This is a genomic window from Streptomyces sp. PA03-6a, from assembly GCF_033792765.1.
Lineage (GTDB): Bacteria > Actinomycetota > Actinomycetes > Streptomycetales > Streptomycetaceae > Actinacidiphila.
Genome location: NZ_JARAVK010000012.1, coordinates 1 through 57671 on the forward strand (window position 1 = coordinate 1; position 57671 = coordinate 57671).

Annotated in this window: 52 protein-coding genes (1 of these 52 running past the window's edge); 31 read left to right on the forward strand and 21 right to left on the reverse strand. The window is 74.3% G+C overall.

Annotated features, from left to right (window positions below):
* The first annotated feature begins 245 nt into the window (after window positions 1-245).
* Window positions 246-644 (forward strand): VOC family protein, encoded by a 399-nt coding sequence (locus PV350_RS04955; RefSeq protein WP_499514668.1) that lies wholly within the window; start codon window positions 246-248, stop codon window positions 642-644.
* 6 nt (window positions 645-650) lie between these two features.
* On the opposite strand, the gene PV350_RS04960 is transcribed toward PV350_RS04955, so the two are convergent.
* The gene (locus PV350_RS04960) at window positions 651-1331 is read right to left on the reverse strand and encodes a helix-turn-helix transcriptional regulator (RefSeq protein WP_499514667.1); all 681 of its coding nucleotides are present in this window, start codon (window positions 1329-1331) and stop codon (window positions 651-653) included.
* A gap of 44 nt (window positions 1332-1375) precedes the next feature.
* Window positions 1376-2533, reverse strand: a complete 1158-nt coding sequence (locus PV350_RS04965; protein ID WP_499514666.1) for a YihY/virulence factor BrkB family protein — start codon at window positions 2531-2533, stop codon at window positions 1376-1378.
* An 18-nt stretch (window positions 2534-2551) separates the two neighbouring features.
* Here PV350_RS04965 and PV350_RS04970 point away from each other — a divergent pair, with 18 nt between their 5' ends.
* From PV350_RS04970 to PV350_RS05040, 15 genes are all read left to right on the forward strand, one after another.
* Complete coding sequence (locus PV350_RS04970) at window positions 2552-4210, forward strand: acyl-CoA dehydrogenase family protein (RefSeq protein ID WP_499514665.1); 1659 nt, start codon at window positions 2552-2554, stop codon at window positions 4208-4210.
* Window positions 4211-4566: 356 nt separating this feature from the next.
* A complete protein-coding gene (locus tag PV350_RS04975) occupies window positions 4567-5859 on the forward strand; it encodes a helix-turn-helix domain-containing protein (protein ID WP_499514664.1) in 1293 nt (430 codons plus the stop codon).
* Between the two features lie 72 nt (window positions 5860-5931).
* Window positions 5932-6510 (forward strand): GNAT family N-acetyltransferase, encoded by a 579-nt coding sequence (locus PV350_RS04980; protein ID WP_499514663.1) that lies wholly within the window; start codon window positions 5932-5934, stop codon window positions 6508-6510.
* 26 nt (window positions 6511-6536) lie between these two features.
* Window positions 6537-7574 (forward strand): carbohydrate kinase family protein, encoded by a 1038-nt coding sequence (locus PV350_RS04985; protein WP_500332986.1) that lies wholly within the window; start codon window positions 6537-6539, stop codon window positions 7572-7574.
* Window positions 7575-7667: 93 nt separating this feature from the next.
* A complete protein-coding gene (locus tag PV350_RS04990; RefSeq protein WP_322975673.1) occupies window positions 7668-7751 on the forward strand; it encodes a putative leader peptide in 84 nt (27 codons plus the stop codon).
* Window positions 7752-7920: 169 nt separating this feature from the next.
* A complete protein-coding gene (locus tag PV350_RS04995; protein ID WP_499514661.1) occupies window positions 7921-9618 on the forward strand; it encodes a nitrite/sulfite reductase in 1698 nt (565 codons plus the stop codon).
* Entirely contained in the window at window positions 9615-9794 is a 180-nt protein-coding gene (locus PV350_RS05000) for a hypothetical protein (RefSeq protein ID WP_499514660.1), read from the forward strand. Before PV350_RS04995 ends, PV350_RS05000 begins: the two co-directional genes overlap by 4 nt.
* Window positions 9791-10498: a phosphoadenylyl-sulfate reductase gene (locus PV350_RS05005; RefSeq protein WP_499514659.1), complete on the forward strand. Its 708-nt coding sequence runs from the start codon at window positions 9791-9793 to the stop codon at window positions 10496-10498. The genes PV350_RS05000 and PV350_RS05005 overlap by 4 nt, the downstream gene beginning before the upstream one ends.
* Window positions 10499-10530: 32 nt before the next feature.
* On the forward strand, window positions 10531-11076 hold the full coding sequence (cysC, locus tag PV350_RS05010; RefSeq protein WP_500332987.1) for an adenylyl-sulfate kinase: 546 nt from the start codon (window positions 10531-10533) through the stop codon (window positions 11074-11076).
* Window positions 11073-12008 (forward strand): sulfate adenylyltransferase subunit CysD, encoded by a 936-nt coding sequence (gene cysD, locus PV350_RS05015; RefSeq protein WP_499514657.1) that lies wholly within the window; start codon window positions 11073-11075, stop codon window positions 12006-12008. Before cysC ends, cysD begins: the two co-directional genes overlap by 4 nt.
* 2 nt (window positions 12009-12010) lie before the next feature.
* Entirely contained in the window at window positions 12011-13360 is a 1350-nt protein-coding gene (locus PV350_RS05020) for a sulfate adenylyltransferase subunit 1 (protein ID WP_499514656.1), read from the forward strand.
* 224 nt (window positions 13361-13584) lie between these two features.
* Window positions 13585-14712: an ABC transporter substrate-binding protein gene (locus PV350_RS05025; RefSeq protein ID WP_499514655.1), complete on the forward strand. Its 1128-nt coding sequence runs from the start codon at window positions 13585-13587 to the stop codon at window positions 14710-14712.
* A gap of 52 nt (window positions 14713-14764) precedes the next feature.
* Window positions 14765-15559, forward strand: a complete 795-nt coding sequence (locus tag PV350_RS05030; protein ID WP_499514654.1) for an ABC transporter ATP-binding protein — start codon at window positions 14765-14767, stop codon at window positions 15557-15559.
* The gene (locus PV350_RS05035) at window positions 15546-16439 is read left to right on the forward strand and encodes an ABC transporter permease (RefSeq protein WP_499514653.1); all 894 of its coding nucleotides are present in this window, start codon (window positions 15546-15548) and stop codon (window positions 16437-16439) included. Before PV350_RS05030 ends, PV350_RS05035 begins: the two co-directional genes overlap by 14 nt.
* 2 nt (window positions 16440-16441) lie before the next feature.
* Window positions 16442-17197 (forward strand): sirohydrochlorin chelatase, encoded by a 756-nt coding sequence (locus tag PV350_RS05040; RefSeq protein ID WP_500332989.1) that lies wholly within the window; start codon window positions 16442-16444, stop codon window positions 17195-17197.
* A gap of 9 nt (window positions 17198-17206) precedes the next feature.
* On the opposite strand, the gene PV350_RS05045 is transcribed toward PV350_RS05040, so the two are convergent.
* Together PV350_RS05045 and PV350_RS05050 are read right to left on the reverse strand one after the other, a co-directional pair.
* Window positions 17207-18058, reverse strand: coding sequence for an LLM class flavin-dependent oxidoreductase (locus PV350_RS05045; protein ID WP_500332990.1), 852 nt, complete (start codon window positions 18056-18058; stop codon window positions 17207-17209).
* A gap of 177 nt (window positions 18059-18235) precedes the next feature.
* Window positions 18236-19711 carry a glycosyltransferase family 39 protein gene (locus tag PV350_RS05050; RefSeq protein WP_500332992.1) on the reverse strand — a complete coding sequence of 492 codons (1476 nt, stop codon included), beginning with the start codon at window positions 19709-19711 and terminating at the stop codon, window positions 18236-18238.
* Between the two features lie 111 nt (window positions 19712-19822).
* Between PV350_RS05050 and lepB the strand changes: the two genes are divergently transcribed.
* The gene (gene lepB, locus PV350_RS05055; protein ID WP_499514649.1) at window positions 19823-20494 is read left to right on the forward strand and encodes a signal peptidase I; all 672 of its coding nucleotides are present in this window, start codon (window positions 19823-19825) and stop codon (window positions 20492-20494) included.
* Here lepB and PV350_RS05060 read toward each other — a convergent pair.
* Window positions 20491-21282 (reverse strand): class I SAM-dependent methyltransferase, encoded by a 792-nt coding sequence (locus PV350_RS05060; RefSeq protein ID WP_499514648.1) that lies wholly within the window; start codon window positions 21280-21282, stop codon window positions 20491-20493. The genes lepB and PV350_RS05060 overlap by 4 nt on opposite strands.
* An 18-nt stretch (window positions 21283-21300) precedes the next feature.
* Complete coding sequence (locus PV350_RS05065) at window positions 21301-21915, reverse strand: winged helix-turn-helix transcriptional regulator (protein WP_499516973.1); 615 nt, start codon at window positions 21913-21915, stop codon at window positions 21301-21303.
* Between the two features lie 104 nt (window positions 21916-22019).
* Between PV350_RS05065 and PV350_RS05070 the strand changes: the two genes are divergently transcribed.
* A complete protein-coding gene (locus PV350_RS05070; protein ID WP_499514647.1) occupies window positions 22020-23231 on the forward strand; it encodes a pyridoxal phosphate-dependent aminotransferase in 1212 nt (403 codons plus the stop codon).
* Between the two features lie 426 nt (window positions 23232-23657).
* Window positions 23658-25880 (forward strand): MMPL family transporter, encoded by a 2223-nt coding sequence (locus PV350_RS05075; protein WP_500333017.1) that lies wholly within the window; start codon window positions 23658-23660, stop codon window positions 25878-25880.
* A 78-nt stretch (window positions 25881-25958) separates the two neighbouring features.
* Here PV350_RS05075 and PV350_RS05080 read toward each other — a convergent pair whose 3' ends face one another.
* The 8 genes from PV350_RS05080 to PV350_RS05115 form a co-directional block, all read right to left on the reverse strand.
* Window positions 25959-26507 (reverse strand): hypothetical protein, encoded by a 549-nt coding sequence (locus PV350_RS05080; RefSeq protein WP_500332993.1) that lies wholly within the window; start codon window positions 26505-26507, stop codon window positions 25959-25961.
* Between the two features lie 334 nt (window positions 26508-26841).
* Window positions 26842-28245: a carboxylesterase/lipase family protein gene (locus PV350_RS05085; RefSeq protein WP_500332994.1), complete on the reverse strand. Its 1404-nt coding sequence runs from the start codon at window positions 28243-28245 to the stop codon at window positions 26842-26844.
* 118 nt (window positions 28246-28363) lie between these two features.
* On the reverse strand, window positions 28364-29095 hold the full coding sequence (locus PV350_RS05090; protein ID WP_500332995.1) for a VC0807 family protein: 732 nt from the start codon (window positions 29093-29095) through the stop codon (window positions 28364-28366).
* A 140-nt stretch (window positions 29096-29235) separates the two neighbouring features.
* Entirely contained in the window at window positions 29236-29604 is a 369-nt protein-coding gene (locus tag PV350_RS05095; protein WP_499514643.1) for a tetratricopeptide repeat protein, read from the reverse strand.
* Window positions 29601-30590 (reverse strand): pirin family protein, encoded by a 990-nt coding sequence (locus PV350_RS05100; protein ID WP_499514642.1) that lies wholly within the window; start codon window positions 30588-30590, stop codon window positions 29601-29603. The genes PV350_RS05095 and PV350_RS05100 overlap by 4 nt, the downstream gene beginning before the upstream one ends.
* A 130-nt stretch (window positions 30591-30720) precedes the next feature.
* Window positions 30721-31044, reverse strand: a complete 324-nt coding sequence (locus PV350_RS05105; RefSeq protein WP_500332996.1) for a GNAT family N-acetyltransferase — start codon at window positions 31042-31044, stop codon at window positions 30721-30723.
* An 8-nt stretch (window positions 31045-31052) separates the two neighbouring features.
* On the reverse strand, window positions 31053-31685 hold the full coding sequence (locus PV350_RS05110; RefSeq protein ID WP_500332998.1) for an FMN reductase: 633 nt from the start codon (window positions 31683-31685) through the stop codon (window positions 31053-31055).
* The gene (locus tag PV350_RS05115) at window positions 31682-32794 is read right to left on the reverse strand and encodes an LLM class flavin-dependent oxidoreductase (protein WP_499514639.1); all 1113 of its coding nucleotides are present in this window, start codon (window positions 32792-32794) and stop codon (window positions 31682-31684) included. The genes PV350_RS05110 and PV350_RS05115 overlap by 4 nt, the downstream gene beginning before the upstream one ends.
* Window positions 32795-33330: 536 nt before the next feature.
* Between PV350_RS05115 and PV350_RS05120 the strand changes: the two genes are divergently transcribed.
* From PV350_RS05120 to PV350_RS05155, 8 genes are all read left to right on the forward strand, one after another.
* Window positions 33331-34578 carry a cytochrome P450 gene (locus PV350_RS05120; protein ID WP_500333000.1) on the forward strand — a complete coding sequence of 416 codons (1248 nt, stop codon included), beginning with the start codon at window positions 33331-33333 and terminating at the stop codon, window positions 34576-34578.
* A gap of 16 nt (window positions 34579-34594) precedes the next feature.
* Entirely contained in the window at window positions 34595-35836 is a 1242-nt protein-coding gene (locus PV350_RS05125; RefSeq protein WP_500333001.1) for an aminotransferase class I/II-fold pyridoxal phosphate-dependent enzyme, read from the forward strand.
* The gene (locus PV350_RS05130) at window positions 35833-36981 is read left to right on the forward strand and encodes a GNAT family N-acetyltransferase (RefSeq protein WP_499514636.1); all 1149 of its coding nucleotides are present in this window, start codon (window positions 35833-35835) and stop codon (window positions 36979-36981) included. The genes PV350_RS05125 and PV350_RS05130 overlap by 4 nt, the downstream gene beginning before the upstream one ends.
* On the forward strand, window positions 36978-37889 hold the full coding sequence (locus tag PV350_RS05135) for an NAD-dependent epimerase/dehydratase family protein (protein WP_499514635.1): 912 nt from the start codon (window positions 36978-36980) through the stop codon (window positions 37887-37889). Before PV350_RS05130 ends, PV350_RS05135 begins: the two co-directional genes overlap by 4 nt.
* A 53-nt stretch (window positions 37890-37942) precedes the next feature.
* A complete protein-coding gene (locus PV350_RS05140; RefSeq protein WP_500333002.1) occupies window positions 37943-39226 on the forward strand; it encodes a condensation domain-containing protein in 1284 nt (427 codons plus the stop codon).
* A 45-nt stretch (window positions 39227-39271) separates the two neighbouring features.
* The gene (locus PV350_RS05145; protein WP_499514633.1) at window positions 39272-40348 is read left to right on the forward strand and encodes a carboxylate-amine ligase; all 1077 of its coding nucleotides are present in this window, start codon (window positions 39272-39274) and stop codon (window positions 40346-40348) included.
* A 602-nt stretch (window positions 40349-40950) separates the two neighbouring features.
* Window positions 40951-44667 carry a CHAT domain-containing protein gene (locus PV350_RS05150; RefSeq protein WP_500333003.1) on the forward strand — a complete coding sequence of 1239 codons (3717 nt, stop codon included), beginning with the start codon at window positions 40951-40953 and terminating at the stop codon, window positions 44665-44667.
* 80 nt (window positions 44668-44747) lie between these two features.
* Entirely contained in the window at window positions 44748-44927 is a 180-nt protein-coding gene (locus PV350_RS05155; protein WP_500333004.1) for a hypothetical protein, read from the forward strand.
* A 16-nt stretch (window positions 44928-44943) separates the two neighbouring features.
* On the opposite strand, the gene PV350_RS05160 is transcribed toward PV350_RS05155, so the two are convergent.
* From PV350_RS05160 to PV350_RS05170, 3 genes are all read right to left on the reverse strand, one after another.
* Complete coding sequence (locus PV350_RS05160; RefSeq protein ID WP_500333005.1) at window positions 44944-45243, reverse strand: YciI family protein; 300 nt, start codon at window positions 45241-45243, stop codon at window positions 44944-44946.
* Window positions 45244-45309: 66 nt separating this feature from the next.
* A complete protein-coding gene (locus PV350_RS05165; RefSeq protein ID WP_500333006.1) occupies window positions 45310-46209 on the reverse strand; it encodes a hypothetical protein in 900 nt (299 codons plus the stop codon).
* Window positions 46210-46374: 165 nt separating this feature from the next.
* Window positions 46375-46731 (reverse strand): hypothetical protein, encoded by a 357-nt coding sequence (locus tag PV350_RS05170; protein ID WP_499514629.1) that lies wholly within the window; start codon window positions 46729-46731, stop codon window positions 46375-46377.
* A gap of 33 nt (window positions 46732-46764) precedes the next feature.
* Between PV350_RS05170 and PV350_RS05175 the strand changes: the two genes are divergently transcribed.
* Both PV350_RS05175 and PV350_RS05180 read left to right on the forward strand, forming a co-directional pair.
* Window positions 46765-47625 (forward strand): phosphotransferase enzyme family protein, encoded by an 861-nt coding sequence (locus PV350_RS05175; protein WP_500333007.1) that lies wholly within the window; start codon window positions 46765-46767, stop codon window positions 47623-47625.
* Window positions 47626-47691: 66 nt separating this feature from the next.
* Entirely contained in the window at window positions 47692-49323 is a 1632-nt protein-coding gene (locus PV350_RS05180) for a PQQ-binding-like beta-propeller repeat protein (protein WP_500333008.1), read from the forward strand.
* On the opposite strand, the gene PV350_RS05185 is transcribed toward PV350_RS05180, so the two are convergent.
* From PV350_RS05185 to PV350_RS05200, 4 genes are all read right to left on the reverse strand, one after another.
* Entirely contained in the window at window positions 49304-50017 is a 714-nt protein-coding gene (locus tag PV350_RS05185; protein WP_500333009.1) for a 3'-5' exonuclease, read from the reverse strand. The two genes, PV350_RS05180 and PV350_RS05185, sit on opposite strands and share 20 nt — an antisense overlap.
* A 222-nt stretch (window positions 50018-50239) precedes the next feature.
* A complete protein-coding gene (locus PV350_RS05190; RefSeq protein ID WP_499514625.1) occupies window positions 50240-51487 on the reverse strand; it encodes an SAV2148 family HEPN domain-containing protein in 1248 nt (415 codons plus the stop codon).
* 124 nt (window positions 51488-51611) lie between these two features.
* Window positions 51612-52904, reverse strand: coding sequence for a copper amine oxidase (locus tag PV350_RS05195; RefSeq protein ID WP_500333010.1), 1293 nt, complete (start codon window positions 52902-52904; stop codon window positions 51612-51614).
* A 19-nt stretch (window positions 52905-52923) separates the two neighbouring features.
* A complete protein-coding gene (locus tag PV350_RS05200) occupies window positions 52924-53655 on the reverse strand; it encodes a Tat pathway signal sequence domain protein (RefSeq protein WP_500333011.1) in 732 nt (243 codons plus the stop codon).
* 343 nt (window positions 53656-53998) lie between these two features.
* Here PV350_RS05200 and glgX point away from each other — a divergent pair, with 343 nt between their 5' ends.
* Entirely contained in the window at window positions 53999-56119 is a 2121-nt protein-coding gene (glgX, locus tag PV350_RS05205; RefSeq protein WP_499514622.1) for a glycogen debranching protein GlgX, read from the forward strand.
* A 51-nt stretch (window positions 56120-56170) separates the two neighbouring features.
* Window positions 56171-57671 carry the 5' portion of a malto-oligosyltrehalose synthase gene (gene treY, locus PV350_RS05210; RefSeq protein WP_499514621.1) on the forward strand. Its footprint extends 896 nt past the window's final position, so 1501 of the gene's 2397 nt are visible here — the first part of the coding sequence; the start codon lies at window positions 56171-56173; its stop codon lies beyond the right edge, outside the window.

Here is a 57671-nt window from a genome sequence, read left to right on the forward strand (position 1 = left end):
CCATCCTGCGCTAGAAGCCCAGATAGGCCGCCTTGTGGTCCACGACGACCTCATCGACATCGAACCGTAGAGTCTGCCCGCACCCGTAGCGTCGCCCCCCCCCGCCAGTCTTGAACGAATCGGACACGCACCGCCCCCCGCCCCCCACGCCCGCCGCGGCGGATCCGGTCAGCCCCGGTGGCGGGGGGCGGTGCGTGTCCGATTCGTTCAAGACGGGCCGGGGGGCGCGACCCTACGGTTGCGGCATGACTCTTCGTTTCGATGTCGTCGAGATCGTCGTGGCCGACATGGCCGCCTCGCTGGCCTTCTACCGCAGGCTGGGGCTGGAGGTCCCCGCCGGGGCGGAGGCCGAGCCCCACGTGGAGGTGGCGCTGCCCGGAGGGCTGCGCATGGCGTGGGACACCGTGGAGACCGTCCGGTCGTTCGACTCCTCCTGGACGCCCCCGCAGGGTGGCCACCGGATGGCGCTGGCCTTCACCTGTGACGGGCCGAAGGAGGTGGACGCGACGTTCGCCGAGCTGACCGGGGCTGGGTACGCGGGGCACCTGAAGCCCTTCGACGCGCCCTGGGGGATGCGGTACGCCGTGGTCCTGGACCCGGACGGGAACCCGGTCGACCTCTTCGCGACGCTCCCGCAGGAGTAGCCGGGGTCAGGCGAGCAGGTCGCCGAGCGGGACCCCGGCGAGCGCGCGGACGTCGCGGGCCAGGTGGGCCTGGTCCGCGTAGCCGGCGCGGGCGGCGACGTCGGCGAAGGGATGGCCGCGGCGGGCCAGTCCCAGTGCGCGCTGGAGGCGCAGGATGCGGGCGAGGGTCTTGGGCCCGTAGCCGAAGGCCGCCAGGCAGCGGCGGTGGAGCTGGCGCTCGCTCAGCCCGGTGTCCTCGGCGACGGTGCCGACGCGGGAGCCGGCCGCCAGGCTCGCGGCGACCTGCGGGCCCCACGGGGGCGCCGCGCGCCGCACGTCCCGTGCGAGCACCAGGGACTCCAGGACGGCGCCGGGGTCGGCGGCCGCGGCGACGCGCTCGGTGGCCCGGCGCGCCTGCGCGCCGGGCCACAGCGCGTCCAGCGGAACACGGCGGTCACGCAGCTCGTGCGCGGGCAGCCCGAACACGGCGGGCCCGACGCCGGGGGCGAAGCGCAGGCCCGCGTACCGCGTGCCGGGCGGGCTGCCGGAGAGGTGGGCGGCGGTGTCGGGGCCCGCCGCGAACAGTCCGGTGTCCTCGCCCCAGATCAGGTCGATGCAGCCGTCGGGCAGCACGCGGGCCGCCCCGGCACCCGCTGTCCTCGTCCACAGCACGGCGCCGGGCACCGTCGAGGTCTGTTCCCGGTACACCGCTCCAGCATGGCACCGGCCACCGACAGCGCGCCGGGTGCGCCTCAGTGCGGGGGCTTGCCGCCGTTCTTGCCCGGGGGCCGGCGCCCGCGCAGCCGGGACCGCACGTCCTCCGGCGGCAGGAAGCCCGCCCAGCGCTCGGGGAATTCGGCGGGCGGGTCCTCCGGACCGACCTCGTCGTCCGGGCCGGACTCGAACGCGGCGCGACGGGCGGCGGCCTCCGCGACGAGGTCGGCGGCGGCGCGTTCCCTGGCCCGGGCGTTCTCCTCGCGGGCGGCCGCGGTCTCGATCGACGGCCACACCCGGTCGATGGCGGCGTTGACGGCCGCTCCGACGAGCACCGCGAAGGCCGACACGAAGATCCACAGCAGGACGGCGACGGGCGCGGCCAGCGATCCGTAGATGGTCGGGCCCTCGACGGTGTGGGTGAGGTAGATGCGCAGCACGAAGCTGCCGAGGACCCACATCAGCAGGGCGACGGCCGCCCCGGGCATGTCCTCGTACCAGGGCGACCGCACCGGTACGGAGACGTGGTACAGCGTGGTGAGGAAGGCGATCGACAACACGCTGACGACCGGCCAGTACAGTATCCGGATCACGGCCTCGCTCCACGGCAGGAACGACACCACCGCGTCCGGCCCGACGACCATCAGCGGCATGACGACCGCACCGATCACCAGGGCGACGATGTAGAGCAGCAGCGCCAGCAGCCGCGTCCTGACGATGCCGCGCCTGCCCTCCAGCCCGTACATGATCGTGATCGTGTCGACGAAGACGTTGAGGGCCCGCGATCCGGACCACAGGGCGATGACGAAGCCGATGGAGATCACGTCGGGCCGTCCGCCGCCGAAGACGTCGTCGACGAGCGGCCGCATCAGCTGGTCGACGCCCTTGTCCGACAGGACCGTCGCGGCGGCCGTGAGGATGTTGCCGCGGATGTTGTCGATCGTGTCGGTGCCGATGATCTCGTCGACGTAGCCGATGGCGCCGACGAGGCTCAGCAGCAGCGGCGGCAGGGAGAGCAGCACGAAGAAGGCGGCCTCGGCGGCGAGTCCGGTGACGCGGTACTCCATGCAGGAGTCGACCGTGTCCTTGAGCAGCAGCCAGCCCACCTTGCGCTTGGATACGTTCCTGTAGAGGGCCCGCGCCCGGTGGAGTCGGCCTCGCCTGGGCCGCTCGGGTGTTTCGTCTGCTGCCTGCACGCGCCTACCGTAACCGTCATGAGTCCCCCCACACACACCGTGACCAACCAGGCTCCGCCCCTGGTCGGGTATGACGTGTACGCCGCCGACACCGCCCTGGTGGAGGGGGTGGCACGACACGTGGCGCCCGGGCTCCGGGAGGAGGTCCACCGGGAGCTCGGCGAGATCGGCCGGGCCGCCGGTTCCGCTCAGGCGCAGGGGTGGGCGGAGGCCGCCGACACCCATCCGCCGGTGCTGCGCACCCACGACCGGTACGGGCACCGGATCGACGAGGTGGAGTTCCACCCGGCCTGGCACCGGCTGCTGGGGCGCGCGGTCTCCTCGGGGCTCACCGACGCCTGGTCGCGCCCCGGCGGACACCTGCGGCGCGCGGCGGGTTTCCTGGTGTGGTCCCAGGCGGAGGCCGGGCACGGCTGCCCGGTGTCGATGACGCACGCGGCGGTGCCGGCGCTGCGGGCCGACCCGGCGCTGGCCGCCGAGTGGGAGCCCCGGCTGGGGTCGCGGGTGTACGACCCGCAGCTGGTGGCGCCGGGAGGCAAGCCCGGGGCGCTGTTCGGCATGGGGATGACCGAGAAGCAGGGCGGCTCGGACGTGCGGGCTACCACCACGCGGGCGGAGCCGCTGGCGGAGGAGGGCACGTACCTGCTCACCGGCCACAAGTGGTTCTGCTCGGCGCCGATGTCGGACGCCTTCCTCGTGCTGGCGCAGGCGTCCCCCTCCTCGGGGAAGGGGGGCCTGACCTGCTTCCTGCTGCCCCGGGTGCTGCCGGACGGCTCACGCAACGTCTTCCTGATCCAGCGGCTCAAGGACAAGCTGGGCAACCGCTCCAACGCCTCGGCCGAGGTGGAGTTCGACGGCACGTGGGCGCGCCGGGTCGGCGAGGAGGGGCGCGGGGTGGCGACCATCATCGAGATGGTGGCGGCCACCCGGCTGGACTGCGCGACCGGTTCCGCCGCGCTGATGCGGCAGGCGGTGGCGCAGGCGGTGCACCACGCGACGCACCGCAGCGCGTTCGGCGGGCCGCTGGTCGACAAGCCGCTGATGCGGAACGTCCTGGCGGACCTCGCCCTGGAGTCGGAGGCGGCCACCACGACCGTGCTGCGGCTGGCGGCGGCGTACGACGCGGATGGCGCGGACGACGAGCAGGAGCGGCACTTCCGGCGGCTGGCGGTGGCGGTCTCCAAGTACTGGGTCACCAAGCGCTGCCCGCCGCTGGTGGCCGAGGCGCTGGAGTGCCTGGGCGGCAACGGCTACGTGGAGGAGTCGGGGCTGCCGCGCCTGTTCCGGGAGTCGCCGCTGAACTCGGTGTGGGAGGGCTCGGGCAACGTGCAGGCCCTGGACGTGCTGCGGGTGCTGCAGAGGGAGCCGCGCGCGCTGAACGCCTTCCTCGGCGAGATCGGCCTGGCGCGCGGCGCGGACCACCGGCTGGACGGCGCGATCAAGTCGCTGCTGACCGAACTGGCCGACCTGGAGGGCGTCGAGGCCCGGGCGCGCCGGCTGGTGGAGCGCATGGCGCTGGTGCTGCAGGGCTCGTTGCTGGTGCGGTTCGCCCCGGTCGAGGTCTCGGACGCGTTCTGCGCCTCGCGGCTCGGCGGCGACTGGGGGGCGACCTTCGGCACGCTGCCGCGCGGGCTGGACCTGGCGGCGATCGTGGAGCGGGCGCAACCTCAGGTGTGAGGGGCGGATGCGGCGGCGGTCCGCCCGAGGTCCCGACGGAAGGACCGGGATCTTCGGGGAAACGTTCCGCCGCCGCGCCGCACTGAGGGTGGTGCCGCGCCGACTCGGCACCACCCCCGGTCTCGCCTCACCGTCGCACGGAATCAGGGTTCCGTACGAATAGCGTGATGCGCCGTCACTGTCCGTCGAATGCGCGCATATTCGCAACCGTTGCAGACAGTTGCAAGGTATTGGCCGGATATCCCACCGGAGGGACCGGCCCGGCGGCACCATATGCACATGGTGTGGCAGCGGAGAACCGGCGCGGCCACTGCCCGAGCGCAGAAAGCGCTGCGCACACGGACGCGGGGAGCACCATGAACCAGGATCCGATCGACGCACGGTCGTTGTCGGTCCAGTCCGTCCAGGAACCGCGCCGTTCCGCACGGCTGCTGGGCGGCATGCGGGACGCCGCGCTGGGCGGCGGATCGGGTGGCACGGTGCCCAGACCGGTCATCCAGGACTCCTGGCGGCGCGCCCTGGACCTCGGTGTCGACCCGGACAACGGCAGCCATGCCGGCATGCTGACCGCCGACGAGATCGAGGTGCGCAGGCGCCACACCCCGCTGAACGACGTGATGTCCGCGCTGCGCGACGGCCTGGTCTCGGTCGCCGACGAGGCCCGGCACATCATGGTGGTCACCGACCCCGAGGGCCGGGTGCTGTGGCGGGACGGCAGTCTGGCCGTCCGCAGGAGCGCGGACCGGCTGGGCTTCGCCGAGGGCGCCTCGTGGTCGGAGGAGGCCGTCGGCACCAACGCGATCGGCACCGCCCTGGTCACCGGGCGGCCGGTGCAGGTGCACTCCTCGGAGCACTTCGTCCGGGTGCACCACCAGTGGACCTGTGCCGCGGCCCCGCTCATCGACCCGCGGGACGGCCGGCTGCTGGGCGCGGTGGACGTCAGCGGGCCCGCGGCCGGGATGCACCCCGCGATGCTGTCGCTGGTGACCGCGGTGACCAAGGTCGCCGAGGCCGAACTGCGCAGCCTGCACTGGGCGGCCGTGGACCGGCTGCGCTCGGTCTCCGCCCCGCTGCTCGCCCGGATGCCGGGCCGGGCGGCGGTCGTCGACCCCAACGGCTGGACGGCGGCGGTGACCGGGATGCCGCCGGTGGAGCGGATCACGCTGCCCGCCGCGCCGAGCGCCGGACGTACGTGGGTGCCCGCGCTGGGCACCTGCACCCTGGAGCCGCTGCCGGGCGGCTGGCTGGTGCGGGTCGCCACGCCGGAGGAGGAGGTGCCCGGGGCCGGGCACGTGGTGCTGGACCTCGGCCGTCCCCGCACGTGGACGGTGAACGTCTCCGGTGCGGCCGGCGGCTGGTCGCAGGAGCTCAGCCCGCGCCACGCCGAACTGCTCTTCGTGCTGGCCCTGCACCGGGACGGCCGCACCGCCGCGGAACTGGCCGGCGACCTGTTCGGCGACCCCTCCCGCACGGTGACGGTGCGCGCCGAGATGTCCCGCCTGCGCCGCACCCTGGCCGGGGTGCTCGACCACCGTCCCTACCGCTTCGCGGACGGCGTCGAGGTCGAGGTGGTCCGCCCCGCCCACCCCGCGGACCTGCTGCCGCACTCGACGGCGCCGGCGGTGCGCGGGGCGCGCTTCGGGGAGTGAGGGGGCGACCCGGACGGGCCGCGGCAGCGAGCCGGGAACCCGCCGGGTCCGCGAGGCCGCAGAATGTGGCGCATGAGCACTAGCGTCACGGTGACCACGTGGTCACTGGAGCAGACCTCCCACGCCGATCTGCGGCCCTCCCTGGAGCCGGACCCCGCGACGTCGGGCATCCGCATCGCGCGGGCCGAGGTGCCGTCCCCGGAGTTCAGCCGCTTCCTCTACACGTCGGTGGGCGCGGACTGCGCCTGGACGGACCGCCTGCCGTGGTCGTACGAGCAGTGGCGGGCCTTCCTGGAGCGCCCGGGCGTGGAGACCTGGGTGGCGTACGACCGGGACACCCCGGCCGGCTACATCGAACTGGACCCGCAGGACGACGGCCAGGTCGAGATCGCGTACTTCGGGCTGCTGCCCGCCTTCCGGGGGCGGCGGATCGGCGGGCACCTGCTGTCCGTCGGCATCGCCCGCGCCTGGGACCTGGCGGAGCGCCGGCCGGACCGCACCCCGACGAAGCGGGTGTGGGTGCACACCTGCAGCCTGGACGGGCCGCACGCGCTGGCCAACTACGAGAACCGCGGCTTCCGCATCTTCCGCACCGAGACGGGGGAGGAGGAGGAGAGGCCCGTCACCGGGCCCTGGTCCGGAGCCCGGTAGGGACCGGCGGACGGGAAGGGGCGGGCATGGACGTCGTCGGGGTCGGGGCGCTCAACCTGGACCTCATCACGGGCGCGTCCGCCCTGAACGGCGGCCCGGTGCTGGCCCGGCTCGGCGCGCACATGCGGCTGCGCCCGCCGCCGGAGAGCGGCGGCGAACGCATGGTCGACGAGCCCGCCGTCCGCGCCGGCCTGGAGTGGCTGCGGGCCGAGGGGGTGCCGCTCACGCCGGAACCGGGCGGCTCGGCCTTCAACACCCTCCATGCGCTGGGCCGTCTGGGCCGCGGGCTGCGGCTCGGGTACGTGGGCGTGGCGGGCCGCGACCCGCTGGGCGCGGCCGGCCCCCTCGCCGTCCTGGACGGGCTCGGCATCGACCGGCGGCTGGTGGCCCGGGACCCGGACCGGCTGTGCGGGATCTGCCTGTCCGTGCACGACGGCGGGGAGCGCACGCTGCTGACCCACACCGGGGCGAACACGCGGATCGCCGCCCATGTGCGGGAGCGGTTCGAGGAGATCGCCGGCTACCTGGCGGCGGCGCGGGCGGTGCACGTCACCTCGTTCCTGGATCCGGACGGCGGCGCGGTGCTGCACCGGCTGCTGGTGGAGGTGCGGCGGCGTTCGCCGCGGACGCTGATCAGCTTCGACCCGGGGCACGTCTGGTCGGCGGAGCCGACCGCCGATGTGCTGGCCATGGCGGCGATGAGCGACTACCTGCTGGTCAACGGGCGGGAGTTCGAGCGGCTGGTCCGGGTGCGGACCCGTGCGGAGGGCGCGGCCGTGGTGAAGTACCCGGACCGGGTGGAGGTGCACCGGCCGGGCACCGTGGAGCGCTACGCGCACCGGCCGCTCCCCGGCGGCGAGGTGGAGGACGCGACGGGGGCGGGCGACGTCTTCGCGGCGGGGCTGCTGGCGGCGCTGGTCGCGGACCACGCCCCGCTCGGTGCGGGGGTGCGGCTGGGTTCGGCGCTGGCGGGCCACAAGCTGCGTCACGTGGGGACCCGCGGGCACGGTGGGTTCCGGGCCATCGCGGCCGATTTCCTGCGCCCGGCGAGTCATGTCAGGTGACGGACAATCGACGCATCTCGCCATGCGGGATGAACTCGTCCACATTTTGGATAACGGTGGACTGGCCCGAGATCCCCGTGACACGCTTTCGACATGTCTCGCACTGGAATCGCCTTGGTAGGTCGGCTGCACGTCGACCTCGGACGCATGTCCAGCGCCATCTGTCAGGCGTGCTGAGCACTCGCCGCCGTCCCGTCCAGGACTGACCCGGCCGTCCCCGGCCCCGCGGGCGCAACGAGGCGCCCACGCCTCGCGCTGTTCCCAGCGCAGCGGCGTATCCGCAGGCCAAGGGGACTCTTCGCGCTACGACCGACTCTGTCCAGCCTGCCAGAAGGACTGCATCGCCATGGCCTCCACCCCTGACCAGCCGAACGCCGCCGCGCCGCGCCGCAAGGTGAGCCGCCACCGCGGCGAGGGCCAGTGGGCGGTCGGCCACATGACACCGCTCAACGCCAACGAGCAGTTCAAGCGGGACGACGACGGTCTCAACGTGCGGACACGCATTGAGACGATCTACCGGTACCGCGGCTTCGACGCGATCGACGGAGCCGACCTGCGCGGCCGCATGCGCTGGTGGGGTCTGTACACCCAGCGCAAGCCCGGGATCGACGGCGGCAAGACCGCGATCCTGGAGCCGGAGGAGCTGGACGACAAGTACTTCATGCTCCGGGTCCGCATCGACGGCGGCCGGCTCACCACCGAGCAGCTGCGCGTCATCGGCGAGGTCTCCCAGGAGTTCGCCCGCGGCACCGCCGACATCACCGACCGGCAGAACATCCAGCTGCACTGGATCCGCATCGAGGACGTCGCCGAGATCTGGCAGCGCCTGGAGGCCGTGGGCCTGTCCACCACCGAGGCGTGCGGCGACACCCCGCGGGTCATCCTCGGCTCGCCCGTCGCCGGGATCGCCGAGGACGAGATCCTCGACGGCACCTGGGCCGTGGACGAGGCCCACCGCCGCATCGTCGGCAACAAGGAGTTCTCCAACCTCCCCCGCAAGTTCAAGTCGGCGATCTCCGGCTCCCCGCTGCTGGACGTGGCCCACGAGATCAACGACGTCGCCTTCGTCGGCGTCCGCCACCCCGAGCACGGGCCGGGCTTCGACGTGTGGGTCGGCGGCGGTCTGTCCACCAACCCCAAGATCGGCGTCCGGCTGGGCGCGTGGGTGCCGCTGGAGGCGGTCCCGGACGTCTTCGAAGGCGTCATCTCGATCTTCCGCGACTACGGCTACCGGCGGCTGCGCACCCGCGCCCGGCTGAAGTTCCTGGTCGCCGACTGGGGCGCGGAGAAGTTCCGCCAGGTGCTGGAGGACGAGTACCTGGGGCGCAAGCTGGCCGACGGCCCCGCCCCCGACCAGCCGGTCCAGCAGTGGCGGGACCACGTGGGCGTGCACCGCCAGAAGGACGGCCGCTACTACGTCGGCTTCGCGCCGCGCGTCGGCCGGGTGGACGGCACCACGCTCAGCAAGATCGCCGAGCTGGCGGAGGCGCACGGCTCCGGCCGGCTGCGGACCACCGTCGAGCAGAAGATGATCGTGCTGGACGTCGAGCAGGACCGGGTCGACTCCCTCGTCTCGGGTCTGGAGGCGCTGGACCTGCAGGTGAAGCCCTCCCCGTTCCGGCGCGGCACGATGGCCTGCACCGGCATCGAGTTCTGCAAGCTGGCCATCGTCGAGACCAAGGCGCGCGGCTCCTCACTGATCGACGAACTGGAGCGCCGGCTGCCGGAGTTCGAGGAGCCGATCACGATCAACATCAACGGCTGCCCGAACGCCTGCGCCCGGATCCAGGTCGCCGACATCGGCCTCAAGGGCCAGCTCGTGCTGGACGACGAGGGCAACCAGGTGGAGGGCTACCAGGTGCACCTGGGCGGCGCGCTGGGCCTGGAGGCCGGTTTCGGCCGCAAGGTCCGCGGGCTTAAGGTCACCGCGGACGAGCTGCCCGACTACGTCGAGCGCGTCCTGAAGCGTTTCCAGGCCGAGCGTACGGACGGCGAGCGCTTCGCGCAGTGGGTGACGCGGGCGAGCGAGGAGGCGCTGTCGTGAGCGAACGCGCCGCACCGTTCTACTGCCCCTACTGCGGGGACGAGGACCTGCACCCCGCGGAGCAGGGCCACGGCGCCTGGGAGTGCCGGTCGTGCAACCGCGCGTTCCAGCTGAAGTTCCTGGGCCTGCTGGCCCGGGGGCTGCGGACCGAGCACCGTGAGGGAGGCCCTTCGTGACCACCGCGCAGCAGCACACCGCGGACGAACTGCGGGCGCTGGCCGAGCAGGCGGGCCGCGACCTGGAGGACGCCACCGCGCTCGACGTCCTGCGCTGGGCCACCGGCACCTTCGGGTCCCGGTTCTGCGTCACCTCCTCGATGGAGGACGCGGTCGTGGCGCACCTGGCCTCGCGCGTCGCCCCGGGCGTCGACGTCGTCTTCCTCGACACCGGCTACCACTTCCCGGAGACCATCGGCACCCGTGACGCGGTCGCCGCCGTCATGGACGTGCAGCTCATCACGCTGACGCCGCGTCAGAGCGTGGCCGAGCAGGACGCGGAGTACGGGCCGAGGCTGCACGACCGCGACCCCGACCTGTGCTGCGCGCTGCGCAAGGTCACGCCGCTGGAGGAGGGCCTGACCGGCTACGACGCCTGGGCGACCGGCCTGCGCCGCGACGAGTCCCCCACCCGCGCGAACACCCCGGTCGTGGGCTGGGACGCGCGGCGCGGGAAGGTCAAGGTCTCCCCCATCGCCCGCTGGACGCAGGACGACGTGGACTCCTACGTCACGGAGCACGGGGTGCTCACCAACCCGCTGCTCACGGACGGCTACGCCTCGGTCGGCTGCGCCCCCTGCACCCGCCGGGTGCTGGAGGGCGAGGACGCCCGGGCCGGCCGCTGGGCGGGACGGGCCAAGACCGAGTGCGGGCTGCACGGCTGATGACGACGGAACGGACTTCCCGGGAGGGGCGGATGGGCGTGACGGGCACAGGGGCCACGGTGTGGCTCACGGGTCTGCCGAGCGCGGGCAAGACCACGATCGCCCAGGCGCTGGCCGGGCGGCTGCGCGGCGACGGGCACCGGGTGGAGGTCCTGGACGGCGACGAGATCCGCGAGTTCCTCTCCGCGGGCCTCGGCTTCGGCCGCGAGGACCGGCACACCAATGTGCAGCGGATCGGTTTCGTCGCCGAACTCCTGGCCGCCAACGGGGTCAAGGTGCTGGTCCCGGTCATCGCGCCGTACGCCGACAGCCGGGAGGCCGTCCGCAAGCGCCACGAGGCGCGGGGCACGACGTACCTGGAGGTGCACGTCGCCACCCCGGTGGAGGTCTGCACCGTGCGTGACGTGAAGGGCCTGTACGCCAAGCAGGCCGCGGGCGAGATATCCGGGCTGACCGGCGTCGACGACCCGTACGAGGCACCCGAGACCCCCGATCTGCGGATCGAGACCCAGGACCACACCGTCGAGGACTCGGCGGCGCTGCTGACGGCGCTGCTCGTGGAGAGGGGACTGGCGTGACCACGGTAGTCGCAGTCGACGAGAGCACGGGCAATCCCTTCGCGCTGTCGCACCTGGACGCGCTGGAGTCGGAGGCGGTGCACATCTTCCGTGAGGTGGCGGGGGAGTTCGAGCGGCCGGTGATCCTCTTCTCCGGCGGCAAGGACTCCATCGTCATGCTCCACCTGGCGCTGAAGGCCTTCGCCCCCGCGGCGGTCCCCTTCTCGCTGCTGCACGTCGACACGGGCCACAACTTCCCCGAGGTGCTGGAGTACCGGGACCGCACCGTGGCGGAGCACTCCCTGCGGCTGCACGTCGCCTCGGTGCAGGACTACATCGACGACGGCCGGCTGCGCGAGCGCCCCGACGGCACCCGCAACCCGCTGCAGACGGTGCCGCTGACCGAGGCCATCCAGGAGTCGCGCTTCGACGCCGTCTTCGGCGGCGGCCGCCGTGACGAGGAGAAGGCCCGCGCCAAGGAGCGGGTGTTCTCGCTGCGCGACGAGTTCTCCCAGTGGGACCCGCGCCGCCAGCGGCCCGAGCTGTGGCAGCTCTACAACGGCCGGCACGCCCCCGGCGAGCACGTGCGCGTCTTCCCGCTGTCCAACTGGACCGAGCTGGACGTGTGGCAGTACATCGCCCGCGAGGGCATCGAGCTGCCGGAGATCTACTACGCCCACGAGCGCGAGGTGTTCCGGCGCAGCGGCATGTGGCTGACCGCGGGCGACTGGGGCGGGCCGAAGGACGGCGAGTCGGTGGAGACCCGGCTGATCCGCTACCGCACGGTGGGCGACATGTCCTGCACCGGCGCGGTGGACTCCGACGCCGCCACCATCGACGCCGTCATCGCCGAGATCGCCGCGTCCCGGCTCACCGAGCGGGGCGCCACCCGGGCGGACGACAAGCTCTCCGAGGCCGCGATGGAAGACCGCAAGCGCGAGGGGTACTTCTAGCCATGACCACCGGCACCACCGCCGAGCAGCTCTCGGCCACCTCCCTGCTGCGCTTCGCCACCGCGGGTTCCGTCGACGACGGCAAGTCCACGCTGGTCGGCCGGCTGCTGCACGACTCCAAGTCGGTGCTCGCCGACCAGCTGGAGGCCGTCGAGCTGGCCTCCGCCCGCCGCGGGCAGGAGGCGCCGGACCTGGCGCTGCTCACCGACGGCCTGCGCGCCGAGCGCGAGCAGGGCATCACCATCGACGTGGCGTACCGCTACTTCGCCACGCCGCGGCGGCGGTTCATCCTGGCGGACACGCCGGGGCACGTGCAGTACACGCGGAACATGGTGACCGGCGCCTCGACCGCCGAGCTGACCGTGATCCTGGTGGACGCCCGCAACGGCGTCGTGGAGCAGACCCGCCGGCACGCGGCGCTGGCGGCGCTGCTGCGGGTGCCGCACGTGGTGCTCGCGGTCAACAAGATGGACCTGGCCGACTGGTCGGAGCCGGTCTTCGCGGCCATCGCCGAGGAGTTCACCGCCTACGCGGCCTCCATCGGCGTCCCGGAGATCACCACGATCCCCATCTCGGCCCTGGTCGGCGACAACGTCGTGTCGCCCTCGGCGAACATGGACTGGTACGGCGGCCCGACGATCCTGGAGCACCTGGAGACCGTCCCCGTCGGCAGCGACCCCGGTGCGCACCCGGCGCGCTTCCCCGTGCAGTACGTCATCCGCCCGCAGACCGCGGAGCACCCCGACTACCGCGGCTACGCGGGGCAGATCGCCTCGGGCGTGCTGCGCGTCGGCGACCCCGTGACGGTCCTGCCGTCCGGGCTGACCAGCACGATCAGCGGCATCGACGCGCTCGGCACCCCGGTCGACGTGGCGTGGGCGCCGCAGTCGGTGACGCTGCTGCTCGGCGACGACCTGGACATCTCGCGCGGCGACCTGATCGCGCCGTCCGACGCCGCCCCGGCGACCACCCAGGACGTCGAGGCGACCGTGTGCCACCTGCACGAGCGGCCGCTGAAGGTGGGCGCGCGCGTGCTGCTCAAGCACAGCACGCGCACGGTGAAGGCGGTCGTGAAGCGGCTGCCGTACCGGATCGACCTGACCCGGGGGCTGGAGCACGAGGACGAGCCGGGCGAGCTGCGCGTCAACGACATCGGCACGGTGGTGCTGCGCACCTCGGAGCCGCTGCCGCTGGACGCGTACGCCGACTCCCGGCTCACCGGCTCCTTCCTGCTGATCGACCCGGCGGACGGCACCACGCTGACCGCCGGCATGGCGGGCGAGGCCTTCGCCGCCCGCACCGCCACGGCCGCGGGCGACGCGGCCGGTGACGACGAGGGGTGGGATTTCTGATGGCGTTCGACGACGCCTTCGCCGGATTCGCCAAGGAGGGCGGTCGCGTCGGCAGCGGCTGTCTGGGCAGCGGCACAGGCGGTGTCACGCGATGTGCGCGCTGACCCCGTCCGAGCACCGCACCCGCGCCGCGTACGCGGCACCGCACCACCGACCACCAGACAGCCACCACCCCGGCGCGCCGTAGAGAGCGCGAGCCGGGGCCATCGAGAGGACCGCCTCCCGTGACTGCCGATCGCACCACCGCCCCGAGAACGTCCGCCCGTCGCCGCCTCATAGCCGGCGCCGCCCTTCTGCCGCTGCTGGCCCTGGCCGCCTGCGGCTACGGCTCCGACAAGAAGGACGACACCACCAACGCGGCCGCGAGCAGCGGCACCAGCAAGAAGCTGTCCGCCTCGACGGTGAAGATCGGCTACTTCGCGAACCTCACCCACGCCACCCCGCTGGTGGGCCTGAAGGAGGGCTTCTTCGCCGACGAGCTGGGCTCGGGCACCACGATCAAGGAGTCGGTGTTCAACGCCGGGCCCGCCGAGATCGAGGCCCTCAACGCCGGTTCCATCGACATCGGCTGGATCGGCCCCTCCCCCGCGGTCAACGGCTGGACGAAGTCCGGCGGCAAGAGCCTGAAGATCATCTCCGGTTCGGCCTCCGGCGGCGTCAAGCTGGTCGTCAACCCGGACAAGATCAAGACCCTCAAGGACGTCAAGGGCAAGAAGATCGCCACCCCGCAGCTCGGCAACACCCAGGACGTGGCGTTCCTCAACTGGATCGCCGAGCAGGGCTGGAAGGTCGACGCGACCAGCGGCAAGGGCGACGTGTCCGTGGTCCGCACGGACAACAAGGTCACCCCCGACGCCTACAAGACCGGCTCCATCGACGGTGCCTGGGTGCCCGAGCCCACCGCGTCCAAGCTGGTCGCCGAGGGCGCGAAGGTGCTCCTGGACGAGCGCGACCTGTGGCCGGACAAGAAGTTCGTCATCACGAACGTGATCGTCTCCCAGGCGTTCCTCAAGGACCACCCGGACGTCGTCGAGGCCGTCCTGCGCGGCTCGGTGAAGACCAACGCCTGGATCAGCGCCAACCCCGACAAGGCCAAGGCCGACGCCAACGCGCAGTTGGAGAAGCTGTCCGGCAAGCCGCTGCCCGCCGACGTCATCGACCCGGCCTGGGAGAGCATCCAGGTCATCGACGACCCGCTGGCGTCCACGCTGCAGACCGAGGCCGACCACGCCGTCACGGCCGGACTGCTGGAGAAGCCCTCGCTCAAGGGCATCTACGACCTGACGATCCTCAACAAGATCCTCAAGGGCGAGGGCAAGACCGGGATCGACGACGCCGGTCTCGGCGGCTGAGGCCCGGCAGCACCGATGACGACCGCAGCCCCAGCCCTCAGGAGGTGACGCCATGGCCACCGCACTCACCAAGCAGCCCGCCGTGACGGTCGACGCGGCCCCGTACGCCGCACGGCTCGAGCACGTCTCGAAGTCCTTCGGCCGTCCCGGCGCGGAGACGCACGTGCTGGACGACATCAGCATCGACGTCGCACCGGGCGAGTTCGTCTGCCTCCTGGGGGCCTCGGGCTGCGGCAAGTCCACGCTGCTCAACCTGGTCGCGGGACTCGACGGGCCGTCCGCCGGGGGCATCGAGACTCCCGGCGGCCGCCCGGCCCTGATGTTCCAGGAGCACGCCCTGTTCCCGTGGCTCACCGCGGGCAGGAACATCGAACTCGCCCTGCGCATGCGCGGCGTGCCGCGCGCCGAGCGGCGCCCGGAGGCCGAGCGGCTGCTGGAGCTCGTCCGCCTGAAGGGCGCGTACGGCAAGCGGGTGCACGAACTGTCCGGCGGCATGCGGCAGCGCGTCGCGCTGGCCCGGGCGCTGGCGCAGGACAGCCAGCTGCTGCTGATGGACGAGCCGTTCGCGGCGCTCGACGCCATCACCCGCGACGTCCTGCACGAGGAGCTCACCCGCATCTGGGCCGAGACCCGCCTGTCGGTGCTCTTCGTGACCCACAACGTCCGTGAGGCGGTGCGGCTCGCGCAGCGGGTCGTGCTGCTCTCCTCGCGGCCGGGACGGATCGCCCGGGAGTGGACGGTCGGCATCCCGCAGCCGCGCCGCATCGAGGACTCGGCGGTCGCCGAGCTCTCCGTGGAGATCACCGAACACCTCCGGGGGGAGATCCGGCGCCATGGCCAGCACTGAGACGAAGGCGGACGTCAGGCCCGGCGGCGACCTCGCGGGACTGGAGGCCGGGCTCGACGCCCTGGAGACCCGGTCCGCGACCCGCGTGCCGCTGGCCCGCGTGCTGCTGCAGAAGGCCGTTCCCCCGCTCGTTGCCATCGCGCTGGTGCTGGTGGTGTGGCAGCTCGCGTACCACTTCGAGCTCAAGCCGCACTACCAGCTGCCCAGTCCGGCGGAGGTCGGGCGCGCCCTGCAGGACAAGTGGCTCGACGGCACCCTGCTCGGCTACGTCTGGACGAGCCTGTCGCGCGGCGCGCTGGGCTTCGTGGCCTCCGTCGCGATCGGAACGCCGCTCGGCCTGCTCGTGGCGCGGGTCCGGGTGGTGCGGGCCGCGATCGGGCCGATCCTGTCGGGCCTGCAGTCCCTGCCGTCGGTGGCGTGGGTGCCCGCGTCGATCATCTGGTTCGGGCTGTCGGACGCCACGATCTACTGCGTGGTGCTGCTGGGCGCGGTGCCCTCGATCGCCAACGGCCTGGTCGCGGGCGTCGACCAGATCCCGCCGCTGTTCCTGCGGGCCGGCCGCACCATCGGCGCCACCGGCATCCACGCGGTGCGGCACGTGCTGCTGCCGGCCGCCCTGCCGGGTTACCTCGCCGGCCTCAAGCAGGGCTGGGCCTTCTCCTGGCGCTCCCTGATGGCCGCCGAGCTCATCGCCACCTCCCCCGACCTCGGCGTGGGCCTGGGCCAGCTGCTGGAGCAGGGGCGCGAACTGTCCGACATGCCGAGCGTGCTGGCGGCGATCCTGCTGATCCTGATCGTCGGCATCGGCATCGAACTGCTGGTGTTCGCGCCGCTGGAGCGTTCGGTGCTGCGCAGCCGCGGCCTGTTCGCACGGGGCTGACCATGACCGCGCACCCCGTCCTCCTCGTCATCGCCCACGGCAGCCGCGACCCGCGGCACGCCGCGACGGTCCACGCGCTGACCGAGCGGGTCCGGGCGGCCCGTCCCGGGCTGCGCGTGGAGACGGCCTTCCTCGACCACTGCGCGCCCGGCGTGCCGCAGGTCCTGGACCGGCTGGCCGCGGAGGGCGTGCGCGAGGTGGTGGCGCTGCCGCTGCTGCTCACCCGGGCCTTCCACGCCAAGGCCGACATCCCGGCGGTGCTGCGCGAGACCGCGGCACGGCACGCCCGGATGCGCGTGCGCCGGGCCGACGTGCTCGGCCCCTCACCGCTGCTGCTCGCCGCGCTGGAGCGGCGGCTGCGCGAGGCCGGGCTCGGCCCCGGCGACCGCCCCTCGACCGGGATCGTCCTGGCGTCGGCGGGCTCCTCGGACCCGGAGGCGATCGCAGTGATCGCAGAAATCGCGCGGGAGTGGCGGCGTACCGGTTGGTGCGCCGTGCGGCCTGCGTTCGCCTCCGCATCCCTTCCCACCACGGACGAGGCGGTGCGCGCACTGCGCGCCGAGGGCGTACGGCACGTCGCCGTCGCGCCGTACGTCATCGCGCCGGGCTTCCTGCCCGACCGCATCGCCCGTGGCGCGGTGACCTCCGGGGCGGACGTCCTCGCCGACGTCCTCGGCGACGCCCCGGAGGTCGCCCGGCTGCTGCTGCGCCGCTTCGACGAGGCGCTGAAGCCGCGCCTGTCGCTGGCACTGGCCTGAGGCGCGGCGTCAGGAAACGACGTCCGCCAGGCGTTCGACCTGGCCGGGGTCCGACGACCAGCAGTAGAGCATCACTTCGTCGGCGCCGATGCCGGCGTACCCGACGACCGCGTCGCGGATCTGCTCCGCAGTGGCCAGCAGGCCCTCCGCCACGCGGTCGGCGAAGTCGGTGAAGGCGTAATAGGCGCGGATGTTGCCGCGGGCGGCGGTGACCACCGCGTCCGGACCGAGCGCGACGTTGGCCTGGGCGACCAGACGGGGCCGGCCGGGCCGTGCGTGCCGTTCCCAGCTCCGTTCCGCCTCCCGGAAGAGCCGGTCCATCGCCTTGGGCGGCAGCCCGGCGCCGAGGAAGCCGTCGCCGTGGCGGCCGACCCGGTCGACCGCCGCCGGGGCGAAGCCGCCGAAGAGCACCTCGGGCCCGCCCGGCGTCGCGGGGGCGGGGCCGATCGGCCCGGCCCCGTCGCCGTACGGGTCACCCGCCCAGAGGCGGCGCAGCACGGTCATCTGCTCGTCGAGCAGGCGGCCACGGCGGTGGAAGTCGGCTCCCGCCGCGCGGAAGTCGTCCTCGCGGGCGCCCACGCCGATGCCGAGCGTGAAGCGGCCTGCGGACAGCCGGTCCAGCGTCGCGGCCTGCTTGGCCAGGACGGCGCCGTCGCGGAACGGGGTGATGAGCACCTCGGTCTGCAGCCGGATCCGGCGGGTCGCCCCGGCGAGCACGGCGAGGGTCACCAGCGGTTCGGGGTTGTCGTACACGAGACGGTCGAGCAGGCCGAGGGTGCTGAACGGACCGTCGTCGGCACTGCGGGCCCAGGTCGTCAGCACGGCGGGGTCGTCGACGGGAAGGCCGAGGCCGATCTTCATGGGGAACTCCTCCGGAAGGGCAGGGACAAGTGGTGCCGCCCCTCCGTGACCGCACGACCGACCGTGCGGGCCGCTCCCGTTCTGCGGCGTCCTTCAGGGAGCGTGTTCGTCGAGTGCTGCCACCGTAACCCGGGCGCCCCCCGCCCCGCCCCTTCATTCCTCCCGTGTCGGACCGGCCTAGTAGTAGTAGCGCAGCGACGGCCACAGCCGTGACCACGGTTCGTCCGGGCCGGTGCACAGGACGATCGCGGCGTGCTGCTCCTCGTTGTCGACGCGCTGCCCGTTGTCGACGCGGCCGACCTGGCGGCAGCCGGTGAAGTGGCGTTCGACGCCGTCGGCGTCCTCCTGACGCACCAGCAGCACCGGGCCGGTGGCGGAGTCCGGTGGCGGGCCCCAGTCGGCGAAGCTCATGTGGGCGGAGTAGGGCGCTGGCAGGCCCCGGGCGGGGCCGTAATGGGCGAGGGCGCCGGCCTCGCCGTAGTTCTGCGCGAGGACGACGGCACGGGAGCGGTCGGCGGCGGGCAGGTCCGACCAGGCGTCGGCGACGGCGTCGGCGAGCTGCGGCCAGCCGATCTGCTCGCCCTGCTCCTTGTTGACGGCGTTCACGACGGCCACACCGCGCGGCGGGAGCACCGGCAGCGAGATCAGGGCGCTGATGGCCGCCGTCACCGCGACGGCCGGCCACATGGCGCGCGGCCGGGAGACGGACGTGACGCAGCCCGCGGCGAGCAGCACGAGCAGCAACGGCAGGCAGTAGTACGGCTTGCCGCCGGAAGCGACGACCAGGACGGCGAGCAGGACGTAGGCCGGGGCGAAGGCACGGGCCCAGCGCAGCTCGGGATCGCGCCACAGCCGCAGCCCGCCCGCGATCCACACCGGCACGAACACCGGTGAGAGGAAGAGGATCTGCTGGGGCACGAACAGGACGCGGTTCTCGGCGCCGTCGTCCGCGCTGATGCCGCCCGCGACGGTCAGCTGGGGCCAGCCGTGCGCCGCCTGCCACCACAGGCCGGGCAGGGCCACCGCGAGCGCCACGGCCGCTCCGGCGACCGGCCACCAACCGCGCAGCACGTGCCTGGGGCCGGTGGCGAGCAGCGCCGCCAGGAGGGCGACGGCCAGCAGGGCGACCAGGTACTTGTTCTCCAGGCCGACGCCCAGCGCCGCACCCACCGCGAGCCACAGCCGGCCGTCCCCGGTGCGCAGCAGCCTCAGCAGGATCCAGCAGACGACCACCCACGCGAGCACGTCGAAGGTGGCGGTGGAGACCAGGTGGCCGACGGCGAGGACGAAGCCGGAGACCGCCGTGCACACCGCCGCGAGCACCTGCGCCGAACGCCCGCCGCCCAGTTCCCCGGCGACGAGGGCGACGACCACGACCGTCGCGGCGCAGGCGAGGGTGGCCACCACCCGCAGCCCGGCGGGCGTCTCGCCGAAGACCGCGGTGGACAGGCGGGCGGCGAGCGGGGTCAGCGGGGGCTGGTCGACGTAACCCCAGGCGGGGTGGTCGCCGGCGACGAGGAAGTACAACTCGTCGCGGTGGAAGCCGTAACGGCCGGACAGCGCGGTCAGCACGGTGGCGACCGCGGCCGCCACCGCCACAACGGGCGCCGCGGCGAAGGACGCCACCTGCGCGCGGACGTGCGTAGCGGACATCCCCCACCCCCCGGTGCTCCCGGACGACGGTACCGGGGCGGTGCCCGGGGGGCCACGGTTCCGGCCGGACGGCGGTCGTCTAGTGTGCCGTGCACGGATTCGGGAGGGGCCATGGCAGAGGCGGCAGGAAGACGACGGCGCATCGCGGCGTGGGTGCTCGGACCGGTGGGGCTGGTGCTCGCGGTCGGTGCGGTGGTGACGGCCCGGACCGGCTACACGACGGGCACCGTCTCGAGCGCGGCCATGGAGCCGACCTACTCCCCCGGTGAGCGGCTCCTGTTCGAGCGGGTGGGCGGGGACGAGGTCCGGCGCGGCGACGTCGTGCTGATCGACGGGCAGAACCGGTACGGCGGGCTGGTGCTGGAACGCGTGATCGGCACGGGCGGGGACCGCGTCGCGGAGCGGAGCGGCGGGCCGGTGACGGTGAACGGCAAGGCGCTGTCCGAGCCGTACGTGAAGGACGGGGATCCGTCGGGCGGCGCGCCCGCGTTCGACGTCACGGTGCCCGCGGGGCGGCTCTTCCTGCTCGGCGACCATCGCGCGGACTCCAGGGACTCCCGCTGGTTCCTCCGTGAGCAGTCGGGCACCCTCCCCGCCGCAGGGGTGCGGGCCCGGGTTCTGGAGGACCGCGGCAGCGCGCTGCTGCCGGCCCTGGCGGCGCTGCTCGGCCTCACGCTGGCGATCACGGGCCTCGTCCTGGGGATCACCGCCCGGGTCGCCCGGCTCCGCGAACGGCGCCCGGCCGTGCCGCCGGTCTGGGGCGCCGCTCCGCCGGTGTCCTAGGCCCCGACGTCGAAGCGGTTCAGCCGGGAACCGCCGGCGCGCGAGGCGCGGTCGAGCAGTGCGCTCAGGACGCGGCGGCCCGGGGTGAGCCGGGCGCGGGCCTGCGGCGGGAGGTCCCACAGCGTGCGGGAGTCTCGCAACCGCAGGCCCCATGTGGCCAGTTCACGGGGGTCGTCACAGCTCCAGCCGACGTTGACGGCGCGCGGGCGGCGCGCCTCGGCGGAGCCGACGGTGTCCATCAGGAGGACCGATCCGGGGAACCGCTCGCGGATGACGTCCACGGCGGAACGGGCCCCGGCCTCGGTGAGGTAGATGAGCACGGCCTCGGAGACGAACAGGTAGGGGCCGGGCGCCGCCGCGACGGCGGCCGCCCAGTCCGGTTCCGCGGCAGAACCGGCGACCATGCGGCGGCGCGCGTGCTCGGCGAAGAGCTCGCGGCGCAGCGCGATGACGTCCGGCAGGTCGACCTCGATCCAGGTGGCGGTGCCGTTGTCGACCCGCTCGTAACGGGTGTTCAGGCCGGCGCCGATCTCGACGACGGTGCCGGACGGGTGCTCGTCCAGGAACTCGCGCACCCAGCCGTCGAGGACGACGCCCCGGAAGACCGGGCCGAGCAGCCTCAGCCCGCCGCCGATGCGCGAGACGTCGTAGTCGAGGGCGCCGGCCAGTTCGACCGACCGCGGGTCGCTGGTCAGCGGCCGTCTGCGGCGCGTCTCGGCCGCCCTCGCGTGCAGCGGTATGAGCAGGGTCTCCTGCACCGGGCCGAGTTCGACGCGCCGACGTTCCATGCCCGCACCGTACAGCGGTCAGGCACCGCGCAGGGCGTCGGCGAGGGGCCCGTCGCCGGTGACCTCGGCGCCGCCGTCGCGCAGGGACTCCGCGATGCCGCGGGCGGCGCCCGCGGGCACGGCGAGCACCGCGTCGGGGCGCTTGGCGGGGCCGTCGGCGTACGAGGGGGTCTCACCGCCGAGTTCGATGTGGAAGGCGCCCTCGTCGAGGCGGACCTCGACCACTCCGGCGGGGACCCCGGGGAGCGCGGCGAGGTGCCGCATGAGGGGCACGGCCGCCCAGTGCGCGCGGACGGCGTCGGTGGGCCGGGGGTCCTGCAGTTCCGGCGCGCCCCATTCGGCGAGGGCGCCGAGCACGGGGAGCAGTTCACCTCCGCGCCGGGTGAGTTCGTAGACGTACGCGGCGCCGGGCGGCGCGAGGCGGCGGCGGGTGACCAGGCCGTCGCGCTCCATCTCCTTGAGCCGGGAGGCGAGGACGTCGGTGCTGACGCCGGGAAGGTCGGCGTGGAGGTCGGTGTACCGGCGGGGACCCGCCAGCAGCTCCCGGACGATCAGGAGCGTCCAGCGCTCCCCGACGGTGTCCAGGGCGCGGGCGACGGCGCAGTACTGGTCGTAACTTCGGCGCGGCATGATCCCCAGTGTAGACAAGTGGTTGGACTTTCCAAGCGCGTACTTGGTAAAACCAAGGAGAGCAGGGTACCGAGCAGGATCGCGGGACCGGGTCGGGAGGCCGTCGCATGGAGTACAAGCAGTCGGGCAAGCTGGCGGACGTCTGCTACGAGATCCGCGGGCCGGTGATCGAACACGCCAACGCGCTGGAGGAGGCCGGGCACAGCGTCCTGCGTCTCAACACGGGCAACCCTGCGCTGTTCGGCTTCGAGGCGCCCGAGGAGATCCTGCAGGACATCATCCGCACGCTCCCCACGTCGCACGGCTACAGCGACTCGCGCGGCATCCTGTCGGCCCGCCGTGCGGTGGCCCAGCACTACCAGGAGCGCGGGCTCGCCGACGTCGGCGTGGACGACGTCTTCCTCGGCAACGGGGTCTCCGAGCTGGTGCAGATGGCCGTCCAGGCCCTCGTCGACGACGGCGACGAGGTGCTGATCCCGGCCCCCGACTTCCCGCTGTGGACGGCCGTGACGAACCTGGCCGGCGGCAAGGCCGTGCACTACCTCTGCGACGAGCAGGCGGACTGGTTCCCCGACCTCGACGACATCGCCTCCAAGATCACCAGCCGTACGCGGGCGCTGGTCATCATCAACCCCAACAACCCCACGGGCGCGGTCTACCCGCGCGAACTGCTCGAGGGCATGCTCGACCTGGCGCGCCGGCACCACCTGGTCGTCTTCGCCGACGAGGTCTACGACAAGATCCTCTACGACGACTCCGTCCACCACTCGGCGGCCCAGCTCGCCCCCGACGTGCTGTGCCTGACCTTCAGCGGGCTGTCCAAGGCCTACCGCGTGGCGGGCTTCCGCTCCGGCTGGCTGGTCGTCACCGGGCCCCGGCAGCACGCCAAGAGCTACCTGGAGGGGCTGACGATGCTGGCCTCGATGCGGCTGTGCCCCAACGTCCCGGCCCAGCAGGCGATCCAGGCCGCGCTCGGCGGCCGGCAGAGCATCAAGGACCTGATCCTGCCCGGCGGACGGCTGCACGAGCAGCGCGACAAGGCCTGGGAGAAGCTGAACGAGATCCCCGGCGTCAGCTGCGTCAAGCCCAAGGGCGCGCTCTACGCCTTCCCCCGGCTGGACCCGAAGGTGCACCGGATCCACGACGACGAGAAGTTCGTGCTCGACCTGCTGCTCCGCGAGAAGATCCAGGTCGTCCAGGGCACCGGCTTCAGCTGGCCGCGCCCGGACCACTTCCGCATCCTGACCCTCCCCCGCGCCGACGACCTGGACGCCGCCATCAGCCGCATCGGCCGCTTCCTCGCGGGCTACCGGCAGTAGCCCGGGGCCGGGAGCCACGCCCCGGAAGGGGAGCGGGGGCGGGAAGTGGGTGCGCTGGGATTCCTTTTACAAAGGAGCGAAGAGAAGGAAGCGCCCCGCGGAGCCGCCCCCGCGTGCCGCTCACCCTAGCGGGGAGGCACGGGGCCGGCGCATCCCGTTTCCGTGCAGCCGGGCACCGCGACGGCGGTCGTTGTAGGGGGCAACACTCCCGTGGGCGGGGGTTTTCCCCACTCCCTGGGGAGGAGAAACCCTCCGCCGGTTCACCTGTCAGCCGGATGGGGTGCCGTCCCGTGGGCCCATAGCGTCGAGGGCGAGGCGGTGGTGAGGTTCCACCGCCCGGTTTCGAGGGGGTTCGCAACCGTGGCAAGCGCACACGGCAGGGCACGTACCGCGGGGACGGTACGCGGGCAGGGCATCGCCGCCGCCATGGGCGGCTGGAGCGCCCGGCACCGCTGGACGGCGGTCGGGAGCTGGCTGCTCTTCGTCGTACTCGCGCTGGTCATCGGCTCGATGGCCGGGCGGGTCGACCTGACGGACCGGGAGGAGGTGCCCGGGGAGTTCGGGCAGGCGGTGGCCATCCTGGACGACGCCGGGCTGAACGACGGGCCGGCCGGTGAGATGGTGCTGGTCCAGGCGGCCGGGGGTTCCCTGAAGGCCACCGACCCGGCGTTCCGGGCCGTGGTCGGGGAGGTCGTCGCCGCGGTGAAGGACACCGGCGAGGTCGCCTCCGTCCAGTCGCCGTACGACGTCGGAGCGGTCTCCGAGGACGGCCGGTCCGCACTGGTGAGGTTCGACCTGCGCGGCGACCCGCAGACGGCGCCCGACCGGGTCGAGCCGGTCGTCGACGCCGTCCAGCGCGTCCAGGACCGGCACCGTGACCTGAAGGTCGAGCAGTTCGGCGAGGCCAGTTCGGAGAAGGTCTTCAACGACGCCTTCGGCAGCGACTTCCAGCGCGCCGAGTACTCGGCGCTGCCGGTCGCGCTCGGCATCCTGCTGATCGCCTTCGGCGCCCTGGTCGCGGCACTGCTGCCGGTGGCGCTGGCGATGACGGCCTTCCTCGCGACGACCGGACTGGTGGCCGTCGTCAGCCACGGGGTGCACATGAGCGACACCGCCAACTCCGTGATGCTGCTGGTCGGCCTGGCGGTCGGCGTCGACTACTGCCTGTTCTACCTGCGGCGTGAGCGCGAGGAGCGGGAGGCGGGACACGACGCGCAGACCGCGCTGCGGATCGCGGCGGCCACCAGCGGCCGGGCGGTGCTGGTCTCCGGCGTGACGGTGATCGTGGCGATGGCGGGCATGCTCTTCACCGGCATCGGCGACTTCAAGGCGATGGGCCTGGCCACGATGATGGTGGTGGCCGTGGCGATGTTCGGCTCGGTGACGGTGCTGCCCGCGCTGCTGTCCCTGCTGGGCGAGCGGGTCGAGAAGGGCCGGATCCCCTTCCTGCGCCGCCGGGGCAAGGGGGCGAGCGGGGAGTCCCGCATCTGGCGGGCGGTCCTCGCGGGCGTGCTGCGCCGCCCGGTGGTGGCGGCGGCGGTCGCCGGCGGGGCGCTGGTCGCGCTGGCCGTCCCGGCGGTCGGCCTGAACACCGCGAACCTGACGCTGAGCCAGGAACTGGGCGACGGCCTGCCGGTCGTGCGGGCGTACGAGGACATCAACCAGGCGTTCCCGGGCGGCCCGGAGCCGGCCCAGGTGGTCGTCAAGGCCGCGGACATCACCTCGCCCGAGGTCCGTCAGGCCATCGACGCCTTCTCCCGGGAGGCCGTGGCCAAGGGCGCCTCCCCCGGGCCGGTGGAGACGGAGCTCCACGAGAAGGCGGGCGTCGCCGTCCTCAAGGTGCCGCTGACGGGCGGCACGGACGAGGAGAGGGCCGAGGCCTCGCTGAAGGTCCTGCGCGACGAGGTGCGCCCGGGCACCCTGGGCGAGGTGGCCGGCGTCACGGCGCCGATCGGCGGCTCGACCGCGGCCTCGATGGACTTCACCGACAAGATCGGCGACGCGGTTCCCCCGGTCTTCGCCTTCGTCGTGGCCTTCGCCTTCCTGCTGATGCTGCTGTCCTTCCGGTCGCTGACCATCGCGGTCACCTCGATCGTGCTCAACCTGCTGTCGGTGGGCGCCGCCTACGGCATCCTCACCATCGTCTTCCAGCACGGCTGGGGCGCGGGCCTGGTGGGCGCCGAGGGCGTGGGCGCGATCGTGGCCTGGCTGCCGCTGTTCCTGTTCGTGATCCTCTTCGGGCTGAGCATGGACTACCACGTCTTCGTGGTCTCCCGGATCCGGGAAGCGCGGATGCGGGGGCTGACCACGCAGGGCGCGATCCGGCACGGCATCACGACGACGGCCGGTGTGGTGACCAGCGCCGCGGTCATCATGGTGGCGGTCTTCGCGATCTTCGGCACGCTGTCCATGCAGAGCATGAAGCAGATGGGCGTGGGCCTGGCCGCGGCGGTGCTCATCGACGCCACCGTCATCCGCGGTGTGCTGCTCCCCGCGGTGATGGCCCTGCTGGGCGAGCGCAACTGGTACCTGCCCAAGTGGCTCGGCTGGCTGCCGGACATGACCCATGACGAGGCCGGCATCGAGCCCGCCCCGGTGCGGCCGGTGACCGCCCCGGCGCCTGCCGAGCCCTCCGGTGTGGGCCGCTGAACCGGCGGACGCCACGCGGACGCTCCGGCCCGGCCCCCGTCGCCACGGGGGCCGGGCCCCGGCGTTCCGCCACCCGGCTCAGGGCCCGCCGACGCCGAACATCCCCATCAGTGCCTCGACGATGGGCGTGCCCGTGCTCGCGGCCCCGGTGCCGAAGGCGGTCGCCGGCAGGTAGCCCACGGCGGCGTCCTGCGGCGACGGGGAGCTCTCCTCGGGGCGCCAGTCCGCCGACAGTTCGTCCTCGCCGCTCACGAACGCGGCCACCTGCTGCCCGTCGCACCCCAGCACACTGCTGTGGGAGCTGACGGGTTCGAAACGGTAGGCCCGGCCCGGAAGCTCGGCACGGACGCCGAACGAGGAGCGGGTCAGCCGCCCCGGCCCGAGGTGCAGCCCGGCCGCGTCGCCGCCGACCGTCATGGTCAGCCGTCCCGCGTCGCGGGTGCCCAGCGGGGCCTGGGCGTGGTCCCGTGCCTCCCCTTCGCGGACGATCGTCGCGGTCGGCAGCCCCGGGCCCTCCACCCGGGCCAGGGCCACATCCTCGCCCGGGAGGGTGACGGTCAGCGAGCCGAACAACTCGTCCTGCACCGTGCGCCGAGGCGCCGGGCCGACGGCCGGAGCCTCGCCCATGTTCCTCACCGTCCCGTCGCAGGCGGCGTGACCGGGCGGCCACTCCCCCACCGTAGGCCCGCGCAAGGCCGCCCGGCGGGGTCGGGCTCAGCGCTCGGCGCCGGGGCGCGGGGTTATGGCCCCGCGCCCCGGGCCGTCCACCGCGCGCGCGGCCGGGGCCGTGGACGCGCCCGCGGAGCCAGGGGTCCGGAACGGGTCGAGGGCGGGTGCCGGACCGCGCGCCGTGAGGGGCGCGGTCCGGTCGGGATCCGAGAAGAGGTCTCGCTCATCGCCTGAAGTCGACATGCCTGCAGCGTATCCCGTGTTCGAATATTTGTGCGATCCCCCGGAAGAGTTAACGCTCCGGCGGCCCGAACCGCCTCACCGAGGCGGCCGTCCCCGGCTCGTACGGCCGCCACGGCCCGCGCCCCTCCCCGCCGTCCCCGTCCCTGCCCCCGTCCTCCCCGCCGTCCGGGCGGCCGGTCGCCACGAACGCGGCGAGCGCCCCGCCGAAGGCCCGGGCGAGGGCGCGGTCGGTCTCGTCCACCGGGCCCAGCATCGGAGCGTCCGCGTACGCCGCGAAATCGCCGAAGAGGAAGGGGAGTTCAGCGCAGTGCGTGGCGCCCAGGGTGCCGTCGCCGCCGGGCGGGCGCCGCGTGAAGCGGTAGGCGTACGCGGGCCGGCCCCTCTCGGCGCAGCGGGCCGCGATCGCGGTGACCCCGGCCCCGAAGACCCGATCGGTCCCGGCCGCGTCGGGGAAGCCGGCGGGCGAGGCGGCACGGAAGGCCGTCATCTCGTCCTGCGTGCTGCCCAGCAGGACGTCCGTGCCGTCCAGGCCGCCCGCGGCCACCGCCGCCATCGGGGCGCGGGGCAGGCCCGCCCCGCCGAGCACCGGGTACATCGGCGGGGCGACGTCGCCGGGCCGGGCGCGCTCGGCCGACAGCCGCCCGTACGCCGACACGAGCCGCTCCGCGGGCAGTTCCCGCAGTTCCGGCGGGTGCGTGACGCCCAGGAGCCGCAGATAGGCGGCGGTGACCTCGGCCGCCCCGGCGGGCTCCTGCGGTGCGAGCCCCCACGGCCCGCTCTCGGCGAGCACGCGCCGGACGAGTCCGTGCGTGCCCGGGTCGACGGCGAGGCAGAGCGCGCAGTACGCGCCGGCCGACTGCCCTCCCACCGTGACCAGCGCGGGGTCACCGCCGAAGGACGCGATGTTGTCGCGCACCCAGCGCAGCACCGCCGCCTGGTCCCGGCTGCCGAGGTTGTCCGCGCCGAGTTCCGGCAGGTACAGCCAGCCCAGCGGGCCGACGCGGTAGTTGGCGGTGACGACGACGATGCCGCCGAGGGCGGCGAGCCGCGTGCCGTCATACCAGTCCCAGCCGCCCGAGCCGGTGGTGAAGCCGCCGCCGTGGAACCACACCAGCACCGCCCGGGGATCGGCACCGGCCTCGAGCGCCCCCTCGGGCGTCCACACGTTGAGGGTGAGGCAGCCGTCCTCGTCCCCGTGCGGCTCGCGCGGACCCATGACGACCGCCAGCCGGGACGGCGCCTGCGGCACCTCGGGGCCGGCGTGGGCCGCGTCGCGCACGCCGGCCCAGCCGGGGTGCGGTGCGGGCGGGGCGAACCTCAACGCGTCCACCGGCGACGCCGCGTAGGGGATCCCGCGGAAGGCCGCCACGCCGCCCTCCCCGGTCACCCCGCGCACGGAGCCCCGCTCCGTGACCACCACCGGCCGCCGCTGTCCTTCGGTCTCACTGTCCATGGCAGCCGGTCTACCGGCAACGACCCGCCGCCGGCCACGACCTGCCCGGCCGACGCGGCGGCAAGTGCCCCCGATGCCGCCCGGACCGCCGGGCGTGCGCGACGCGCGGCGGTTACCGTCAGGCCCCGGGTACGCCGGGCACCCCTGCGGCCTCGCCGGCCCCGGCCCGGACGGCTGCCTCCTCCTCCGCCGCCGCCTCCGCGGCCTGCCGTTCCCGCTCCTTGCCGCGGGCGGCGGCGCGCCGGCCGTAGAGGATCGTCCACGCGATGAGGACACCGGTGACGGCGTACGCCATCACCGAGTTGACCGTCACCATGGTGGCGGTCGACAGCTTGTACGAAAGGCCGATCCTGGCGAGTGCCTCGAGGATGTAGCCGACCCCCCAGGCGACGGTCATGGTGCGGATGACGTGGCGGAAGCCCTCGTACTGCCACAGGCCGTCGAACCGCTCGGCGTCCTCCTTGGTGCCGTTGGTGCCGAACTTGCGCCCGAAGTAGAACATCAGCGGCCGCGGCGCGAGCAGGCTGGCCAGGCAGACCACCCCGAACAGGCCGGTGACCGCGGAGTCCTTGACCAGCAGCAGGCGCGTGGAGTGCGGGCCCACGACGGTGACGACCACGGTGATCACCAGGAACACGAGGGTGATGACGGCGAACTCGTCCACCTTGCGGCGCCAGGCGAGCGTGATGGCCGTGTCGAGCACCGGCCACACACCGGAGACGAGCAGGGCGGAGAACTCGCTCCAGCCGGCGTCGGTGAGCCGGCCGTAGGTGAGGATGGGCAGGACGATGTTGAAGGTGATGGTGAGCGCCCAGCCGAGCGCGGACGACGTGCCGGAACGTGCGGACACGGCTTTCCCCCCGTAGTAGTTGCCGAAGCCGCAGGGGAACATACGCCCGGCGCCGCCGCCCCGGCCAGGCTCTTTGCCCAGGCTTTAGGGCGGCGGCGCCGCGTGTGCCACCGGGCCCCGGTCCGGGGCCCGGCACCGGCTCAGCCCTCCGGGGGCAGCTCCCCGGCGAAGGCCGCGGCGAGCCGCAGCCAGGGCGCGGCCTCGGCCTCGCGCCCCTGCCGCTGGAGGGTCCGGCCCAGCATCAGGTGCGCGTAGTGCTCGACCGGGTCGCGCTCGACGACCACGCGCAACTGCTCCTCGGCACGGCCGAGCTGGGCGGAGTGGTAGTAGGCGCGGGCGAGCAGGAGGCGCGGGGCGACCTGCTCGGGCACCTCGTCGACGACGGCCGTGAGCAGCCGGGCCGCCTCGGTGTACTCCTTGGCCTCGAAGTAGAGCCCGGCGCGCGCCCAGCGCTCCGCCGTGGTCTCCTCGTAGGCGGCGTAGGACCCGTGGTCGGTGGTGGTGTTCACGCGAGCTCCTCTCCGGGTGCGGTGTGCGGCATGCGGCCGGCCGGCTCCCGTCCGAACCGGCCCCGCTCGAAGTCCTCGACGGCCTGCATGACCTCGGCCTTGGTGTTCATGACGAACGGGCCGAAGTGCGCGACCGGTTCGCGGATCGGGCGGCCGCCCAGGATCAGGACGTCCAGGGCGGGGGTGCGGCTGTCGGGGTGGTCGGTGGCCTCCAGGGTCAGGGTGTCGCCGCTGCCGAACACGGCCAGCTGGTGAGCGTCCAGCGGGCGCCGTTCGGCTCCGGCGGTACCGCGCCCGGACAGCACGTAGGCCAGGGCGTTGAAGTCCGGCCGCCAGGGCAGGACCAGGCGCGCGCCGGGGCTGACGGTGGCGTGGACCAGCGTGATCGGGGTGAAGGTGCTCCCCGGTCCCGCGTGGCCCGCGACCTCGCCGGCGATGACGCGGACCAGCGCGCCGCCGTCGGGCGAGGACAGCAGCGCCGCCTCCGGGCCCTCGATGCTCTGGTAGCGGGGCGCGTTCCACTTGTCCGCCCGCGGCAGGTTCACCCACAGCTGGACGCCGTGGAACAGCCCGCCGGAGACGACCAGTTCCTCCGGCGGCGCCTCGATGTGGAGGATGCCGCTGCCGGCCGTCATCCACTGCGTGGCGCCGTCGGTGATCGTGCCTCCGCCGCCGTGCGAGTCCTGGTGCTCCATGCGGCCGTCGATCATGTACGTGACGGTCTCGAAGCCGCGGTGCGGGTGCCACGACGTGCCCTTGGGCTCGCCCGGCGCGTACTCGACCTCACCCATCTGGTCCATGTGGATGAAGGGGTCGAGCTCCCGCGTCGGCACACCCGCGAAGGCGCGGTACACCGGGAAGCCCTCACCCTCGAAGCCCTGCGGGGCGGCGGTCACCCTGCGCACCGGGCGCTGCTCGGCGGTCAGCGGGTCGGGCCCGGCGACACGGGGCAGCAGCAGGGTGTTCTCCACGGTCACGGCAGGCATGACGCCCTCCTCGGCAGTCTCGGCGGGCCCGGTCCGGGCTCCGCACGGTCGGTTTAACATTCAACCAACCGGATCCATTCCGGCCCGCCCGCCGTCCGCCGTGGAGGGCCCCCGCGGACCCCGGCCGGCCTCACAAGCCGAAGCGCGGGCGCTCACCCTCCGGCACCAGGTCCACGTACTCGGGGTGCTTGCCGATCCACGCGCGGATGAACGGGCAGAAGGGCAGCACCGCCAGCTTCCGCTCGCGGGCCGCGTCCAGCGCGGCCCGGGCGAGGGCGCCGCCGAGCCCGCGACCGCCGAAACGGGGGTCCACCTCGGTGTGGATGAACGCTATCTGGTCCCGGTACAGGTGGTACTCGGCGAAGCCGGCCACCTCCTCGGCACCGCCCTCCTCCGCCGCGTCGAAGATCTCGAAACGGGACTTGCCGGGGTTGTCGGCGACGCGCAGTGCCATCGTCTCTCCTACTCGGGCCGCAGGGCGGCCAGTTGCTGTGCGAACGGAACGACCGTATCGGCCGCGGTCACCGGGGCCGGGGACCGCGTCACCAGCAGCGCCGCCAGCTCGCCCGCGGCGCGGACGATACGGGTCGGCAGGGTGTCGGTGAGCGCGTCGCCGCTGCCGCCCCAGTCCTCCGAGGCCGCGTACACGGCGGTCGGGACGACCACGGCGCGCAGGTAGGCGAAGAGCGGCCGCAGGGCGTGCTCCAGCGCGAGCGAGTGCCGGGCCGTACCGCCGGTGGCGGCGATCAGCACGGGCTTGCCGGCCAGCGCGTCGTTGTCGATCACGTCGAAGAACGACTTGAACAGCCCGCTGTACGAGGCCGAGAAGACCGGCGTCACCGCGATCAGGCCGTCCGCCTCCGTGACGGCGACGACGGCGTCCGCCAGGGCGCGACCGGGGAAGCCGGTGACCATGTTGTGGGCGATGTCCACGGCCAGGTCGCGCAGTTCGACCACCCGCACGTCGACCGTACGGCCGCCGTCCGCGACGGCCCGCCGTACGGCCTCGGCGAGCCGGTCGCCGAGCAGCCGCGTGGACGACGGCGTGCTCAGGCCGGCCGATACGACCACGAGCTTGAGGGGTGCGGCGGTCACTTCGCGGCCTCCTTCTCCTTCTCCTCCAGCGCCTGCGCGTCACGGCGGGCCACCAGCGAGGCGTGCGTCGGGGCCTCCGGCACGTCCGCGGGGCGGCCCTTGGCGAACTCCTCGCGCAGCACCGGCACGACCTCCTCGCCGAGCATGTCGAGCTGCTCCAGCACGGTCTTCAGCGGCAGTCCCGCGTGGTCCATCAGGAACAGCTGGCGCTGGTAGTCGCCCGCGTACTCGCGGAAGCCCAGCGTCCGCTCGATGACCTGCTGCGGCGAACCGACGGTCAGCGGGGTCTGCTCGGTGAAGTCCTCCAGCGACGGGCCGTGCCCGTACACCGGCGCGTTGTCGAAGTACGGCCGGAACTCGCGCACGGCGTCCTGCGAGTTCTTCCGCATGAACACCTGGCCGCCGAGGCCGACGATGGCCTGCTCCGGGGTGCCGTGGCCGTAGTGCGCGTAGCGCGCGCGGTACAGCTCGACCATCCGCTTGGTGTGGTCGGCCGGCCAGAAGATGTTGTTGTGGAAGAAGCCGTCGCCGTAGTACGCGGCCTGCTCCGCGATCTCCGGCGAGCGAATGGAGCCGTGCCAGACGAAGGGGGCCACGTCGTCCAGCGGGCGGGGCGTGGAGGTGAAGCCCTGCAGCGGGCTGCGGAAGCGGCCGGCCCAGTCGACGACGTCCTCGCGCCACAGCTTGTGCAGGAGCGCGTAGTTCTCGACCGCCAGCGGGATGCCCTGCCGGATGTCCTGCCCGAACCAGGGGTAGACCGGTCCGGTGTTGCCGCGGCCCATCATCAGGTCGACGCGGCCGTCGGCCAGGTGCTGCAGCATCGCGAAGTCCTCGGCGATCTTCACCGGGTCGTTCGTGGTGATCAGCGTGGTCGAGGTGGAGAGGATCAGCCTCTCCGTGCGAGCGGCTATCCAGCCGAGCATGGTCGTCGGGGACGAGGGCACGAACGGCGGGTTGTGGTGCTCACCGGTCGCGAAGACGTCGAGGCCCACCTCCTCGGCCTTGAGCGCGATCGCCGTCATGGCCTTGATCCGCTCGTGCTCGGTCGGCGCCCTGCCGGTCGTGGGGTCCATGGTCACGTCACCCACAGTGAAGATCCCGAACTGCACCGGCTTCACCCTCCTCCGTCGTCTCACGATATGTTGTTGATTATTCAACCACCCCCTCCAACGAGATGCCCCATCGGGCTATTCCTCCCACGACGCCACCCCGGACGGCGGTGCGACGGGTGGCGGTGCGACGGGTGGCGGTGCGACGGGCGGCGGTGACCAGTGCGGCAGACGCACTGGGGCGCGGCAGTCCCCGACCGCAGGGCAAGGGGTTCGCGAGCCGTCGGCACAGCCTGACGGATGCGAGCGGGCCCATCGGGCGGAAACCGCGGGCACCAGCCACACGGTCCGCCCGGCTCACCGCGCCTGTGGCACCTGCGGGGGGCGCGGGGCGGTTGGGACACGGACGGTCGACCGTAGCGGACCGCGCGGGGGAAAGGCGAATTACGTTCACGGGTGGGTGAAAAGTGCCTATGTGACTGGATCGGAACACCTCCGGCAGAGCACTCTCGGGGGCGCCAGCCCGGTGTACGCCGCCCCGTGCGCCCTGCGACGCTCCCCCTCCTGCCTCCGAGCCGAAGTCCGTTTCCTGACACATGAGCCACGTGATGCTGTCCCCGAAGCCCACCGCCCTTGACGCGCGTTCCGCGGCGGGCCTCGTCCGGCAGTGGCGCAGAGCCGTGGAGCCGCAGGCGCTCGCCGCGGCGTACGACGCACTCGCCGCGGCAGGGCCGCTCGTGCCGACGCCGTGGGGCGCGCTCCTGGTCACGGGGTACGAGGAGTGCCGGCAGGTGCTGACCGGGCGGGGATGGCTCACCCTCGGGGCCCGGTGGCGCGACGCCCACCGCCCCGGGTGGCGGGAGAGCGCGAGCACGGTCGGGCTGTGCGAGACGCCCCTGCAGCAGGATCCGCCGGAGCACACCGCGCGCCGGCGTCCGCTCAACGCGGTGCTGGCCCCGCGGGTCGTGCGGGAGGCGGCGGAGCGGCTCGTGGAGCCGCTCACCGACCGCCACGTACGGGAGTTCGCCGCGGCCGTGCGCCGTGACGGCGCCGCCGACGTCGTCGCCCGGGTCTGCCGGCCGCTGCCCACCGCGGTCCTGGCGGAGATGGCCGGGCTGCCGGAGTGGATCGACCGGGGGTGGCTCGCCGCCGAGAGCGCCGCCATGGTGCGCGTGGAGGAGCTCGCCGCGCCCCCCAGCGTCGTACGGCGGGCGGACGCCGCCGCGCTGTCCCTGCTCGACGCGTACGACCGCGCGCTGGCCGAGCGCCGCAGGCACCCCACGGGGGACCTGCTGTCCCGGTGGGCCGCCGAGGACCCGGCGGGGGCCCGCTATCTCCTGCTGACGCTGTTCTCCGCGGGGGTGCCCACCACGGCCGCCCTGCTGGCCGGCACGGCGCTGACGCTGATCACCGACCCCGCGTCTGCCGAAAGGATCCGCCAGGAACCGGGGTTCGCCGGGCCGCTCACGGACGAGCTGCTGCGCTGGGACCCGCCGGGACGCGTGGTGACCCGCGTGGCGGACGCGGACACCGAGCTGGGCGGCCGCCCGGTGCCCGCCGGACGGGTCGTCCACGCGCTCATCGGCGCGGCGCACCGCGACCCGGCGCGCTTCCCCGCGCCGCACGTCTTCGACCCGGACCGGCCGGCGCAGCGGCTGCTCGCCTTCGGCGGCGGCCTGCACTACTGCCTCGGGTCCCATCTGGCCCGCGTGCAGGCGCTCGCGTTCGCCCGGGCCTTCGCCCGCGAGCTGCCCGGCGCCCGGGCCGCCGCCCCGCCCGTGCGGCACGCCGGGCCGAGCATGGCCGACATCGCCCGGCTCACCATCCACTCGCCCCTCACCTAAGGGAGACCGAAGGCAAGTGACCGAAATCCAGGACGCCACCGACGCGTTCCGCAAGGACCTGTCGTCGTCGACCTTCGTGCGGGCCATGGTGGAGACGGGCGTCCGGCCCTTCTACCGCTCCCTGCACATGACGGGCGACGGGGAGGCCGTCGTCGAGGGGCGGGACGTCGTCATGGCGGGCTGCAACGACTACCTGGGCCTGTCCACGGACCCCCGGGTGACGGCGGCCGCGGCCGAGGCGCTGACCCGCTACGGCGCCTCCTGCTCCGGTGCGCGCACCCTCAACGGCACCCTCCCCCTCCACGGCGAACTGGAGGAGCGGATCGCGGACTTCCTGGGCACCGAGGCGGCCGCCGTGGTCACCACCGGCTTCCAGGCGAACCTCGCCGTGGCCGCCCTGCTCGGCCGCGGCGACATCGCCTTCAGCGACATGTCCAACCACGCCTCGCTGGTCGACGGCATCCGGCTCGGCGCGGCCCGCCGCGTCCTGTACCCGCACTCGGACACCGTGCGGCTGGACACGCTCCTGGAGCAGGCCACGGCCGCGGAACCGGCCGCGGGCAAGGTCGTCGTCACCGACGGGATGTTCTCCATGGACGGCGACCTGTGCCGGCTCCCCGCGCTGACGGAGCTCGCCGCCCGGCACGGCGCCCGCCTCGTCGTGGACGGCGCCCACGACATCGGGCTGCTCGGCCCTGCCGGGCGCGGTGTCGCGGACCACTTCGGCCTCATGGACCGGGTCGACCTGTTCACCGGGACCCTGTCCAAGTGCTTCGGCTCCACCGGGGGGTTCCTCGCCGGTCCCGCGCACGTCATCGACTACCTGCGCTACAGCGCCCGCTCCATCCTCTTCTCCGCGTCGATGCCGCCGGCCGCCCTCGCCGCCGGGATCGCCGCGCTCGGCATCGCCGTGGCCGAGCCCTGGCGGCGCCGGCGCGTGCTCGCCCTCGCGGAGGCGCTGCGGGCGGGGCTGCGCGCGCTCGGCTACGACACGGGCGACTCGGTCACCCCGGTCGTGCCCGTCCTCATCGGGGACGCGACCGTGTGCGCCCGCATGTGGCAGGCCCTGCTCGACGAGGGCGTGTTCACCAACGCGGTCGGTGCCCCCGCCGTCCCCGAGGGCCGCTGCGTGATCCGGGTGACCGTGCAGGCCACGCACTCCGACGCCCACCTGGAGGCGATCCTGGGCGCCTTCGCGGCCGCCGGCCGCCGGATCGGCCTCGTCCCGGAGCTGCCCGCCCAGGCGGTGGCCCGGTGAACGCCGTCACCGTCACCCCCGTCGAGGACCGCGCCGCCACGACGGCCTTCATCAGGCTGCCGTACGCGCTCTACCGCGACGAACCGCACTGGGTCGCGCCGCTGGAGCGCGAGGTGCGCGCCTTCCTCGACCCGCGCCGCAACCCCTTCTTCGAGACGGCCGAGGCGCGGCTCTTCCTCGCCCGCAGGGGGCGCCGGACCGTCGGCCGGATCGCGGCCGTCACCGACCCCCGCTTCCACGAGCGGCACGACTACAAGTGCGGTCACTTCGGGCTCTTCGAGTGCGCCGACGACCTGGAGGCCGCCGGGGCCCTGTTCGACGCGGCGGCCGACTGGCTGGCCGGGCGCGGGCTGACCCGGATGCTGGGCCCGCTCAGCTTCTCCGTCAACGACGAGTGCGGGCTGCTCGTGGACGGCTTCGACGGGCCGCCGAGCGTGGGCATCCCGTACAACCCGCCGTACTACGCGGACCTGCTGACCGGCTGCGGCTTCGGCAAGGCCAAGGACCTGCTGTCCTGGCTGGTGCCGATGCCCCCGGACGGCGAGCCGCCCGCCGCGATCGCCCGGGTCGCCGCGCGCACCCTGGCCGACCCGGCCGTACGGGTGCGGCCGCTCGACCGGGACCGCTACGAGGCCGACATGGCCGTCATCAAGGACATCTACAACGACGCCTGGGCCGAGAACTACGCCTCCGTGCCGCTGACCGACGCCGAGTTCCTGCACATGGCCGCCCAGTTGAAGTCGGTCGTCCATCCGGAGCTGGTGCGGATCGCCGAGGTGGACGGCGAGCCGGCCGCCTTCACGCTGTGGGTGCCGGACGTGAACCAGGCGCTGCGCACCGCGCGGGGCAGGCTCACCACCTGGGGGCTGCCGGTCGGCATGCTGCGGATCAGCCGCGCCATGGGGCGCATCACCCGTGTCAGGGGCGGCACCTCGGGCGTGCGCAAGGAGCACCGCAGCCGCGGGCTGGTGGCGGTGCTGCTCGCCGACGCGCAGCGCGCCGCGTTCCGGCTCGGCTACACCGAGACCGACCTGTCCTGGATCCTGGAGGACAACCGCGGCTCCAACCGGCACGCGCAGGCCATGGGCGGGGTGCACTTCAGGACGCACCGGCTGTACGAGCGCGACGGCGGGGGCCTGCGGTGAGGTACCTCGTGACCGGTGCCACCGGCTTCATCGGCGGCCACCTCGTACGCCACCTCACCGCCCGCGGCCACGAGGTGACCGCGCTGGTGCGCGGCGGCCGCGACGTGCCCGGCGCCCGCAGCGTGCCCGGTGACCTGGCCACCGGGGAGGGGCTGGCCGTCGCACTGCGGGGCGTGGACCGGGTCGTCCACCTGGCGGGGGTCACCAAGGCCGGGGACCCCCGCGCCTACGCCGCCGTCAACGCCGCCGGCACACGGCGGCTGTGCGAGGCCGCCGCGGCGGCCGCCGTGCCGCCGCGCCTGGTGTACTGCTCGTCGCTGGCCGCCTCCGGGCCCGGGCGGCGGCGGCACGAGGACGCGCCGCCGGAGCCGGTCTCCGCGTACGGGCGCAGCAAGCTCGGCGGCGAGTGGGCGGTGCGGGACGCGGCGGACCGGCTGCCGGCCGTCGTGGTCCGGCCGCCGATCGTCTACGGCCCGGGCGACCCGGAGTTCCTGCCGCGGCTGGTGGCGGCGGTGCGTACCGGCCTGCTGCCCGCGGTCGGCCGGCCCGGGCCGCGGCACTACTCGCTGATCCACGTCGACGACCTGTGCAGGGCGCTGATCACCGCCGCCGACCCCGGCACGACGGACGTGGGCACGTACCACGTCTGCGACGGCACCGAGCACCGCTGGGAGGACATCGGCGCCGCCGTGGCGGCCGCGCTCGGGCGCCGGGCGCCGCGGGTGGTGCACATCCCCGGGCCGCTGGCGATGGCCGCGGCACGGCTGTTCGGCAGCTCGTCGGCGCTCAACCCCGACAAGGTCGCCGAGGCGCTGCATCCCGCGTGGACCTGCGCCCCCGGCGGCCGCCTCCCGTACCGGCCCGCCGTCACGCTGCCCGAGGGGCTGCGCGGCGCCCTGAAGCGCTGACCGCCCCGCCAGGAACCCCACCAGGAACCCCGCCAGGAAGGGGGAGCACCCCCATGCGCCGCCGACTGTCCCCGTACGAACGCGTCATCTGGGCCGCGGGCGAGCGGCTCCCGGTCAACATCGCCGCCGTGGCCCGGGTCGAGGGCCGCACCACGCCCGGGCGCGTGCGCGCGGCCGTGGCGTCCGTGCGGCGCCGCCACCCCCTGCTCGGCGTCCGCATCGCCGACCCGGGGCCGTGGCAGGGGCGGCTCACCACGACCGGGGTGCCGGACCCGGGGGTGCGGGTGGTCCCGGACGCCGGTGCGGGCGCCTGGTCCCGCGTGGTGGAGCAGGAGCTCCAGCGGCCCTTCGACACCCGTACGGGTCCCCTCGCCCGCTTCGTGCTCGTCGACGCGGGCGAGGCCTTCGACCTCGTCACCGTCTACCACCACCTGGTGGCCGACGCCGTCTCCGCGGGCGTCGTCATGCGCGACCTGCTGACCCACCTCGGGGGGCCGGATCCGGCGGGCGCCCCCCTGCCCGGCCCGGCGCGGCCGCCCGGCGCACACCGGGCGGACGCGTCGGGCGCGTCGGGCGCGGGCCCGGTGCCGGTGCTGGCGGCACCCGCGGACGAGCTGATCCCCGGCCCCCGCGCCCACCCCGGGGACCTGCTGAAGACCGCCCGCGCGCTGGGCGGGCCCGTACGGCCGCCGTACCCCTCGGACGGGCGGCTCGCCTACCACGCGTGGTCGCTGGAGCGCGAGGAGACGGAGCTGCTGCTCAAGCGGTGCCGGGCGCAGGGCGCGACGCTGCAGGCCGCCCTGTGCGCGGCCTTCGCGCGGGCCGCCGCGCCCGGCCGCCCGGCGCGGATCGCGGTGGCGGCGGACCTGCGCCGGGTGCTCGAACCGTCGCCCGGTGAGGCCATGGGCCTGTACGCGGCGAGCTTCGTCGTCCCCGTGGACGGCGGCACCGACGACCTGTGGGCGGCCGCGCGCGCCGCGCGGGCCGGGATCCACGCCCGGCTCACCCCGGAGGAGCTGCGGCCGCTCGTGCGCGTGTTCCGGCTGACCTCGTTCCTGCCGCACCGCGCCGTCGGCGCCCTCCTGCGGCGCGGCGAGACGCGCGGCCCCCGGTTCGACGTGTCGGTGAGCAACACGCGGCTGGACCTTCCCGGGACGTACGGGCCGCTGCGGCTGGCCGCCGTCCACGGGGCCGCGCACACCAGCCTGTCCGGGGCGCCGCTGGTGATCGTGGTGGGGCTGGGCGGGCGGCTGTTCCTCAGCGTGACGTCCACGGCGGGCGAGGAGGCCGCCGACCTGTGCCGGCGCGCCATGGACCACCTCCTGTCCGCCGGATGAGGCCCGCTGACGGATAGCGGCGGGCTCAGCGGGTATCGGAAGGACGTGGCACGCACCGTGGGAGTGGAAGAAGAGCTTCTCCTGGTGGACGCGCGGTCCGGGGAACCGCGCGCGGTGGCCGACGCGGTGCTGGACGGCGGCCCCTGGCCCCGGGAACTGGTGGCCGAGCTGCAGCAACAGCAGCTCGAACTGAACAGCTCCCCCTGCGTCTCCCTGGACCAGCTCCGGGAGGAGCTGCGCGCCTGGCGCCGCCGGGCGGCCGGGCTCGCCCGCTCGGAGGGCGTCGCGGTGGCGGCGCTGGGGACCTCCCCGATGGCGGTGCCGCCCCGGCTCACCCCCAGGGGCCGCTACCGCAGGATGGCCCAGTCCTTCGGCCTCACCGCGCAGGAGACCCTGACCTGCGGCTGTCACGTCCACGTGGGGGTGGAGTCGGACGAGGAGGGCGTGGCCGTCGTCGACCGCATCCGCCCCTGGCTGCCGCCGTTGCTGGCGCTCAGCTCCAACTCACCGCTCTGGCAGGGCGCCGACACGGGGTACGCGAGCTACCGCTACCAGGTCTTCGGCCGCTGGCCCACCGCCGGGCCGACCCGCGGCTTCGGCTCCGCCGAGGGGTACCGCGCCGCGGTGTCGCGGCTGCTGGCCACGGGGATCCTGATCGACCAGGGCATGCTCTACTTCGACGCCCGGCTGTCGGCGAAGTTCCCCACGGTGGAGGTGCGCGTCTGCGACGTGTGCCCGGAGTACCAGGACGCGGTGGTGCTGGCCGCGCTGGTGCGCGGCCTGGTCGAGACCGCCGCCCGCGACTGGGCCGACGGGTGCCCCGTACCCGCCGACGACGTGGCCCTGCTCCGGCTCGCCTCGTGGCGGGCCAGCCGCTCCGGCCTGGACGGCGCCCTGCTCGATCCGCGTACCTTCCGTCCGGCGAGCGCGCACGACGTCGTCGAGTCCCTGGTCGCCCACGTCGAGGGCGCGCTGAAGGACGCGGGCGACCTGTACACCGTCCGGGCCGGCGTGGACCGCCTGACCTCCCAGGGCTCCGGCGCTCGCCGGCAGCGCCAGGTGTACGCGCACGGCGGCGCCGCCGCGGTCCTGCGGGACGCGGTGCGCCGCACCGCGGCGTGACGGGGCCCCGCGCGGCCCTCGCGTCAAGGCGGAGCCACGTGCACTCCGCCCTGCTGCGGTGCGCCCCGACTCGCGGTACCGGGCGTCCGGGCACTCGGGCGTGGTGGGCGTCTCCCAGGACTCCGGGTTGCGAGGGCGCCTCGGGGTTCCCGCGAAGTCCGGCACCGGGCCTCGGGCACCGCGGCTCGCGCGGAGGCCGCGTCCCCCGTGCCGCGGCATGACCGGGCCGGACGGACCCCGCCATCGCCGTCCGACGCCGCGCCGCCGTCACCAGGCCGAACGCCCGGCCCCACCATCGGCTTCGCCGCGGAACGGCACGAGTCGGCGTCACCCGCCCCCGGCCGGATGCCTCGTGCAGGGGAACGACCCCGCAGGGCAGCGACCACTGCTGCGGGTTGCCCCGGTGCGGTGGGGCCCGACCGGCCGCCACCCTCACCACACGCCGCCATCGGCACGCGGTCCTGCCGCGACGCCGTCGGCGCGGACGCCCGGGCCGGGAGAGCCGTCCCGCGGCCGGCGGCGCCGCATCGCGCAGTGAGCAGTCGGTCACAGACGGCGCGCTATCCTGCCGCGACGCCGGCAACGGGGATCGGGGGCGGCTGATGACGGACGCGCGGGCGGCCGTGGACCGCATGCTGAGGCGCTTCGCGCTGGCGGAGCCGCCGGGCACCGGCCGCCTCGTCGACGGCGCCGGACCGGCGCCCGGGAGCCTGCTGCGGGCGGCGGAGGACCTGTTGCGGGAGTCCTGGCGGAGCGAGGACGGCCGCGCCCCGGCCGCCGCCGCTCTCGCGCTGATCGTGCTGGGCCTGGACACGGCGCCCCGCGACCATCCGCTGCGCGCCCGGCTCGTCCTGCACCTGCAACTGGCCGACCGCACCCTGGCGCACCTGCACGGCGACTTCCGCACCGCGCCCGAGGTCCGCCACCACCTGGGGGCGCAGACCCAGCACCGCTCGCAGGGCGACCTCGTGTCCGTCGCCGCCCGCTACCCGTCCGGACCCGCCCAGCAGCCGTTCCGGCCCGCGGACCCCATGGAGGGCGGGGCGGCGGCGCTGCTGGCGACGCTTCCTGCGGACGACCTGTGCCGTCCCGGGCTGCTCGCCCGGCTCGCGCACTCCGCGCTGATCCGCTACGAGTGCGGGGCCACGGAGGAGTTGCCCGCGCTGTGGGCGCGTGCCCGGGAGGCCTTCGCCGCGGTCACCCCCGGGCACGTCGACGCCCCGGACGCGGGCCGGGTGGCGGTGCTCGCCGGGATCGCCTGGGTCCGGGCCCACCCGCGGGACCGGGAGGCGGTGGACGTCGCCGTGCGGGGCGGGCGGCTGGCGCTGGCCGCGGCGAGCGGGCGCACCTTGGGCGGGCTCCGGGACCGGCACGAGATGCGCAGCGTCCACTTCGCGCTGGCGGCGGCACTGATGTGCACGCTGCCCTGGGCGCCGGCCCGCGCGACGATCGACGAGGCGATGGGCCTCCTGGAGGCCTACCGGGCCGAGGGCCTGCCGGACGACAACGGGACCTACGAGGTGAACCTGGCCTCCCTGCTCGCCGCCCGCGCGGTCGTCGACTGGGAGGCCGCGGACGCCGCCGAGGCCGAGCGGATACTGCGCGCGCTCGTGGCGCGCCTGCCACCGGGCCATCCGCTGCTGCCGCACGTCGCCGCGAAGGCTGCCGCGGTGGGCGAACTCCGCGGCAGGATGCGGCTCGTACCGCGGGCCCTCGGCTCGGTGGCGACCCGGTTCCTGCCGATGATGGTGCGGTTCGCGCCCGCGCTGCCGCCGGTGCAGCTGCGGTCGGCCCTGCCGCCGGACGGCTTCCGCACCGCCCCCGTCACCCCCGCCCCGGAGCCCGGGCCCGGACCGGAACCGGAACCGGACACGGGCACGGGCACGGGCGACGGCGACGGCGAGGGCGAGGACGAGGACGAGGGCGAGGGCGAGGACGATGGAGCAGCCGACGACCTGTACGCGCGCTTCACCTCCGCCTTCCCCGTCCCGCCCGACATGCGGCCCCTGCTGGACGCCCTGGCCAAGGGCCCCGGCACGCCCCAGGGCATGGATCCCGCCTTCGTCGCCGACGCCGAGCGGCGGTTGCGCGAGGCGCTGGAGCGGACGGAGGCCGGCAGCACCGAACGCGCGTGGACGGCGAGCCTGTTGATGGCGGTCATCGGGATGCGCTACATGGCCGACCAGGACGCCGCCGTGATCGAGGAGGCGGCCGCGCTCGGTGACCGCGTCCTGGCCGAGCTCCCCCACGGCTCCGGGGAGCACGCCCGCCTGGTCCTCGCCTCGGCGCCGTGGCAGCACATGCGGGCGGTGCTCGCCATGGACACCGGCGCCCTGCGGGCCTGCTGCCGGGAGCTGCGCACGGCGCTCGACCTGCTGCCCGGGGAAGCGCCCGAGCGCGCCGCCGGGGAGGTCGAGTACGCCAACGCGCTCACCAACCTCGCCGGGCTCACCCAGGACCCCGTCCTGGCCGCCGAGGCGCGCCGCAGGATCGCCGACGCCTCAGGGCGCGTGGAACGGACCCCGGGCCTGACGGACCTGCTGGGCGGGATGGTGACCTCGTACGGCCACTGGGCGGACTACACCGATGCCACGGTCCGCGGGGACCAGCGGGCGGCGCGGGCGGCCGAGGTCGCGTTCGTGGCGTCGCCCGCGGGCGAGATGCCGGCGCTGCGGTTCGAAGTGGCGCGCATCGCGATGGCCGACGCCCTGGAGCACCACGACTGGGCGGCCGCGGCCGACGCGGCGGCACGGGCCCTGGAGACCCTGCCGTCGCTGGCCTCGCGGGCCCTGGCGCGGGATGACCGCCGGGCGACCGTCGGCGGGGCGCTGCTCGGCCGCCGCTACCCCATGGCGCACCTGGGGGTGGACGGCGCCGACCCGTCGGGGGCGGGCCGGCCCGATCCCCTGACCGGTACGAGCCTCGGCCGCACCGGCTGCGCCGCGGCGCTCGCCGCCGGGCGCCCCGCGCAGGCGCTGGCGCTGCTGGAGCGGGGCCGGGCCGTCCTGATGGGCCAGGACCTGGAGGCCCGCGCCGATCTGACCGCCCTGTCCGCGGCGCACCCCTTGCTGGCCCGGGAGTTCGCCGGGCTCGGGGGACGCCTGCGGCGGGCCGAGGCGGGCGAGGACTTCATGGAGCGGCACGTGCCGGCCGCCGAGTGGGAGGCGCTGCTGATGCGCGTCCGCGGCAAGCCGGGCTTCGAGCGGTTCCTGATGCCGCCCACGGAACGGGAGATGCGCGCCGTGGCGGCGCAGGGACCGGTCGTCGCGGTCAACGTGGACCGGCTCCGGTGCGACGCTCTCGTCGTCACGCAGGAGCGCATCTTCTCCGTGCCGCTGCGCGAGCTGACGGAGGGGCAGCTGGCCCTGCGGGCCCAGGAGTTCCTCGGCGCGGTGAGCCTGCCGCGGACCGCGCCCGACGAGGAGCACGACCGCGCCCGCGAACTCGTCCTGGACACCCTCGCCTGGCTCTGGCGCACGGTGGCCGAGCCGGTGCTCACCGCCCTCGGCCTCACCCGGCCGCTCCCCGCGGACGCCCCCGCGTCGGCCGCGCCCCGGCTGTGGTGGTCGGCCTCGGGGCCGCTGGCGTACCTGCCGCTGCACGCAGCCGGACTGCAGCGGCGGCACCAACTGCACGACGGGCGCACCGTCCTGGACCGGGTGGCGTCCTCCTACACCCCCACCCTGCGCGCCCTGCGGCACGCCCGGCAGGTCTCCTCCGGCCGCACCGGCGGACGGCTGCTCGCCGTCGGCCGGCCCACCGGCACGGCGGGCTCGGCGGGCGCCTCTGCCCGTGAGGTCGCCGCGATCGCGGACGCGCTGGGCGGCGTGCGCGCCGTCGAGGGCGAGGCGGCCACGCCGGAACGGGTCCTGTCGGCCCTGCGCACGGCCCGCTGGGTGCACTTCGCCTGCCACGGCGTCAGCGACCCGCAGGACCCGTCCGCCAGTCACCTGCTCCTGCACGGCGGGCCGCTCAGCGCCGCGGACGTCTCCCGGCAGGAACTGCTCTACGCCGAGCTGGCGGTGCTGCTCGCCTGCCACACCGCGCACACCGGGCAGCTGCCGGACGAGGCCGTCCACCTCGCCTCCGCCTTCCAGACCGCCGGCTACCCCCAGGTCGTCGGCGCCCTGTGGGAGGCCGACGACGCGGTCTGCGCGCTCCTGGCCGCCCGCCTGTACGCCGCGATCCGCGGCCCGGCACCCGGCGCCGTCGCCCCCGCGGACGCGGGCCGCGCCCTCAACCACGCCATCCGCGCCCTGCGCACCCGCTACGCCCGCTCCCCGGCGGTTTGGGCGCCCTTCGTCCACATCGGCCGCTGAGCCACGCGACGGGACGTCAGGCGCCGCCCAGCAGTCCGGCCAGGTCCGGGTGCACGCTGGCCGGGTCGACGGTGGTGACGGTGTACGCGGCGACCCCCGAGGTCACCAGGGGGTCCTCCGCCGCGATCCGCGGCCCGGCACCCGGCGCCGTCGCCCCCGCGGACGCGGGCCGCGCCCTCAACCACGCCATCCGCGCCCTGCGCACCCGCTACGCCCGCTCCCCGGCGGTTTGGGCGCCCTTCGTCCACATCGGCCGCTGAGCCACGCGACGGGACGTCAGGCGCCGCCCAGCAGACCGGCCAGGTCCGGGTGCACGCTGGCCGGGTCGACGGTGGTGACGGTGTACGCGGCGACCCCCGAGATCACCAGGGGGTCCTCCGCCGCGCTCCGCTCGATCGTCCGGCGGTCCGTGCCCCGGGCGAGGATCACGCCGCCCTCGGACGAGGGCACCGTCTGCCCGGAGAGCAGGAAGGTGCCGGCGCGGTGGTGGCGTTCCAGGAACGCGACGTGGGCGGCGACGAAAGGCCCGGCGTCCGCTTCCGATCCGGTGTACGTCAGGAACAGCAGGTGCAGCATGCTCGTCCGGTCTCGTGGCGGGGCCGGGCGCGCCGCCACATCATGGCGGCGCCCGCTCCCGCGGGGTCATCTACGGCGGCGCAGCAGCAGGTCGAGCTCCCGCCAGGTCGCCGGGGCGACGGGTCCCGGCGGGACGGGGATCCCCACCGCGCGGGCGACGGAGCGCAGACGCAGGTCCACGACGGCGTCGGCGAGGTCCGCCAGGGCGAAGAGCCGTTCGCGGCCGAGCCACCAGGCGGCGGACACGAGCACGACGCCGACGACGAGTGCGGGCCACCACGCGGTGACGCAGACCAGCGCCGCGTACAGCAGGCCCCACCCGCACAGCCGGGTGGACGCCTCGAAGGCACCGGCCGCCGTGCGGATCTCCCCGCGGTCGGCCTCCGTGGCCGCCAGCCACAGGCGCGGCCAGACCGCCGTGAAGGGCACCGCGTAGTACGCGCCGACGCGGTGCTCCAGGGCGTGCATCCGGTCGCCCATGCGGGTGGGACGGGCCGGGGGCAGGGGCGCGATCCGGTCGCGGCGTGCCTCGGCCGCACGGGCGGCGGCCAGTTCGGCCTCGTCGCCGTCGCGTTCGTGGTTCCGCAGGTGGGCCGCGACGTCCGCGTCGGCGCGTTCGCGGCGGGCGCGGCGCCGGCGCACGAGCCATTCCCCCGATCCTCCCGGCCAGGGCCCGAGCCACAGCACCTGGACGGCGCGGGCCAGCAGTTGCACCACCAGGCCCGGTACGACGGCGAGCAGGAGCGCGGCGACCAGGGCCAGGAAGAGCGCGGCGCCGCCGTGGGCGTCGGTCCAGTCCGCGTAGCGCTCGACCTCGCGCAGCAGGCGGCCCGCGTCGAACGGCCGTCGTCCGCCGAGCACATGGGCGGCCCAGGCGGTGCCGAGGAAGAGCGATCCGGGCAACGCGAGCAGGGACACCCAGCGCTCGGCGAGCTTCCCGCCGATCTCGTCCAGCAGACCCGCCACCGCGCTAGTACCCGCCTTCCGCGCCGCTGCGGCCCCGCGCCGCCCGGCGGGCGCATCCGCCGCGTCGCCCGCCCGGACCGGCCACCCGCGCCGGACGCTCCCTCCACCGTGGGGCTGCACGCACCGGACGCTCCTCCTTCACCCGCAGGGACCGGGACGACGGGCCTAGTACCAGACGGGCCGCAGTTCGGCGTCGAACATCGCGCAGCGCGGGGCGGTGACGGACGCCGTCGGGTCCTCGCTGCGGGCGCAGACGCCGCGCGGGCAGCGGTGGCGCAGGAGGCCGCCGCCCCCGCCGGTCATGCCGGGCACCTGGGCGTAACCACCCGCGACTTTGCGGGAGTCGAAGACCCGCACGCCGAGCCGGAGTCCGAGGTCGGTGACCACCTCCATGTCGCCGGCGCCCTGCCGTACGGTCTCGGCGACGGCCTCGAGTTCGGCCGCGTCGGCCGGGTCGCCGCTCGCGGCGCGCCGCAGCCGCGGCAGCGTCTCGCAGAAGGCCATGACGTCGTCCTCGGTCACCGGCCCAGCCTACTGATCTGCGATCATTGCCGTATGGCGTTCACCGAAGAGCTCGCCCGGGCCGTGCTCGCGGCGGACCGGCAGGACGGCGCGAAGCTGATCGCGCTCGGCGAGAACGCGGTGTTCGAACTCGCGGACGGCGTGACCGTCGCGAAGGTCGGCCGCGGTCCCGAACTGCTGGACCGGGCCGCCCGCGAGGTGCGCACGGCGTCCTGGCTGGCCGCCCACGGCGTTCCCGCGGTACGGGCGGCGGCGCCGCAGGCCCGGCTGGTCGAGGGGCACCCGGTCACGTACTGGGAGCGGCTGCCGGACACCGTACGGCCCGCGGGACCCGCCGACCTCGCCGCGCTGCTGCGGCTCGTGCACGCCCTGCCCGAGCCGGACTTCGCCCTGCCGCGCCGTGACCTGCTGGACGGGGTGGAGCGGTGGCTGCGGCTGGCCGGGCCGGCGGTGGACCCCGCGGACGCGGCGTACCTGCGCGAGCGCCGGGACGGTTTCGCCGCCGCGGCGGCCGCGCTGACCCCGCACCTGCCCGCGGGGCCGATCCACGGCGACGCGCTGCCGCGCAACGTGCACGTCGGCCCGGACGGTCCGGTCCTGGTGGACCTGGAGACCTTCTCCGCCGACCTGCGCGAGCACGACCTGGTCGTCATGGCGCTCAGCCGGGACCGCTACGGCCTGGGTCCGGACGCCTACGCCGCCTTCACGGCCGCCTACGGCTGGGACGTGCGCGAGTGGGACGGCTGCGCGGTGCTGCGCGGGGCGCGGGAGACGGCGAGCTGTGCCTGGGTGGCGCAGCACGCGCCGGGCAACCCGGCGGCGCTCGCGGAGTTCCGCCGGCGGGTGGCCTCGTTGCGGGACGGCGATCCGGCCGTGCGCTGGTACCCCTTCTGACCCTTCCTGCCTCGCCGTCCGGCTCGGGCTGCGAGGATGGGCACCCCTCCGGCCTGGGCGGTGTCCGTGTCAGATTCCCCGATCGTCCGTCGTGTCCTCGCCGACCGTCCCTTCGCCGAGGTCGGTGAACCGCGCGTCGCCGTCGCGGACGAGCGGCTGGGGCGCCTGGTCGTGGGCGGCGACATGGGGTGGATCGCCTGGCCGCAGTCGGGGCGGGCGGGGACCGACCGCTGGCCCCGGTACCGCGTCGGCGTCTACGACGCGCGGGACCTGCGCTGCCGGCACGTGTACGACTGCCCGTGGCCGGTGAACTCCGTCGCCTTCCATCCGCTCCTCCCGCTGGTGGCCGTGGGCGTGGGCCGCTACGACGGCAGCTGGGACTTCGAGGGTCAGCTGCTGCTGATGGACCTGGAGTCGGGCGACGTGCGGCCGGTCCTGGACGGCGGCCGCGAGGTGACCTCCGTCCGGTGGCTGGACGGGCGGCGTCTGCGGCTGGTCGTCACCCCCGAGGACAAGGACCACGAGTACGCCTTCAGCCACGGCTTCGAGTCCGTCCTGGAACGCGAGGACTGGCGGGCGGTGCCCGCCGCCTCCGTCGGGTACCGCGAGGTGATGGGCCCCCGGGAGCCGTACGCGTACCCCGAGGGCGGCGACGCCCGCGACCTGCTGACGGAGCGCGGCACCGCCCTGGGGACGGCGTGGGCGCCGCGCCGTCAGGTGCGGGCCGTCGAGGTGCTCGCCGACGGCCGGATGCTGGCGACGGCCGAGGGCGCGCTGCTGGAGTGCCGGCTGCCGTCGGGGGAACTCCAGTGGTCGGTGCCCGACCCGGACGGCGGGCAGCAGATCCACGTGGCCGCCGACCAGCGGTCGGCCTGGGTCAACGTCCGGCACACCCTGCGCCCGTCGGGGCAGGGGTGGCAGCGGTCCGGCACGCTGGTGCAGCGGGTGTCCCTGGCGGACGGGCGGTTGCTGGAGGCCTTCGAGCCCGGTCACGCGGTGACGTTCACCGGCAGCCGTGACGGCCGGCTCGCCGTCCGGCAGGGAGGGCCGGATCAGTGGGGCGGCGCGACCCGGTTGCTGGCCCCCGACGGCACCGAGGCGGCGCGCTTCACGCTGACGGCGAGCGACTTCCGTCTGCGGCGCGGCGCCGAACTGCTCTTCGTGCGGGACCTCCACGGCGTGCCGCGGCACCGGGCCTGGGTCGGCGCGCTCGACGGCGGGGCAGCGGACGCCGAGCCGGAGCTGCGCAGGCTCTTCCCCCTCGACTGGGAACCCGGGCGCGGCTGCCACCTCTTCCCCGGACCGGCCGTCCGGCTGGACGGCGACGCGCTGGTCCAGGCCGCCGTGGTCCGAGACGCGGGCAAGGCCCCGGCACGGAACGCCTTCGTGGTGCGGCGCCGGCTCCCCGACGGCACGCCGGAGTGGGTGTTCGCCGCCGACGAGCCGGTCACGGCCCTGGACGCCGACGAGGACACCGTCTACGCCGCGCACCGGTCCGGTGAGGTCGTGGCGCTCGACGCACGCACCGGCAGCCCGCGCCTACGGCACCGGCTGCGCGTCGACGGTCAGGTGGTCGTGCCCCTGTCCCTCGCGGCGGCCGGTGCCGGCAGGTTCCTCGTCGGGACCGTGGACGGGCGGATCCTCGACTGCGCCCTGCTCGCGCCGGCGGGTCCCCGGGTCACCTCGGCCGGGGGATGACCGGCCAGGCCTGCTCGACGACGGCCGCCGGGTCGGCGGTGCGCCGCAGGTACGCCTGGAGGGAGGCCGACTGCTCGGCCGCCGCCCGGACCTGAAGGGCGTGCAGGTCCGCCAGCGGCATCAGGCCGACGGGCTCGTGCCGCTCCCCCATGCGGCGCACCACGCGGGCCGCGGCCACCGCGTCGGCCCGCGCGTCGTGGGCTCCCTCCAGTTCCACGCCGTAGTGGACGCACAGCGCCTGCAGCGCCCGCCTGCCCTTGCGGTACTTGTCGACGTGCTTGTCGATGACCAGCGGGTCGATGACCGGCGAGGGCACGCTGCCCAGCCGTTCGCTGACGGACGCGACGCCGTGCCGCCGGCACTCGCGGTCCAGCAAGGACAGGTCGTAGCGCGCGTTCATCACCACCAGTGGTGTGCCCGAGCTCAGCACCTCGGCCACGGTGCGGGCGATCTCCTCGACCGCCGCACCGGCCGGGGCGCCGTGCGCGCGGGCGTGGGCGGTCGAGATGCCGTGGATCGCGGAGGCCTGCTCGGGTATGGCCACGCCCGGATCGAGCAGCCAGGTCCACTCCCGCGAGACGGCCCCGTCGGCCTCCAGCCGTACGACGGCGGCGGTGACGATGTGGTCGGTCTCGACGTCGGTGCCGGTGGTCTCCAGGTCGAACGCGACCAGCGCGTCGCTGATCCAGCTCATCGCGCGCCCCCTGTGACCGTGGCGCTCACCGCGCCGCGCGGGCGCTCGCCCGCGGTCCTCCCCCGTCCGGAGCCGGCCCGCCATGCCCGGCGTCGTCCCATGCCCATGTGGCGTACGTCCTTCCCGCAGTTCCCCCGTGTTCGGCTCCATCATCCCGCGCACCACTGACACTCCTGCGGCCGGGCTGCGGGGGAGGTCCGGCCGCGGCGGTCCGCCGGGCCGTCAGGAGACCGGACGGGAGTCGGCCCAGACGCCCTCGAACTCCTCGCGGTAGATCTCGAACAGCCCGTGCTCGGCCTCGGGGGCCTCGCCGGCCCTGATCTGCACGAGTTCCCGCGGCCCGCCGCGCAGGATGAGGACCGGCGCCTCCATGCCGCGGGCCTTGCGCAGGTAGGGCTGGACGACCGCGATGCCGTCCGAGGTGTCGCCGTCCACGAGGTAGGCGGTGAAGCGCGGGGTCTCGTCGAAGACCCGGATCTCGAACGCGGCGGTGTCCCGCAGCCGGGCCCGCACCCGCCGCATGTGCATGATGTTCATCTCCACGGAGCGGCTGAGCTCGCCGCGGCCGAGGCCGAGTTCGCGCTCACGGCGGCGGACGGCGCTGCTCGCCGGGTTGAGGAAGAGCAGCCGCACCCGGCAGCCGGACTCCGCCAGCCGCACCAGCCGCTTGCCCGAGTAGTTCTGCACGAGCAGGTTGAGGCCGATGCCCACGGCGTCGAGGCGTCGCGCGCCCCCGAACAGGTCCTCGGCGGGCAGCTGGCGCTGCAGCCGCACCCGGTCGGGGTAGACGCCGACGACGTCGGCGTAGCGGTCGGCGACGAGCTCTTCGACGGCGTCCACGGGCAGCCGCTCGGCGGAGGGGTAGCCGGGTCCGGAGCCGAGCATGTCCAGCAGCCGGGCGGCGGCCCGCTCGGCCTGGTCCAGCACGGTGCGGGACAGGGCACGGTTGCGGGAGACGACGTGCCGGGCCACCTCCAGCTCGTCCAGGGCGAGTTCGAGTTCCCGGCGGTCGTCCAGGTACGGCTCGAAGCACGGCCAGTGCTGGACGACGAGTTCCCGCAGCTGCGGCAGCGTCAGGAAGCTGAGGATGTTGTCGTCGGCCGGGTCGAGCAGGAACCCCTTGCGGCGGCTGACCTCGCGCACGGCGGCGGCCCGCTGCACCCACTCGTGGCCGGCCGGGCCGGCGGCCGCGACCACCCACTCGTCGCCGTGCACGGGTTCGTAGATCGGGCGCAGCACGGCGTTGACGACGGCGCGCAGGCGCTGTTCGACGAGGTTGAGCCACACGTAGGCCCGTCCGGCGCGCCGGGCGCGGGTACGCACCTCGGACCACTCGTCGGCGCCCCAGTCCAGTTCCGCTCCGATCTCCAACGGCAGTGCCAGGGAGGTGGTGCCGGTGGTTCCCTCGCCGATGCCGCCGCCCGGGTCCCCCTGATCACCACCACCGGGGAGCACCAGACCTCCCGACATCACGACTGCACCCGCCTTCCCGCCCCCGTCCACGATCAAGGAAGGGTACTGCGGGGCGGGAGGCGGTGCAGCCGTAACGACGCTACTTCACCACATGCTTACCGGGTCCGGCGCGGCGGGACGCTCAGTGTCCCTGCCCGTTGTGGCCCGAGAGCTCGTCCGGTGTGAGCGGGCTCATGGCCGTCACGTCGCGCGGCGCGAGCTGGAACCCCTGCCAGTGGATCGGCATGGGGCTCTGGTCCTCGTCGCGCGGGATGTGGTGGAACCCGACGTTGACCCACACGACCGGGTGCTTGAGGGCCTCCCCGTCCGCCCACTTGTCCACCGAGGTCCCCCGCCCGTTGCAGGCCGGGTCGCTGTTCCCGCTGGCCAGCTGCTCGCAGGCGCGGTACTGGGTGAAGTACACGTCCTTCGAGGTGTAGGCGTGGGCGTCGTAGTGGTCGGAGTGCTGCTGGACCAGCTCCCAGGAACGGGGGTGCCGGTCGGCGTTCTTGCCGGCCGTGGAGACCACGCGCCACCAGCGGCGCAGCGCGGAGGAGGCGGCCAGCTCCTTGGTGACCGGGGTCCTGGTGGTCTTCAGGACGGCGGAGCCGGAGCCCTGGCCGGCCTTCTTGGTGTCGAACTGCTCGACCTTGGCCTGCGTGGAGCCGTCCAGGCCGAAGTTCAGCCGCCAGAAGACCGAGTGGTAGTGGCTGGTGGAGTGGTCGTGGTCGCCGTTGCCGATGGGCCAGCCGGTGCCCTCTCCGCTGTAGTCGCCGGGCGACAGGTCGCCGGTGGCGCCCATCTTGGCGGTGATGGTGCCGTCGTCGGAGAAGTTCCACTGGGTGACGTACTCGTACCAGCCGAGCTGGGAGACGGAGAAGACCACCAGGTCGCTGCCCTGCTTGGTGTACTTCGTGGAGTTGCCCTGGTCGTCGTACACGTCGCTGCGGTAGGCGTATCCGTGCGGGGCGGTGGTGGTGCACAGCGCCTTGACGTTCCGCTGCTGCTGCGGGACGTAGGCGGAGCTGATCGTCCCGCCGGGGCACTCCTCGGGGCCGATGTCGACCGCGGTGTTGCCGAAGCCGATGTCGGACAGGTCGTTGTACTCGGTCAGCCCCGAATCGTACGGGACGTTGACCTGCGCGAGCGTGGCCGAGGTCAGCACCTTGAGCGGCTGCGGTTCCTTCTCCGGCTTGTACGCGATCTTCTCCAGGACCAGGCCCTTGGTTCCGCTGATGCGCCAGCACATGCTCCAGCCGGTGCCGTTCGGCAGGGCCTTGGTGATGGCGGTGGCGGTGCCGCAGTCCACCGCGGCCGCGGTGCCGGCCCGGGGGGCCGCGCCGGCCTGGCCGGCCGTGGAGCCCGCGAAGAGCGCGGGCAGGAGCAGGAGCGCCGAGGCCGTACCGATGGCCCGGCGCACGTTGGTGGTGCGCATGGTTGCTGGGTCTCCGCTCTTAGTGGATTCGGCCGACGGTGCGATCGCTGAGGTCGACGACCAGATCGGTCGTATCGATCCACGGCCCGTCCTTCACCTGCGTGAACAGCCGTACGCACCGGTGCTCGCCGCATTTGGCCAAACCGGCCGGGGCGGACTGCTCGGCGGTGTTGAACGAGATGCCGCGCAGCCGCAGCTGGTCGGGCGAGGTGAGCTCCCGGCCCTTGGTGGCGGCCGTGAAGTCGGCGCGGAGGCCCTTGCCGAGGGCGTCCCGGATGAGCAGTTCCGCGGCCTCCCGGGTCTCGTCGTTCGAGGGCGGCGGCTGCATGCCGGTGGCGGTGTCGGTGTGCTCGACGGTGCCGGCGGTGAGGTTGACGGTCTTCTTCACGAGCCGGTCGTGCCCGTAGTCGTAGAAGAGCACCTCGACCCGGCGGGCCTGGCCCGCGGACGCCTGCGTGGTGTCGGCCGGTTCGGCGAGGTCGGTGTCGAGGTACTCCGGTCCACGCTCCCCGTCCACGTCCTGCGCGCTGCGCAGCGCGTCGCGCTGCAGGGCTATGGACTTCGCCCGGTCGACCTCGGCCTTGGTCAGAGGCCCGCGACCGGTCTGCCGTCCGCCCTGGGGCGCGTCGTCCTCGATCACCCCAGCGCTGCCCGCGTCCTGCTGCCCCGGCGCTCCCGACGCGGCGGCGGGGCCGCCCGTCGTGGAGTGGTCGTCGCCGGCGGCGTCACGCGGCAGGGTGACGGCGATCATCACCGTGGTGGCGGCGACGGCGACGCCACCACCCCACAGGGCGCGCCTGAGACCGCGCCCGACCCCTCCCTTTCGTGGTAAGGAGCGGCTTTCCCCCTGATCTGTCACTTAGATCTCCCCTGTGTCGTACTGTCACCCTTATCGACGGGACTTCGACGGCACAGGTTGCCCCGGGACGGTGGATTCTTGCGGCAGGCAGGGGAATTGGGACACCCGTAACGGGGAAGATCTTGGCGATTCCACGCCCGGAGGGGCCCAATTGCGTGACGATGCCCTTTTCGGCACCGAAGTGGCCGGGGTGCGGCCTACCGGCGCCCGGCGGACAAGTGGAAGAGTCGACGACATGCAGGTCTGGCCGGGTCAGGCATATCCCCTCGGCGCCACGTACGACGGCGCCGGCACCAACTTCGCGGTCTTCTCGGAGACCGCGGAACGGATCGAGCTGTGTCTGCTGCACGACGACGGCTCGGAGACCGCCGTCGAGCTGCGGGAGGCGGACGCCTTCGTCCGCCACGCGTACGTCCCGGGCATCATGCCCGGTCAGCGCTACGGCTTCCGGGTCCACGGCCCCCACGAGCCGACCCGTGGCCACCGCTGCAACTCCGCGAAGCTGCTGCTGGACCCGTACGCGAAGGCGATAAGCGGGACGATCGACTGGGACGAGGCGGTGTACGGCTACCGCTTCGGGGAGCCCGAGTCCCGCAACGACCTGGACTCGGCGCCCCACACCATGACCTCGGTGGTGGTGAACCCGTACTTCGACTGGGCCGAGGACCGCAGCCCCCGCATCGACTACCACCGCACGGTCATCTACGAGGCGCACGTCAAGGGCCTGACGATGCTCCACCCGGAGCTCCCGGAGGAGATCCGCGGCACCTACGCCGCGCTCGCCCACCCCGCGGTGATCTCGCACCTGACGGAGCTGGGCGTCACGACGCTGGAGCTGATGCCGGTCCACCAGTTCGTCCACGACCACCGGCTGGTGGATGCGGGGATGCGCAACTACTGGGGCTACAACACGATCGGCTTCTTCGCCCCGCACAACGCCTACGCCTCGATGGGCGACCGCGGCCAGCAGGTGCTGGAGTTCAAGACGGCGGTGCGCGAGCTGCACCGGGCGGGCATCGAGGTGATCCTCGACGTGGTCTACAACCACACGGCCGAGGGCAGCCACCTGGGGCCGACGCTGTGCTTCCGGGGCATCGACAACGCCTCGTACTACCGGCTGGCCGACGACCCGCGCTACTACACGGACACCACCGGCACCGGGAACTCGCTGCTGATGCGCAGCCCCCACGTGCTGCAGATGATCATGGATTCGCTGCGCTACTGGGTCACCGAGATGCACGTCGACGGCTTCCGCTTCGACCTCGCGGCGACCCTGGCCCGGCAGTTCCACGAGGTGGACCGGCTGTCCTCGTTCTTCGACCTCGTGCAGCAGGACCCGGTGGTCAGCCAGGTGAAGCTGATCGCCGAGCCCTGGGACGTCGGCGAGGGCGGCTACCAGGTGGGCAACTTCCCGCCGCTGTGGACGGAGTGGAACGGCAAGTTCCGCGACACGGTGCGCGACCTGTGGCGCGGCGAACCGGCCACGCTGGCCGAGTTCGGCTCCCGGCTGACCGGTTCCTCCGACCTCTACCAGGACGACGGCCGCCGGCCGCTCGCCTCCATCAACTTCGTGACCTGCCACGACGGCTTCACCCTGCGCGACCTGGTGTCGTACAACGACAAGCACAACGAGGCCAACGGCGAGAACAACCGGGACGGCGAGAGCCACAACCGCTCGTGGAACTGCGGCGCCGAGGGCGAGACCGAGGACGAGGACGTCCTCGCCCTGCGCGAGCGCCAGATGCGCAACTTCATCGCGACCCTGTTGCTCTCCCAGGGCGTGCCGATGCTCGCCCACGGCGACGAGTTCGGCCGCACCCAGCAGGGCAACAACAACGCCTACTGCCAGGACAACGAGCTGGCCTGGGTGCCGTGGCCCAAGGAAGGCGAGGCGGACACCGAGCGGCTGCACGACTTCACCCGCCAGATGGTGTGGCTCCGGCGCGACCACCCCGTCTTCCGCCGCCGCCGCTTCTTCCACGGGCGGCCGGTCGAGGGCACGCACGACGAACTCTCGGACATCGCCTGGTTCACCCCTGAGGGTGAGGAGATGGCCCAGGACGACTGGCAGGAGGCCCAGGCCAACGCTCTGGTGGTCTTCCTCAACGGCAGCGCGATCTCCGAGCCCGGCGACCGCGGGGAGCGGATCTGCGACGACTCCTTCCTGCTGATGTTCAACGCCTGGTACGAACCGCTGGACTTCGTGGTCCCGGTGAACCACGGCAAGGAGTGGCAGGTGGTCGTGGACACCCAGCGGCCGGAGGGCGTGCCCCCCGGCTCGGGGCGCAAGGTGACCCAGGGGGACCGGCTGCGGCTGGCCGACCGCAGCATGATGGTCCTGCAGCGCCCGGCGTAACCGTCCGCCCGATGTGATGGGCGTACCGGTCGGCGGGGTAGTCAGTCCTCCATGACAGAAAGCGCCGCGATCCCGCCGACCGCTGTCGTCCCCTCCGTGCCGAGCGCCACCTACCGGCTCCAGCTCCAGCCCGACTTCCCGTTCGCCGCGGCCGAGGCCGTCGTCCCCCATCTGGCGGCGCTCGGCGTCTCCCACCTGCACCTCTCCCCCGTGCTGCAGGCCGTGCCCGGCTCCACGCACGGCTACGACGTCGTCGACCACACCCGGGTGCGCGAGGAGCTCGGCGGCGAGAAGGGGCTGCGCGCGCTGGCGCGCACCGCCCGGGCGCACGGCCTCGGGCTCGTCCTGGACGTGGTGCCCAACCACATGGCCGTGCCGGCGCCGGAGCATCTGGCCCGGCCGCTGTGGGAGGTGCTGCGGGACGGGCCGCGGTCCCCGTACGCGCGCTGGTTCGACGTCGACTGGGCGGCGCAGGGCGACCGGCTGCTGCTGCCGGTGCTGGGCGGCCCGCTGGAGGAGGTGCTGCCCGACCTGCGCGTCGAGCGCGACCGCGCCACCGGGGAGCGGGTGCTGCGCTACCACGACCACGCCTTCCCGCTGCGCCCCGGCACCGAGGAGCTGCCGCTGCGCGCGCTGGTCGACGCCCAGTGGTACCGGCTCGCCTGGTGGCGGCAGGCCCGCACCGAGCTGAACTACCGGCGTTTCTTCACCATCTCCGAGCTCATCGCGGTCCGCGTCGAGGACGACGAGGTCTTCGCGGCCACCCACGCCACCTTGCTGCGCCTGCTGGACGAGGGTGTCGCCGACGGCCTGCGCGTCGACCACCCGGACGGCCTCGCCGACCCCGCCGGCTACCTGCGGCGGCTGGCGGACGCCTCCGGCGGCCGCTGGACGGTCGTGGAGAAGATCCTCACCGGCGACGAACGGCTGCCGGCCGGCTGGGCCTGCTCCGGCACGACCGGCTACGACGCCCTGGACCGCCTCGACGGGCTGTTCACCGACCCGGCGGGCGTCGAGGAGATCACCCGCTTCTACCGCGGGTTCACCGCCGCCCCCGCCGACGCGGGCGGCGAGTGGCAACCGACCGTACGGGCCGCCGCCGAACGCATCGTCACGCACGACCTGGCCGCGGAGGTGGGCCGGCTGACCCGCTCCGCGGTCCGGGCCACCGGGCTGGAGCCCGCCGCACTGCGCGAGGCGATCGAGGCGACGCTCGTCCGGCTGCCGCGCTACCGCCCGTACGTCGTCCCCGGCGAGCCCGCGGACGCGGAGGACACCGCCCTGCTGGAGGCCGCGGCCGGTGCCGCCGGGCACCCGGCGGCCGGGACGGTGTGCGACCTGGCCCTGGGCCGGCACCCGGGCGGCGGGGAGGCCGCCGCGGACTTCGTGGTGCGCTTCGCCCAGGTCTCCTCGGCGCTGCGCGCCAAGTCCGCCGAGGACACCGCCTTCTACCGCTACCACCCCCTGCTCAGCCTCAACGAGGTCGGCCGCGAGCCGGACCGTCCCGCCACCTCGCCCGAGGACTTCCACGCCTTCTGCGAGCGGCTGCGGC

What these genes read in the sequence shown, in the direction of transcription:
- PV350_RS05020 (WP_499514656.1), top strand. Translation starts at nt 12,011, where the DNA reads ATGACCACCGGCACCACCGCCGAGCAGCTCTCGGCCACCTCCCTGCTG.
- PV350_RS05045 (WP_500332990.1), bottom strand. Translation starts at nt 18,058, where the DNA reads ATGAAGATCGGCCTCGGCCTTCCCGTCGACGACCCCGCCGTGCTGACG.
- PV350_RS05160 (WP_500333005.1), bottom strand. Translation starts at nt 45,243, where the DNA reads ATGCTGCACCTGCTGTTCCTGACGTACACCGGATCGGAAGCGGACGCC.
- PV350_RS05175 (WP_500333007.1), top strand. Translation starts at nt 46,765, where the DNA reads ATGGCGTTCACCGAAGAGCTCGCCCGGGCCGTGCTCGCGGCGGACCGG.
- PV350_RS05070 (WP_499514647.1), top strand. Translation starts at nt 22,020, where the DNA reads ATGGAGTACAAGCAGTCGGGCAAGCTGGCGGACGTCTGCTACGAGATC.
- PV350_RS04985 (WP_500332986.1), top strand. Translation starts at nt 6,537, where the DNA reads ATGGACGTCGTCGGGGTCGGGGCGCTCAACCTGGACCTCATCACGGGC.
- PV350_RS05200 (WP_500333011.1), bottom strand. Translation starts at nt 53,655, where the DNA reads ATGATCGCCGTCACCCTGCCGCGTGACGCCGCCGGCGACGACCACTCC.
- PV350_RS04980 (WP_499514663.1), top strand. Translation starts at nt 5,932, where the DNA reads ATGAGCACTAGCGTCACGGTGACCACGTGGTCACTGGAGCAGACCTCC.
- PV350_RS05035 (WP_499514653.1), top strand. Translation starts at nt 15,546, where the DNA reads ATGGCCAGCACTGAGACGAAGGCGGACGTCAGGCCCGGCGGCGACCTC.
- PV350_RS05085 (WP_500332994.1), bottom strand. Translation starts at nt 28,245, where the DNA reads ATGGACAGTGAGACCGAAGGACAGCGGCGGCCGGTGGTGGTCACGGAG.
- PV350_RS04955 (WP_499514668.1), top strand. Translation starts at nt 246, where the DNA reads ATGACTCTTCGTTTCGATGTCGTCGAGATCGTCGTGGCCGACATGGCC.
- PV350_RS05100 (WP_499514642.1), bottom strand. Translation starts at nt 30,590, where the DNA reads ATGCCTGCCGTGACCGTGGAGAACACCCTGCTGCTGCCCCGTGTCGCC.
- PV350_RS05150 (WP_500333003.1), top strand. Translation starts at nt 40,951, where the DNA reads ATGACGGACGCGCGGGCGGCCGTGGACCGCATGCTGAGGCGCTTCGCG.
- lepB (WP_499514649.1), top strand. Translation starts at nt 19,823, where the DNA reads ATGGCAGAGGCGGCAGGAAGACGACGGCGCATCGCGGCGTGGGTGCTC.
- PV350_RS05120 (WP_500333000.1), top strand. Translation starts at nt 33,331, where the DNA reads ATGAGCCACGTGATGCTGTCCCCGAAGCCCACCGCCCTTGACGCGCGT.
- PV350_RS05190 (WP_499514625.1), bottom strand. Translation starts at nt 51,487, where the DNA reads ATGTCGGGAGGTCTGGTGCTCCCCGGTGGTGGTGATCAGGGGGACCCG.
- glgX (WP_499514622.1), top strand. Translation starts at nt 53,999, where the DNA reads ATGCAGGTCTGGCCGGGTCAGGCATATCCCCTCGGCGCCACGTACGAC.
- PV350_RS05075 (WP_500333017.1), top strand. Translation starts at nt 23,658, where the DNA reads ATGGGCGGCTGGAGCGCCCGGCACCGCTGGACGGCGGTCGGGAGCTGG.
- PV350_RS05030 (WP_499514654.1), top strand. Translation starts at nt 14,765, where the DNA reads ATGGCCACCGCACTCACCAAGCAGCCCGCCGTGACGGTCGACGCGGCC.
- PV350_RS05080 (WP_500332993.1), bottom strand. Translation starts at nt 26,507, where the DNA reads ATGGGCGAGGCTCCGGCCGTCGGCCCGGCGCCTCGGCGCACGGTGCAG.
- PV350_RS04975 (WP_499514664.1), top strand. Translation starts at nt 4,567, where the DNA reads ATGAACCAGGATCCGATCGACGCACGGTCGTTGTCGGTCCAGTCCGTC.
- PV350_RS05140 (WP_500333002.1), top strand. Translation starts at nt 37,943, where the DNA reads ATGCGCCGCCGACTGTCCCCGTACGAACGCGTCATCTGGGCCGCGGGC.
- PV350_RS05060 (WP_499514648.1), bottom strand. Translation starts at nt 21,282, where the DNA reads ATGGAACGTCGGCGCGTCGAACTCGGCCCGGTGCAGGAGACCCTGCTC.
- PV350_RS04995 (WP_499514661.1), top strand. Translation starts at nt 7,921, where the DNA reads ATGGCCTCCACCCCTGACCAGCCGAACGCCGCCGCGCCGCGCCGCAAG.
- PV350_RS05105 (WP_500332996.1), bottom strand. Translation starts at nt 31,044, where the DNA reads ATGGCACTGCGCGTCGCCGACAACCCCGGCAAGTCCCGTTTCGAGATC.
- PV350_RS05185 (WP_500333009.1), bottom strand. Translation starts at nt 50,017, where the DNA reads ATGAGCTGGATCAGCGACGCGCTGGTCGCGTTCGACCTGGAGACCACC.
- PV350_RS04970 (WP_499514665.1), top strand. Translation starts at nt 2,552, where the DNA reads ATGAGTCCCCCCACACACACCGTGACCAACCAGGCTCCGCCCCTGGTC.
- PV350_RS05040 (WP_500332989.1), top strand. Translation starts at nt 16,442, where the DNA reads ATGACCGCGCACCCCGTCCTCCTCGTCATCGCCCACGGCAGCCGCGAC.
- PV350_RS05195 (WP_500333010.1), bottom strand. Translation starts at nt 52,904, where the DNA reads ATGCGCACCACCAACGTGCGCCGGGCCATCGGTACGGCCTCGGCGCTC.
- PV350_RS05050 (WP_500332992.1), bottom strand. Translation starts at nt 19,711, where the DNA reads ATGTCCGCTACGCACGTCCGCGCGCAGGTGGCGTCCTTCGCCGCGGCG.
- PV350_RS04990 (WP_322975673.1), top strand. Translation starts at nt 7,668, where the DNA reads ATGTCTCGCACTGGAATCGCCTTGGTAGGTCGGCTGCACGTCGACCTC.
- cysC (WP_500332987.1), top strand. Translation starts at nt 10,531, where the DNA reads ATGGGCGTGACGGGCACAGGGGCCACGGTGTGGCTCACGGGTCTGCCG.